This window comes from Streptacidiphilus anmyonensis (genome assembly GCF_000787855.1).
GTDB lineage: Bacteria > Actinomycetota > Actinomycetes > Streptomycetales > Streptomycetaceae > Streptacidiphilus > Streptacidiphilus anmyonensis.
The window spans coordinates 70,238-110,847 of record NZ_BBPQ01000003.1; the positions used below are offsets into that span (position 1 = coordinate 70,238).

The following is a 40,610-nucleotide window of genomic DNA, read 5'->3' on the forward strand; positions in this document are numbered from 1 at the left end:
CTGCTCACCCGCCTCGCCCTGCACCGTGGGCAGGCGGTCGCCGGACCCGCCGAACCCATGGAAGGAAACCCGTGACCGCGTCCATACCCGTGCTGCGATCCGTCTCGGACCGCTTGTTCCCACCCGGGGCGAACCGCTACGGCCCGCTCCCCGCACTGCTGGTGCCGCTGACGTTCGTGACCGGCCTCGTTGACGCCGTGTCCTACCTCGGCCTCGGGCATGTATTCGTCGCCAACATGACCGGCAACGTGGCGTTCCTCGGCTTCTCGCTGGCCGGCGCCAAGAGCCTGAGCCTGTGGGCCTCGGCCCTGGCGATCGCCGCCTTCGTGGTCGGCGCGTGGTCCGAGAGCCGGATCGCCCGCCTCCTTCCGGCAGGTCCGGTGGGGCTGTTCCGCGTCGTGGTGGCCGCCCACGCCGTTCTGGTGGCCTGCGCCGCGGCGGTGGCCTTCGCGTCGGGCGCGACGCACACGGGCACGCGTGCCGCGCTGATCGCCCTGCTCGGCTGCGGCATGGGACTGCAGAACGCGGTGGTCCGCAAGCTCGCGGTGCCCGACCTCACCACCACGGTGCTGACGCTGACCGTGACCGGCCTGGCGTCGGACCGCCCGGAGCGGGCGACGGCGCGCCGCCTGCTCTCCGTCGCCGCGATCCTGGCGGGGGCGCTGACGGGAGCTGCCCTGGAACTGCACGCGGGGGCGGCCTGGGCGCTCGGCACGGCCGCCCTGGTCCTCGCCGCCGTCGCGGCGGTCCCCGCGTCCTGACGGAGCGTCACCGGTGACGTGCAGAGAGCGGAAGGCGCGGCAACCGGGCGGCCCGAGCCCGGCTGGGGCCGCGACCCGGACCCGGACCGGTGACGCCTTCCGCTCCCTGCGCCGGGTCGCCGCCCTGCGCGACCGCCGAGTCCCGCCGGCTCCGAGCCGGAGCTGCGAGTATCGAGGCCGCGCAGGACCGCTCGGGGTCGTCCACCAGATGACGGAGCGGTTCCGGCGGCAGCCGGTGCCGTCACCTCGCCCGGGGCCGATCACCTCGCTCGGGGCATCCACGGGATCAGCCGCGCCCACCGGCCTGAGTGGTCAACCCGACGAGGGTCCGCGACGTCGCCCGGGGTTCCCTGCGGGCCGGTCGTCCTCAGTCGGTGCCGTGCGGGCCGTGGGTCCGGTGGCGCCCACGGCGTCCGCCTTGGCCGCGAAGCGCGACGCTTCCGCGCTGCCGACTCCCGACAGGAGTTCGGCCGCCTCGGTCCAGGCGGCCCGAGCCGCGTCGGGCTCCCCTCGCTCCAGCAGTGCCTCCGCCAGATGGTCCAGCACCTCCGCCTGGTTGGGGAGGTCGTGCACCAGCCGGTAGAGATCCAGCGCACGGCGGAGGTTCCCGATCGCGACCTCGGTCTCGCCCAGACGCAGCCGGGCGAACCCGAGGGTGTCCCAGGTGGCGGCCTCGCTGCGCTGGTTCCCGGTCCGCCGGAGGATCGGCAGCGCCTCCTCGCACCGGGAGATGGTCGTCCGGAAGTCGCCGAGCAGGGCCGAGTACCAGGCGACGGCGTTGAGTTCGCGGGCGACGAGGTTCTCGTCCGGCAGTGTCCGATAGAGCGCCAGTGCGGCTCGGGCCTGTTCCAGGGCCTCCTCGTGCCGCCCCTGGCGACCGAGGACCCAGCCGATGCTGCGCCGGGTGTGTGCCAGTTGCTCCGGGTCCAGCCGCCCGAAGTAATGCTCCATCAACTCGACCTGCTCGTCGGCCTCCTGTGCGCGCCCCAGCTGGGCCAGCGCCCGGGCGATGCCACCGGCGGCAGCGGTGATCACGCCAGGGTCGTCCAGAACCAGGGCCGCGTCCAGCACGACGCGCAGCAGCGTGATCTCGTCGGCCCAGCGCCCCTGGGCGTCCAGGAACGTGGTGCTGTCGTCGGCCAGTAGCAGCCGCGCCCGGGTGAAACGCGGGTCGCTGATGGCGTGCAGGGCGGCCAGGATGGTGTCCTCCTCGCCACGGAACCACTCGATCGCCCGCGGGCGGTCGTCGAACGGCAGCAGGACCACCCCCTCGGCCGGCGACTGCGTCAGCGGCCGACGCGTGCGGGTGGACATGACCCGCCCGGCGGAGTCCGCGTTGAAGTGAAGGTAGTGCAGCAGCCTGGTCTCGGCCGCGAACCGGTCCTCGCGCTCCTGCTCCAGGAGCTCGCAGGCGTAGTCACGCAGCAAATCGTGCAGCAGGTGGCGGCCCTCCGCGTCGCGCGAGAGCAGGTTCGCCGAGGTGAGCCGGCGCAGCAGCCGACGGGCCGTCCGCAGGGGCACCCCGGCGACTGACGCGGCCGATTCGGCCGACATCGCCGGACCGGGGTGCACGGCGAGATACCGGAAGAAGCGTGCGGCCTCGGCGTCGAGGGCGCGGTAGGACCAGGAGAAGACGGCCCGTACGTCCGTCCGCGGGTCGGCGCCCTCCAAGGTGTCCAGGCGGGTCGAGGGGTCGCGCAGGTCGGCCGCCGCGGCCCGGAGCGAGAGCACGGGGGTTGCCCCCAACTGGGCCGCCATGACCGCGACGGCCAGCGGCAGACGCCCGCAGAGCTCCACCAGCGCGGCGGCCGAGTCCGGCTCGGCCTCGACCCGTTCGTCGCCGATCCGGGCCCGCAGCGCGTCGAGGGCTTCGTCGGGGGTCCACACGTCGAGACTGAACTGCGCCGCGCTGTCGAGTGCCGCCAGACCCGTGAGTTGGCTGCGGGAGGTGACGAGGGCAAGACACCCCGGGCCCTCGGGCAGCAGCGGCCGTACCTGGTCGGCGTCGCGCGCGTTGTCGAGCACGACGAGGAGCCGCAGCGCGGCCGTGCGCTCGCGGAAGAGCGCGCCGCGCTCCGCAGTGCCCTCGGGGATCTCCCGGGCGGGCACGCCGAGGGCGACGAGGAAGCCGCCGAGGGCCTCGCCCGGGTCCAGCGCGTTGCCGCCGGGGTCGAAGCCGCGCAGGTTCACGTACAGCTGACCGTCGGGATACCCGTCTGCCACCCGGTGTGCCCAGTGGACGGCCAGGGTCGTCTTGCCGACGCCGGCCATGCCGGCCACCGCCGTGATCAGGACCTGCTGGGCAGCCCCGGCTCCCAATCGGTCGGTGAGCGCCCGTGCCGCCTCCAGCACGTCGCTGCGGCCTCGGAACGCCCGCAGGTCGGGCGGTAGCTGCCGAGGAACGGACGTCTCGGGAGTCGAGGGTCGTCCGGCGGCCTCGAGCAGGCGACGGCGTCCGGCCGTGTCCAGGTCGAGTGCGTCGAGCAGTTCGGTGAGTGTGGACATTCGCGGTGTGCTGCGACCTCGCTCCATGTCGCTGATGGCCCGCGCGCTCACGCCCGAGGCCTCCGCCAGGCTCTCCAGTGTCAGCAGCGCGCGCTGCCGCTCCTCACGCAGCAGCCTGCCGAATTCCGTCGTCCCCACCGCCGCTCCCGATCGCCGTCGCCACGGCCGAAGCCGCCCCACCGAGCGGTGATCCTAGGGACGGCGGCGGGGCAGTGGGAGGGCTCAAGGGGTCTGAGATGCGGAAATAAGTCGATCGACTCAAGCCTGGGACGGGCGCGGGCGGAAGGGTTGAGCCCGGACCGCTGGGAGCGGTCCTCCGGTCCTCGGCCCAGGGAGGCGCCCGCATGACCCGTCCCCGCATCCTGATCCTCGGCGGCGGCTTCGCCGGGGTCGCCGCCGCCAGAAGGTTGGAGCGGCGGCTCGGCCCGGGGGAGGCCGACCTGACTCTGGTCACCCCTCAGGACTACGAGCTGTATCTGCCGTTGCTTCCGCAGGTCGCGGCGGGCGTGCTCACCCCGCAGTCGGTGGCCGTGTCGCTGCGCCGGATCCTGCGCCGCACGAGGATCGTGCCGGGGACCGTGCTCGGCGTCGACCCGGCGCGCCGCCGAGCCGTGGTGCGACTGATCACGGGCGATCAGGTGCTTGAGCGGTACGACCTGGTCCTGCTCGCCGCGGGCAGCGTCACCCGCTCGTTCGCGATCCCTGGCGTGCCGGACCACGCCCGGGGGATGAAGACGCTCGCCGAGGCGGTGTCGGTCCGTGACCACGTCCTCGCGCAACTCGACCTGGCCGCCGCCACCGAGGACGAGGCCGAGCGCCGGGCCCGGCTGACCTTCGTGGTGGTGGGCGGCGGCTACGCCGGAACCGAGACAGCCGCCTATCTGCAGCGACTGGTGCGGTCGGCGAGTCGACGCTACCCGAACCTCGACCCCGACCTGGTCGACTGGCATCTCGTCGACCTCGCGCCCCGCCTGATGCCTGAGCTGGGGGAGCGGCTGGGCGAGCGCGCGCTGCGCGTGCTGCGCCGAAGGGGCATCGAGGTCGGCCTCGGCGTGAGTGTGTCCGAGGCATCGGCGGAGGAGGTGGTGCTCACCGACGGCAGGCGCCTGCCGTGCCGGACCCTGCTGTGGACCGCGGGCGTGGCGGCCAGCCCGCTGGTGTCCTCGCTGGACGCCGCGACGGTCCGGGGACGGCTGACCGTCACAACGGAACTGACGGTGCCGGGCCTCGACGGTGTCTTCGCCGTCGGCGACGCGGCGGCCGTGCCGGACCTGGCCGTCGGCGGAGACGCGGTCTGCCCGCCGACTGCCCAACACGCCCTCCGTCAGGGCCGGGTGGCCGGCGAGAACCTGGCGGCAGCCCTGCGCGGACGCCCGCTGCGGCCCTACCGACACCACGATCTCGGCCTGGTGGTCGACCTCGGAGGCCGGGGCTCGGTGGCCCGTCCGCTCGGTGTGCCGCTCAGCGGCTTCGTCGCCCTGTCCGTCGCCCGCGGCTACCACCTGCTGGCGCTGCCGACTCTCGTGGCCAGAACCAGGGTCCTGACGAACTGGCTGCTGCACGCGCTGGCCGGCGACGACTTCGTCCGCACGGGTCTGCTCGCCCGGCAGGAACACACCGTGCGGGCGCTGGAGCACACCGAGGGATACCTGTCGCCGCAGGACGTGAAGGCCGCGACCGCTTCGGACTGATCGACGCGGCAGGGCGCACCGTGGTGTCGCCACGTGCGACGGAAGAACGGCGAGCCGCCGCACCTCCGAGAGCCTCGCGCAGCCGGGCGTCGACCTCCTCTCCCGTCCGCGGTCCGGTCACGGTCGGGGTGGGCGCCGGCGACGGTGCGATGCAGTCGGTCTACCGAAGCGGACGGGCGCGCGGGACCGCGAGGCTGCCTCCACAAGCCCCGTCCCTCAGGAGGCAGACATGACCATCAACCAAAGGCCCACGCCGTACCACCGTTTCACCCGGATGCCGATCGCAGGCGTCTGGCGCGAGGGGAGCTCCAGGCGTCGATTGAGCGACACCAACCCCTACTCGGGGGAGGTGCTCACCGAGATCACGCCGGCGAACGCCGCGGACGTCGACCAGGCGTACAGCGAGGCGCGCCGCGCCCAGCGGGCGTGGGCCGCCGCCGAACCGTCCGAGCGTGCGGCGGTGATGCGCCGCGCGGCGCAGATCATGCAGACCAGGCGGTTCGAGCTGGTGGACTGGTTGATCCGTGAGATCGGGGCGACGCGGTCCCGGGCCGAGGTCGAGGTGGCCATCGCCACCGAAGTGACCGCGCTCGCCGGCGGGCAGACCGCCCATCCCGTCACGCTCGTCGACTCCGACGTCCCGCACAAGGAGAACCGAGTGCTGCGCCGCCCCGCGGGGGTGGTGACAGTCATCAGTCCGTGGAACTTCCCGCTCTACCTGTCGAACCGTTCGGTGGCCCCCGCGCTCGCCCTGGGTAACGCCGTCGTGCTCAAGCCTGCCGAGGACTCGCCGGTCACAGGCGGTCTGTGGCTTGCGAAGGCCTATGAGGAGGCGGGCCTGCCGCCGGGGGTTCTGAGCGTCGTGATCGGTACGGGTGCCGAGATCGGGGACCATCTGGTGGAGCACCCGGTCCCCCGGGTCGTCTCCTTCACCGGGTCCACCGCGGTCGGCCTCGGCATCACCCGCAAGGCAGGGGTCAAGCGCCTCGCCCTCGAACTGGGCGGCAACGGTCCGATGGTGGTGCTGGACGACGCCGACCTCCAGCGGGCGCTGATGTGCGCCGGCAACGGCAGCTTCTACCACAACGGCCAGATCTGCATGGCGACCAACCGGATCATCGTGCAAGCGCCGGTGTTCGACGAGTTCGTCGAGCGTTTCGTCGAGCAGACCCAGGACCTGCGCGTTGGCGACCCGGCCGATCCCGGCACCCAGATCGGACCGGTCATCAACGCCCGTCAACTCCACTCCATCCGAGAGAAGATCGACCGCGCTGTGACGGACGGCGCCAAGCTGCTGCTGTCTGCGGACCCCACCGGACCCACCGGTCAGGTCCTGCCCCCGCACGTCCTGGTCGGGACCAACGACGTGGCCACGGCCCGCGACGAGGTCTTCGGGCCCGTCGCCACGATCATCCGGGCCGACGACGAGGACCATGCGCTGCGCATCGCGAACGCCACCGACTACGGACTGTCCAGCGCGGTCTTCAGCGAGGACCTGGAGCGGGCCCTGCGCTTCGCCCAGCGCATCGAGGCGGGGATGACGCACATCAACGACACCACGGTCCACGATGACGTGCACGCCCCGTTCGGCGGGGACAAGCAGTCGGGCTACGGCCGATTCGGCCTCGGCTGGGTCGACGACGATTTCACCAGCCGACACTGGATCAGCATCCAGCACCTTGCGCGTCCGCTGCCGTACTGAGCCGGGCACGGAGCCCACGCCCACAAGCGGGCGGGGAGCGCGGCCGGCCCAAGGCGCGCCTCGCCCGTTCCCGGCGGACCCGACTCCGAGCCGTCACGGCGGTCTGTTCGCGGTGGCCTCCGCGCGGACTGCTCCGCCCGGGTATGCCGCGCCTGTGCAGTCGATCGACTCAAGCCGGGCGTGCCGTTCAGGACCGACAGTGGAGTAAGCGGCGACAGCGACAGCCGAAGCAGGAAGGAAGACACCACGATGAGCGCCATCATGCGCGCCGTGCGCGGGCACCGCCGCGGCGGGCCGGAACAACTGCGGTACGAGGTCGCCCCCAAGCCCGACCCCGGCAGCGGAGAGGTGCTGGTGGCCGTCCGGGCCGCGTCCATCACGGCGGGCGAACTCGGCTGGGACGCGACCTGGACCGACCGCTTCGACGGGACCGGCACGCCGCGCGTGCCGATCGTCCCCTCCAAGGAGGTCTCCGGCGTCGTCGCGGAACTGGGTCAAGAAGCCGAGGGCTTCGCCGTCGGCGACGCCGTCTACGGCCTGATCCCGTTCCTGCGCGACGGCGCGGCCGCCGAGTACACGACGATCCCCGCCGAGGTGCTGGCCGCCAAGCCCCCGTCACTGAACCACCAGCAGGCCGCGGCGCTGCCGCTCGCCGGCCTCACCGCCTGGCAGGGTCTCGTCGGGCACGGAGGTCTGACGCGCGGTCAGCGGGTGCTCGTCCACGGCGGGGCGGGCGGCGTCGGGTCGTTCGTCGTCCAGGTGGCCGCGGCCCTGGGCGCGACGGTGGCGGCGACGGCCGCCGGGGCGGACGAGGAGTTCGTGCGCGGCCTCGGGGCGAGCCAGGTCATCGACTTCACCACCCGGCGGTTCGAGGACGAGGTCAAGGACGTCGATCTGGTCTTCGACACCGTCGGCGGCGACAGCCAGAGCCGGTCCTGGCAGGTGCTGCGGCCTGGCGGGGCCCTGGTCAGCATCGTCGCGCCACCCGTGGTGCCGGAGCGCAGCGCCGCGCGTGCGGTGTTCTTCGTGGTCGAGCCCGACCGGGCGGGACTCGAGGAGCTGACCGCCCTGGTCGAGTCCGGCCGGCTGACGCCTCGGATCGACCGCACCGTCCCGCTCGCGGAGGCTCCCCTGGCCTACGCGGCGCTCGAGCGCGAGCACCGTCGCGGAAAGATCGTCCTCCAGGTCTCCTGAAACCTGCCGCCGACCGTCGCACACCCACCGACGTCCCGCACACGCGAGCGGCCGAGGTCGACGCTGCGCGCAGATCATCCCCGGCCGCGGGGAGGGGGACCGGTCAGCCGTGGGTGCTGCTGGTCCTGGCCATGACGTTGGGCTTCTCCCGCATTCATGACCGCGGTGGTGATCGCGGCCCAGCGCGATCGCGGTCGCCAGGCCGATGCCCGGACGAGCCGACTACGCGTCGCGACCGGCCGGACCCGTCCGACCGACAAAGGACCTGCAACGCGCCGCCACTGTGCCGTTCGGGTGTTTTCGAGTCCGGCTCGCGAGCCCTGGGCCTGGCACCCGGACCGGAGGTGGTTGAGTCGCCGACATGAGCAAGAGTGAGGTCGAGGCCCTGTTCGGCAACCGCTTCCTGACCATGCCCGCGCCTTCGGAGACCTTTCCCGAGAAGGGCATGACTGCGACGGATGCCATGCGGTTGCTGGACGACGAGCTCGTCATGGAGGGCGACCCGGAGCGCAACCTCGCCACGTTCGTCACCACGTGGATGGAGCCGGAGGCGCAGCGGATCATCGCCGAGAACCTCCACCGCAACTTCATCGACCACGCGGAATACCCCATCTCCGCGGAGATCGAGCAGCGCTGTGTGCGCATGCTCGCCGATCTCTTCCACGCGCCGGGTAAGACCGCGGGATGTCGGACCCAGGGCTCGTCCGAGGCGATCATGCTCGGCGCGCTGTCGTTGAAGTGGAAATGGCGCGAGCGCCGGGAGGCGGCCAACCTGTCGGTCGACCGGCCCAACCTGGTCTTCGGCGGCGACGTCCACGTCGTGTGGGAGAAGTTCTGCCGCTACTTCGACGTCGAGCCGCGGATCGTGCCGCTCGCCGAAGACAAGTACACGATCGGCCCTGAGGACGTGGAGCCCCACCTCGACGAGAACACGATCGGCGTCGTCGCCGTCCTCGGCACCACATTCACCGGCCACAAGGACGACGTCGTTGGGATCGACAAACTTCTGCGGGATATCCGCAGGAAACGGGACCTCGACATCCCGATCCACGTCGACGCCGCCAGCGGCGGCTTCGTGTGGCCGTTCCTCTACCCGGACTCGAAGTGGGACTTCCAACTCGAGCAGGTCCGATCGATCAACGTCTCGGGACACAAGTACGGGCTGGTCTACCCCGGCATCGGCTGGCTGGTCTTCCGCGACGAGTCCGACCTGGCCAAGCGCCTCGTGTTCTACGAGAACTACCTGGGCAAGACCGACGCGACGTTCACACTGAACTTCTCCACCGGCGCGTCGATGGTGCTCGCCCAGTACTACAACTTCGTACGGCTGGGTCGCCAGGGTTACACCTACGTCATGGAGTCGATGCAGTCGAACGCCCGCGCGTTGGCGGACAACCTGCGCAGCGGCGGCCGGTTCGAAGTGATCGGCAGCGACCTCGAACAGCTACCGCTGGCCGCTTTCCGCCTCGCCGGCAAACACGCCTACGACGAGTCCGACATCGCCTGGCAGCTCTCGGCCGAGCGCGGCTGGATGGTGCCGGCGTACACGCTTCCGCCCAACGCCGAAGGAGTGAAGATCCTTAGGGCGCTGGTCAAGGAGACCATGAGCCGTGAGCAGGTCGAGCGCCTGACCCAGGACATCGCCCGCGCCTGTGACACGTTGGACCACAAGGGTGCGACCAGCGAGGTCGAGCGTGCCCGGGTCAAGGGAGGGACCGGCTACTGAGCGAGGGGCCGCGGATGCTCCGCGCTCAACCGGGGCCTGCTCGGCCCGGGACCGCGCGGACGCGATTCGGCCACGGGGCCGGCAACTGACCAGGCCCTCCGTCGATCGTCTCATCGGCGCCGAATCCGGCGACAACGGGTCGGCCGCCCACGCGGTAGTCGCGGAGCGTCACCCGATCGCGCGTCCGCATCGGCGGGACATGCCGCCTTCGGCCCAATCGGTGGGTTCGGCCAAGTGGGCCGTCATGCTGTGTTCGTTGATCACGTTCCGGGTCGGGGAGACCGCTGGTGCACAAGTCGCGTGAGGTGTTGTTCGAGAGGATCCGGCAGGCCGGCGGGACGACGGGCTGTCCGGGCGGAGACGTCCGCGCGGTTCACGGTGTCGCGTCGGATCGTGCGGCAGGTCGACCGGACCACCTTCCGCTGCACCCCGCCCAGGACCGGCAGCGAGTCCTTCCGCTTCCAGGCAGGCCGAGAGACCCGCTTCCCGGCCGACAAGCGATGGCCCACCGGTGCGGAACCCGCGAGCAGGTGCTGCCGGTAGGGCACGACGGCATCGACATCTGGCCTGTCCCAGTCGGCTGGGACCTGTTCGCGGGAGGACGATCATGAGCTGGCTCTCGAAGGTCTTCGAGCGCAATCCCGCGGGGTTCAACTGGCCGCGAGCGGTGATGTTCCTGGATGCCGCGCTGGTGCCGTTGGTCGTCTTCTGGGCGATCGGGTATGAGCAGTACCTTCTCAGCGCAGTTTTCGGCCTGCTGTTCGCGGCGCTGGCCGACCCGGGAGGCGGCTACGGGCGCCGCGCGTCGCACATCGCCGGATTTGGGCTGGTCGGCGCGGGGCTGACCGCGCTGGGGTTCGGCATCGGGGGAGACGCCTGGGGCTGGCTGGTGCTTGCGGCTTTCATGGTCACGCTGGTGGCCGGCCTGGCGGTCGCGCTCGGGGTGCACAGCTTCGCCACCGCCATGCTTCTCAACGTCTGGTTCATCGTCACCCTCGCACTCGCGTCGGGCTTGCATCAGCATCCCGGCATCACGAACTACACCTGGGCTCAGGTGGTCGCCTGGGCCGGGGGGTCGGCGCTGTGGATCGTGGTGACGTTCCTGGCGTGGCTGATCTGCGGGCGCAAGGACCAGCCCCCGCCGGTTGCGGAGTTCCCCGGTGACACCTCGCGGAAGAAGCTGACCGGGCCGCTGGTCGTGTTCGCGGTGATCCGCGCTGTGGCCATCGGCGGCGCGATCGCGCTGGCGTTCGGGCTGAACCTGACGCACGGCGTCTGGATGCCGATCGCGGCCATGATCGCGCTGAAGCCGAGCCTGGAGCAGAGCACGATCGTGTCAGCGCAGCGCCTGGTCGGCGCGCTGATCGGCGCTGTCGCGGCTGGGCTGCTGCTGCTCATCCCCGCCAACGAGACGGGACTGAAGCTGTTCGCGATCTCTCGCGGACTCGAAGTCGTCGCGCTTGTGCTGTTCATGCACGGGGCGGCCATCCGCTTTTGGAACTATGCGTTCTACTGTGCGGCGATTGCTGCCGCAGTTCTCACCCTGATCGACCTTCCGCAGCCCACTGACTATGCCGCTGAGGGCTACCGGATGCTGTGGACGTTGTGCGGGGTGGGGATCGGTGTGCTCGCCATGATTCTTGCCGGCCTGCTCACCAAGCTCAGCGCCAGACCCTCGCCGGAATCCGCCTGAACCTGAGCAACGCGGCACGACCCGTCGGCGCCTTCGACGTCCCGCCTGCGCTGTCCCTCGCGAGGGCACACGGGATCCGCCCGGCCGAGCATCGGCCGGGCGGATCGTCGCTCGTCGGGGCACTCTCCCTGGGGCGTCACTTGTCCATGTGGTCGAGGGCCTCGTCCAGGGCGGTGGCGGCGGTGATGAGTGAGAGGTGGGTGAACGCCTGGGGGAAGTTACCAAGTTGCTCCCCGCTGGGGCCGATCTCCTCGGCGAACAGGCCGACTTGATTCGCGTAGGTGTGCATCTTCTCGAAGGTGTAGCGGGCCTGGCGCAGGCGGCCGGCGCGGGCGAGGGCGTCCACGTACAGGAACGTGCACAGGCTGAACGTCCCCTCGGAGCCGCGCAGGCCGTCGGGGGAGGCGGCCGGGTCGTAGCGGTAGACGAGGCTGTCCGAGACCAGGGTCTTGTCCATGGCGTCCAGGGTGGAAAGCCAGGTCGGGTCTCGTGGCGCCACGAAGCCCACCCGCGGCATCAGCAACAGCGAGGCGTCCAGGACGGCGTCCGCACCGTAGTGCTGGACGAAGGCCTTGTCGGTCTCGCTCCAGCCGCGAGTCATGACCTGCTCCAGGATGGCGTCCCGCGCCTTGGTCCAGCGCTCGGTGTCGGCGGGCCGGCGCAACTCGTCGGCCATGGCCAGTCCACGGTCGAAGGCGGCCCAGCACATCACGCGGCTGTAGGTGAAGTCCTGGCGTCCGCCCCGGGTCTCCCAGATGCCCTCGTCGGGCCGGTCCCAGGAGTCGGCCAGCCAGTCCAGGCCGTCGGCGACGGCCTTCCATCCGCGGTAGTCGGCCTGCAGGCCGATCTCGCGGCCCTCGGAGAGGCCGTAGAGCGCCTCGCCGTAGATGTCGAGCTGGAGCTGGTCTGCGGCCGCGTTGCCGAGGCGCACCGGGTACGAGCCGCGGTATCCCTCGAGGTGCTCGAGGATCTCCTCTGTCAGGATGGGCTCCCCGTCGACCCGGTACATGATCTTGAGGGCTTCCTTGCTGCCCTGCTCCTGCTCCGCCAGGATCCGGTTGCGGAGCCAGTGGGTGAAAGCGGTCGCCTCCTCGGTGAACCCGAGGTCGAGCAGCGCCCGGATGGACAGGGACCCGTCGCGGACCCAGGTGTAGCGGTAGTCCCAGTTGCGTTCCCCGCCGACCTGCTCGGGCAGGCCCATCGTCGCCGCGGCGACCGGCGCGCCGGTGGGTGCGTAGGTGAGCAGTTTGAGGGTGATGGCGGACCGGTTGACCATGTCCGGCCAGCGGCCTCGGTAGCGGGACCCGCGCGCCCAGCGCTGCCAGAAGTCGACGATCTGCCAGAGCCTCTCCTCCGCCTCGGCCTCGGTCCTGGGCACGGGAGGCGGCGGGGGTCCGGCGGGGCTGCAGACGGTGAAGACGACGACCGCGGTCTCGCCCTCGTGGAGGGTCACGGTCGCTACGGCGTCATGCTGGTCGCGCTCGATGGGGAAGGTCGCCTGCAGGTGGGCGGTGATCTCAGGAGCCCGGAACACCGCTCCGTCGGGCGTGAGGTCCAGGTTGTGGGTGGCGCGGCCGTAGTCGAAGCGCGGACGGCACTCCAGGCTGAACCGGACCGAGCCACGCACCGCGCGGATCCCACGGATGAGAGTGTGCCGGTCGGTGGCGGTTTCGGAGCCGGTGGGGTCCATGCAGTCGAGGACTTCGCCGACGCCGTCCGGCGACATGAACCGGGTGACCAGGACGGCCGTGTCCGGGTAGTACAACTGCTTGCGGGAGTCGTCCGCCGCGTCCGGCGCGATACGGAAGTAGCCGCCCTTGTCGTGGTCGAGCAGAGCGGCGAAGAGGCTCGGGGAGTCGAAACGCGGAGCGGCGAACCAGTCGATGACTCCCTGCGAGGTGACCAAGGCTGCGGTCTGCAGGTCGCCCACCAGCCCATGGTCGGCGATCGGAGGGTAGCGGTCCATGAGCGTCCAATCGAAAGGAATCCCCTTCTCCACTATCGGAGGCGTGCCACGCTCTCGCCTCTCGTGGTGGCGCCAACCTCGTGGTGCCGCAACTGCCCGGGCGCATCCGGTGTGCGCGGCGCCCCTCGGCCACGGCTGTGCTGGGGCCCGACGGCCCGGTCCTCTGCGGGCAGCCGTCCGTACAGGAGTGCGCCCGGGAGCCCAATGAGCGTGGTGCGCCCTGACATGGTCGACTTGAGGGGAACCCACGTCGGGGACCGGGCAGGCTGATGCGGCTCTACCACGCTCCGTGACCGGCCCGGCGCGTGAGGGGTTGCCCTGAGTCGGTACACCCCTAGCTATCTGTGGTGCTTTGCCGGCCGGCAGCACACGCGGCTGCGGCCCGATGGGAGTAGCCATGACGATGAAAAACGGAGGCGTGGCAGGCGGAAGGCCCGGTGGCCGGCCGTCCACCCGCGGTGCGACACGGACGGCAGCGCAGTCTTTGAGCCGTGCGGACCGGGTGGCGCTGGGAAAGGAGGCCCGCGGGGCGGCGCCGCTGGAAGCCCAGGGAGAGTTTCGGCCGGGCAAGTCGCGGGATCCCGTAGGGCTGCTGCTGGGCCAGGCGGACTCGCGGGTGCCGGAGCTGGTACCGGTGCGGCACGGGCGCATGCTGGTGTCACCCTTCACGTACTTTCGAGGTGCGGCGCTGCCGATGGCGGCCGATCTGGCTGCCACGCCCACCTCGGGACTGCGGGTCCAGCTGTGTGGAGACGCACATCTGTCCAATTTCGGCGCGTTTGCCTCGCCGGAGAGGCAACTGGTGTTCGATGTCAACGACTTCGACGAGACTCTGCCCGGGCCTTTCGAGTGGGACGTCAAGCGGCTGGCCGCGAGCCTGGCGGTGGCGGGGCGCGACAACGACTTCTCCGACAAGGCCCGCCGCAAGATCGTCCTGGCGGCCGCCAAGGGCTATCGCAAGGCGATGCACCAATTCGCGCAGCAGCCCCTCCTGGACGTCTGGTATGCCCACCTGGACATCGAGGAGGCCATCGAGCAGTTCCGCTCCCAGATCAAGACCAAGCGGTTCGAGAAGGCCGAGACGCTGATGGCCAAGGCCCACACCCGCGACAGCACGCAGGCGCTGGGCAAGCTCACCAGCCTGGTCGACGGCCGACGGAAGATCATCAGCGATCCACCCATGATCATCCCGGTGGAGGAGCTGTTCAGCGATGTGCAGGCGGACTCGCTCTACGACCTGATCGGCACCGTCCTGAGCAAGTACCGGCTCACCCTGCAGTCCGATCGACGGCACCTGCTCAGTCAGTTCACGTTGGAGCAGATGGCTCGCAAGGTCGTCGGGGTCGGCAGCGTCGGCACCCGGGCCTGGATCGCGTTGATGGACGCAGGGGACGGCGTAGAGCCGCTGTTCTTGCAGGCCAAGGAAGCCCAGCCCTCCGTCCTGGCGGAGTACGCGGGGCGCAGCCAGTACAGCAACGAGGGTGAGCGGGTCGTTGCCGGGCAGCACCTCATGCAGGCCGAGAGCGACATCTTCCTCGGCTGGACCCGTGCCACCGGCGACGACGGGGTGGACCGCGACTTCTACGTCCGCCAGTTGCGCGACTGGAAGGCATCCGCACCGATCGAGATCATGATCCCCTCAGGCATGGCGATCTACGCGCGGCTGTGTGGTTGGACCCTGGCCCGAGCGCACGCGCGCTCGGGTGACCGCATCGCCCTGGCGGCCTACCTCGGCGGTTCGAAGCGGTTCGACCATGCCATCGCGGACTTCGCCGAAGCCTACGCCGACCAGAACGAAGACGACTTCGCTGCCCTTCAGGTTGCCGTGAAGGACGGCAGAGCAGAAGCCACCACCGAGATCTGATGGCGCGTCCGCCCGGGTCGGTCCCGAGGGGTCACCTCGCAGTCGGCGGATGGCTGCCGGGCTGTTGAATCCCGGCGATCGCCCCGGCTACGCCGACCGGGGGATCAGTACCTCTCTCGTAGATCCCGGAACGCCGAATCCGCGTTGCATCCGGCATCGTGTCCTGTATGACGATTCACCAGTTGTCCTTGCAGCCGTGAGTTGGTGGACAGAGGGATGCGGCGGCAGGATCCGGAGAACCTTTCCGACGGAGGCTGCGCGCGCTCCTCTTCTTAGGCTCGGAGACCGCGGAGGCGGCCGATGATGGTCCTTGAGCTTGTCGTGATCGGCTTGGGAATCACGCTCGAGCCGTTCCCGCTCGTGGCGTTCCTCCTGCTACTGTCCGCCGAGCGGGGTGTTCGCAATGGACTCGCCTTTATCCTTGCCTGGCTGGCGGGCTTGGTCGTTGTGGTCGCGGCTGTGCTGTTGTTGACCGGAGGCCATCCCCCCGCCGGCAAGACGTCTCCGTCGACGTCCGCGGAGGTGGTCAAGCTGGTGGTGGGCGTCGGCCTGATCGCATACGGGCAGCGCAAGTGGCGTCGAATCAAGGTGCCCCACGAGATCAAGACCCCCAAGTGGCAGGCACGGCTCGACCAGGTCAACTCGTGGTCGGCGGCCGGAATCGCGGTACTGCTCCAGCCCTGGGGTCTGGTGGCCGCCGGTGCTGCCGCGGTGGTCCAGGCGAACTTGTCCGACGCCGCCACCTGGTTCGTCCTGTGCGCCTTCTGCATTCTGGCGGTCTCAAGTCAGCTGTCGATGGAGCTCTACACCGTTTTCGCCCCGGGCGCCGCCGAGGTGAGACTGGAGCGGTTGCGTCGGTGGATCACCGACCACGAGGACGCGGCGATCGTCGTGCTCTCACTCCTGCTCGGCTTCTGGCTGGTGGGCAGGAGCCTCTCGCAGCTCGCGTGAGATCCGGCGGCCGCTGTTCGAGGAGCTGGAAGCGTGCGAGGAGGCTGCCCGGCTGCGCGTGGAGGGGCTCGGAGCTGAGCCCGATCCGGCTTGGGTCGCCTGAGTGGACGCTGGTGGGGTGGCGCGTGGGGCGCCGGTCAGGGCTTGCGGGCGACGCCGACGGCGGCGAGGCGGAGGACGGGGTGGGCGTCGGGGCAGGGGGTGTCGGTGTCGGGGCGCCAGGCGGGGACGATGACGACGCCGGGGTCGACGAGGTCGAGGCCGTCGAGGAAGGCGGCGACTTCGTCGAGGGTGCGGAACTGGCCGCGGCCGACGCCCTGGCGCAGGGCGGCTTCGGCTTCGGCGGTGTCGGCGTCGACCTCGGGGCCGGCGGTGATCAGGTGGTGGACGAAGACGTAGCTGCCGGAGGGCAGTTGGTCGACGAGGGTGCGGACGAGGGCGTAGGGGTCCTCGTCGTCGAGGATGTAGTGCAGGATGCCGCAGAGCAGCAGGCCGACGGGCTGGTCGAAGTCGATGTGGGCGCGCAGGACCGGGTCGGCGAGGAGCTCGTCGGGGTGGCGCAGGTCGGCGTCGGTGACGACGGTCTGCTTGTTGTCGGCGAGCAGGGCGCGGGCGTGGGCGAGGACGGCCGGGTCGTTGTCGACGTAGACGACGTGGGTGTCCGGCGCGATGCGCTGGGCGACCTGGTGGACGTTCTCGGCGGTGGGCAGGCCGGAGCCGATGTCGATCAGCTGGCGCAGGCCGACCTCGCGGACGAGGTGGTCGACGACGCGGCGCAGGACGGCGCGTTGCGCCTGGACGCCGAGGTGGACCTGCGGGAGCGCGACGGCGATCCGCTCGCCCAGGGCCCGGTCGGAGGCGTAGTTGTCCTTGCCGCCGAGGAGGTAGTCATACACGCGGGCTATGTTCGGCGGCGGGGTGTCCACGGATGCTCCACTGGGTGCCGGGCTGCGGGCTGCGGGCGATCGGAAGTGATCGGAGGTGATCATAGAGCCGATCGGACCGCGGCTGCGTCGCGGGTCCGGCAGTGCGGGGGTCTCCCGCCTCGCGCGCGCCGTGCCGGCCACGGAAGCTGACGGGCCGCCAGGGCATGCCGTGTGGCCGTACCGTGCCCGGCCGGCGGTGGGGCCCGGCGGCCCCCACCCCCGGCCGGGACGACTCGGACGGCATCCAGGCGGGGGCCGGGCCGGGTCGGGATCAGATCTGCTTGAGGTCCGCCGTCAGGGTGGCGATGTCGATGCCGTTGACGATGCCGGCCTCGTGGTACTCCTGCGCCAGCACGGCCCACGCCTCGTCGCCGTAGGTCTGCCACCAGTCCCACGCGACCTGCTGAACCGCTCCCCAGGTGACGACGTAGAGCCAGTCGGCGTCGTAGCCGAGCAGCGGGACGGCGTGGCCGCCCACGATCGGTTCCGTCTGCCAGTTGCCCTCCAGCGACCAGGGCTTGCCGTCCTGGAACTGCGTCTGGGCGTTCGCCGGGACCTGGATGCCCGCGTAGACGCCGCCGAAGAGCGAGATGGTCTGCTTGATCGCGGTCTGCGCGTGGACGTTGACGGGGGCGTAGGCGATGATCCGGTTGCCCCAGAGCCCCTTCTTCTGCCAGTCGGCCAGCACCTTCGACTCGACGAGGCCGGTGTCCTTGCCGCCGGAGAGGTGGAAGTACTCGTCCACCACCTCCTGCTCGGTGGGCACCGTGTCCGCCTGGGCGGTCTGCGCGTTCCACGACTGGATCAGGTGCGCGGCGGCGGCCATCGTGCAGTCGCCGTACTGGTCGTTGCCGTCCATCGGCCAGGTGTCGACCTTGGTCGCCCAGTCGACGGCGGCGGGCGGCGCCGGCAGCGGCGCCGCCGCGTAGGCGGTGAACTGCTTGAGGCCGACCGGGAACTGAGGCCCGAGCTTGCCGAGCTTTCCTGTGACGCGCGCCATCTGCGCCCTTCCTCGGGAGGTGGTGGACCAACTGCGAACTATGGCCGGTTTCCACCATTCCAGATCATCTGGGCATGTACGAGACATTTGGCACCACTCGTCCGAGTGAAGTCGAGTGTCGGGAGGGCGTTCCGCTGTCAGCCGCGCTGAAGCGCTCTCAGCCGAGCTCGGCCAACCGGCTCTCCAGGAAGGCCCGTTCCGTCTCGTTCGCGGTCAGCTCCAGGGCCGCGCGGTACTCCGACGCCGCCTCCGCCTCGCGCGCCAGCCGGCGCAGTAGATCCGCGCGGGCGGCGTGCAGCGGCTGGTACGCCGCCAGCGGCTCGCGCAGGGCGTCGATCGCCGCCAACCCCGTCTCCGGACCGGAGACCTCGGCGAGCGCGACCGCCCGGTTGAGCGCGACGACCGGCGTCGGGGCCAGACGGAGCTGCAGGTCGTACAGGGCGAGGACCTGCTGCCACCGCTGCCGCTCGTCCAGGGAGTCGTCGCTGTGCACGGCGTTGACGGCCGCCTGGATCTGGTACGGGCCCGGTGCGCCGCGCCGCAGGCAGGCGCGGACCAGCGCCTGGCCCTCGGCCACCTCGGTCTGGTCCCAGAGGCCGCGGTCCTGATCGGTGAGGAGCACCAGCGTCCCGTCGGCGCGCGTCCGGGCCGCACGCCGTGCGTGCGTCAGGAGCAGCAGCGCGAGCAGGCCGACCGCCTCCGGCTCGTCCGGCATCAGCTCGACCAGGACGCGGGCGAGGCGCAGCGCCTCCGCGCAGAGGTCCTCACGTACCAGGGCGTCTCCTGCGGAGGCGGTCCAACCCTCGTTGAAGACCAGGTAGATGGTGTCGAGCACACCCTTCAGCCGGTCCGGCAGTTCCGCCTCGCGCGGGACCCGGTAGGGGATGCCCGCGCCCTTGATCTTGCGCTTGGCGCGGACGAGGCGCTGGGCCATGGTCGCCTCCGGCACCAGGAACGCGCGGGCGATCTCGGCGGTCTGCAGGCCGCCGAGCAGACGCAGCGTCAACGCGACCTGTGCGGCGGGCGCAAGGGCGGGGTGGCAGCAGGTGAACAGCAGCCGCAAGCGGTCGTCGGACACGGGCCCCTCCTCTGCCGCGCGTTCCTCGGGGGTGGTCGTCGTCGCGTCGAGCAGCCGCTGCGCCTCGCGGTGGCGGTCGTGCCGGGACGCCTCGCGGCGCAGCCGGTCGATGGCGCGGTTGCGCGCCGTCGTGGTGATCCACGCACCGGGGTTGGGCGGCAGGCCGCGCAGCGGCCACTGCTCGAGCGCGACGGTGAAGGCCTCCTGCACCGCCTCCTCGGCGAGGTCGATGTCGCCGAGGAAGCGGATCAGGGCGGCCACGCAGCGTCCGTACTCCTCCCGGAAGACCCGCTCGGTCCCGGACGCGCTCGGGGGCGTGCTGTCGGACAAGGGGTTACTGCTCCGGCACTTCCTGGAAGGGCCGCACCTCGACGGGGCCCTGGCAGGCCCTGCTGCCCTCCGCGGCCAGCGCGAGCGCGGCGTCGAGGTCGGCGGCCTTCACCACCCAGAAGCCGCCGAGGTGCTCCTTGGTCTCGGCGAAGGGCCCGTCGGTGGTGAGCACCTCGCCGTTCGGCTGGGCGCGCACGACGGTGGCGATGTCCGCCGGGAGCAGACCGCCGGCGAAGACCCAGGCGCCGTCGGCCTGGAGCTTCTGGTTGAAGCGGTCCACGTCCGCGTACATGGTCTGCATGGTCTCCTCGGACGGCGGCTTCTCACCCTCGACCATGTGGACGGAGAGCAGGTACATCTTCGTGGCGCTCATGGCGAACTCCTCGGTGCGTTCGGTTCCGGTCCGGCCTCCTGCCGGGCTGATACCACCACTACGAACGGCCACCGGCCGGATCGACACTCCGGCCGGGAGATTTCCAGGAATTCTCCCGAGGGCTGCGAAGGACCCCGGGCCCGCTCAGGAGGGGCGTGGGCGTACCCGGGCGGCGAGGACGGCGATGTCGTCCTCGGCCTCGCTCGGGGTGGAGCTGTGCAGCGCGGCGTCGAGGAGGTCGTCGAGGTCGCCCGCGACCGGCAGCGGGAGCGCGGCCAGGCGTTCGAGCGAGACGTCGATGTCCTCGTGGCGGCGCTCGACCAGGCCGTCGGTGTAGAGCAGCAGCACGGCGCCGGGCTTCAGCTCGCGGACGAGCTGCTGGTAGCCGCCGATCCCGGTGCCGAGCGGCGGCGCGCTCGGCACCGGGACGAGCTCGGTGACGCCGTTCGGGTCGACGAGCGCGGGCGGCAGGTGGCCCGCGCTGGCGAAGGTCACGCGGTTGCGCGGCGGGTCGACCAGCGCCAGCAGGCAGGTCGCGGGCCGGGCCGCGTCGTTCTCGGAGATCATGGCGTCGAGCTGGCGCAGGATGCGGTGCGGCGGGAGGTCCATGACCGCGACGTACCGCAGCATCGACCGGTACGTGCTCATGTCGACCGCCGCCTCGACGCCGTGGCCCATCACGTCGCCGATCACCAGCAGCGTGCGCCCGAAGGGGAGGCGCACGCTCTCGTACCAGTCGCCGCCCACGACCGAACTGCTGCCCGAGGGCAGGTAGCGGCAGGCGATCTCCATGTTCGGGTGCGGGTTGGCCGGCTCGGCCAGCAGGGCGCGCTGGAGCTCCAGGGCGATGCCCTGGGAACGCATAAAGCGGCGGGCGTTGTCGATGCTGAGGGCGGCACGGCCGCCCAGGTCCTCGATCAGCGCGACGTCCTCGTCCGAGAACCCCTCGCCGGAGCCGTGCGGGGCGCGCGCCAGCGTCAGTGCGCCGACGAGGTGGCCACGGGCGGCGAGCGGGACGGCCAGCACGGAGGCGATGCCCGCCGCGCGGTAGACCTCCAGCGTCGCCGGATCCGAGATGGCCGCCGCTCCCTCGGCGCCCTCGTCGATCGCGGCGAGGTCCAGCAGCACCGGCTTGGCGGCGACGAGGCTACGCGCCACCAGTGAGCCCTCGCGGTGCCGGACCGACTCGCCGGGGTGGGCCAGCGTGGCGAGATGCGGGTGCAGTTCCGGACGTGCGGCCACCGCCGCGCGCAGCAGCCGCAGGGTGCCCAGCGGCATGCCGAGCCGGTGCTCGGGAACACCGGGCGGCAGGATGTCGACGGTGGCGAGGTCGGCGAGGCCGGGCACGGTGAACCGCGCCAGTTCGGCGCAGGTGGTGTCGGTGTCGAGCGTGGTGCCGATGCGCTCGGCCGCGGCAGTGAGGGTGGCGAGCCGCCGACGCGCGCGCTCCTCCCCGTCGGGCGGCTCGGACGGCGCAGCCCCGGACGGCCCTCCGGGCTGTGCCTGCGATGCCGCGGCGGCGGTGGCAGCGGCCCCCTCCGCGCCGGGCGGCACCGCACCCGCCGTACCGGCGCGGGCATCCGCATCGGGGGTGGCATCGGCTTCGGCACGGGCGCCGGCTTCGGACTGCGCCAGAGGCGGTGGGGGTGGCGGTGGCGGTGGCGCAGCCTCCAGCAGCGCCACGACGAGCACCATCGCGCCGGACTCGGCTTCCGCCGGGGGGACCGGGCGCAGGGGAGCGGACCCCGCCGTGGTCTCGGGCGGCCGGCCGGCTCGCCGCCCGGCACGAGGTGCCCGGCCGGTCTCCGCGCCGGTCTGCGCGCCGGGCGCGGTCGCGGGGGTGGTACTGGCCTCGGCCTGGCGCTCCGCCTCCGCGACGGTCCCGCTCTCCACCGTGGTCTCGGCTCCGGGCGCGTCGACCGCTTCGGGCGTGGGTTCGGTCGCCGGGACGTCTCCCCTCGCGGGAGCAGGGGGTGCGGGGACGGCAGTCGGGGGCGGCGCGGGCGTGGCCGCCTCGGGGGCGATGCGCTGGAGGCGCATGCGGATGGGTTCGTCGGCGGGGCCGGTGACCAGCTCGCGGGTCGCGCCGTCCGCCAGGACCAGCGCCGCCGCGGCCGCCACGTCGACTGTGCCGAGGCCCATGCCGGTGCCGATGCCGGTTCCGCCGCCCGGGCCCCAAGCGGACGCGGGCGTGGACGCGGGACGGAGCGGTGTCGCGCTGAGGGGTCGGCCGGAGGTCGCCTCCGGCGGCAGGCCGGTGAGGCGGAGGAAGGCGTCGTTCGCGTAGCGCCAGCGGAGCTGGGCGTCGAGCAGCGCGACGCCCACGGGCAGCGCGTCCAGCACGAGGGCCGACAGCGCCTCCCCCTCGTCGGCCATGCCGGCCGCACCGCTGTGCGCACCGGCCATGACTGCGGCCGCCGCGTGCCAGGCTGCCGCGGCGGCGTCCCGCTTCGGGGCCTCCGCGCCCACGTTCTCCCCTCGTCCCCCGATCGGCAAGAACTCAATCCATGATCACCCCGGGCCGGGTGCGGCGCATCCGCTTCCCCTGGTCCGAGCGTCCATCTTGCCCGAGCGCGTGTGCGATGTGCGCCCCGAGCCGGGGAACCTGTGAGTGGAATCCCAGCGAAGTCGCAGCGGGAACACAGGAGCGAACGTTGCGTGGCGAGCGGGACAGAATCAGGTAAGGCAGCTTTACGAGATTGACGCGCGGTTGTCATGATGGCGTCCCGTGAGCATCAGCCATAAGCGCCGCAGGCGGCGCACTCTCCTCCTCGCTTCGGTCGTGCCGCTCGTCGTCGGCGCCGGGGTCTACGCGGCCGCCGGAGCCGGCGCCTCGGTCACCGGAACGCGGGGCGCGACGAACGCGACGCGCGCGGTACACGCGACCAGCGCCGCGCAGGCGACGGGCACCACCGGCGCCACGAACTGGATCTCCTGGACCGGGGGCAAGCTGGTCTACGGGCACGACGCACAGGGCAACCGTGTCCCCGACTACTCCTTCGCCGGTTACGAGGGCGGCGGTGTCCCGCTGCCCGTCGCCGCGGTCCGGCAGCGCGTCGGTGCGCCGAGCGGCGGGGACGACACCGCGCGCATCCAGGCGGCGATCAACGCCGTCGCCAAGCTGCCGGTCGGCGCGAACGGCCTGCGCGGCGCGGTGCTGCTCGCGCCCGGCGGCTACCGGATCGACAGCGCCCTGCACATCGACGCCTCCGGCGTCGTCCTGCGCGGCTCCGGCAACGGCTCCGGCGGCACCCGCCTCGTCGCGCACGGCGCGACCGCCCGCACCCTGATCACCGTCGGCGGCTCCTCCCGCTATACCGCCGTCGGCGCGGCCACCAAGGTCACCGACTCCTACGTGCCGGTCGGCGCCACCTCGCTCGACGTCGCGAGCACCTCCGGCCTGAAGATCGGCTCCGAGGTCGTCGTCCAGCGGCCGACCACCCAGGCGTGGATCGACGCGCTCGGCATGCGGACGCTGTGGTCGCCGAACTGGAGCCTGTACTCCGAGCGCCGGATCACCGCGATCAGCGGTCACCGGCTCAGTCTCGACGCCCCGCTGACCACCGCGTTGGAGGCGAAGTACACGCAGGCCACCGTCTACCGCTACACCTTCCCGCGGATCGACCACGTCGGCATCGAGGATCTGAGCGCCGACGGCCGTGCCATGGCCGCAGACCCGAACTACGCCAAGGACTTCTACGGCGCGAGCCTCTCCTCCTTCGGCGCGGTCCAGGACGCCTGGGTGCAGGACGTGACCGGTGAGCACTTCGGCCAGGACGGCGTCGCCGGCCTCGGCTCGCAGAGCCGCCGGATCAGCGTGCTGCACACCGCGACGCTCGACATGCTGGTCAACGACGCCACCTCGGCCCGCTCCGACGGCTACACCCTCGAAGGCCAGCAGAACCTGATCCAGGACTGCCTGGTCACGGCGTCGAAGATCCACGCCTTCACCACCGAGGCCCACCAGTCCGGCCCGAACGTCTACTCGCGCTGCACCGCCAGGCTGACGCAGACGGCGTACGACTCGGGCGGCCACCAGCGCTGGGGCAGCGGCACGCTCTACGACCAGGTCACCGTCGCGGGGACGCTGCTGATGGTGAACAACGGCAGCCGCGGCACCGGGCACGGCTGGTCGGACGCGAACAGCACCGCGTGGAACTGCGTCACCACCCTCGGCTACGAGGTGCAGGCGCCGCCGACCGCGGACAACTGGGCGTTCGGCTGTACCGGCCCGCTCCTCTCCGGCTCGAACGGGCAGGTGGTGAGCGGTGGCAGGGCGGTGCTGCCGGCCAGCCTCTACGACGAGCAGCTGCGCGAACGCGGCCTGCGGACGATCGGCTGAACGCCGTTCGGCGAACGAGGCCAAGCGGACGAGGCCAGGCGGACGGCGCCAGGCGGACGCGGTCGGGCGGGCGGGGTCAGGCCTTGAGCTTGGCCCAGACCGTCTCGAGCGCGTCGATGTCCGCGTCGTCGAGGCGGTCGTTGAAGACCTCGGCGAGGGCCGCCCGGCGGGTCGCGTCGGCCTCGGCGAAGGCGGTGCGACCCTCGGGGGTCAGTGCGATCTCCACCGAGCGCGCGTCGTGCGGGGCAGGCGTGCGGGCGACCAGCCCGCGCGCCTGCAGCGCGTCCACGACCCGTGACACCTGCGGTCGGCTCAGCAGGGTCTTCGCGCCCAGTGCGGAGGCGGGCACGGGCTCGGTCTGGCCGTTGAGCCAGAGCATCACCTCGAACCAGGAGAGCGGCAGCTCGTGCGTGCGCATCAGCGCCCGGTCGACGTGGGCGGCCAGGGTGGTGCCGGCCCAGATGAGACCGTAGAAGGCGTGGTCGCGGGCGGAGAGTTCGCCCATGGTCGGCTCGGCGCGGGTCATAACGACAGCTTATCGGGTTGCGTGTGCGCGCACAGAAGTCGTACGGTGTGTGCGCACGCACAGAAACGGAGAGTTTGGCATGGTTGCCGACGGAACCACTCGTATCGTCCTCATCACCGGTACCTCCACCGGGATCGGCCTCGCCGCGGCCGTCGCGGCGGCGCAGGCCGGCTGGCACGTCGTCGCCACCATGCGCGACACGGCCAAGTCCGGCGCGCTCACCGCCGCCGCCGAGGCGGCGGGCGTCGCCGACCGCGTGGAGGTGCGCCGCCTCGACGTCACCGACAAGGAGTCCGTCGCCGCCTGCCTGGAGGAGGTGCTGGCCGCCCACGGCCGCCTCGACGCCCTGGTCAACAACGCTGGCGCCGGCGTCGTCGGCACGGTCGAGCACGGCGGCACGGAGCTGTTCCGCACCGCGATGGAGGTCAACTTCTTCGGCGTCGTCGAGGTGACGGGCGCGGCGATGCCGCACCTGCGCGCGACGGGCGGCCGTGTGGTGACGGTCACCAGCGTCGGCGGCGTCGTCGGCCAGCCGTTCAACGAGGCGTACTGCGCGGCCAAGTTCGCGGCGGAGGGCTTCCTGGAGTCGCTCGCGCCGGTCGCCGCGTCCGTGGGCGTGAGGGTCACGGTCGTGGAGCCGGGCGCGGTGGCGAGTGAGTTCGTGGCCAGCCAGGAGCTGGACATCCCGGCGATGGTGGCCGCCGCCGGCCCCTACGGCCCCGCGCTCGAGTCCTATGTCGCCCGCACGCGCGGCGCGTTCGCCGCCGCGCAGACCTCGACGGACGCGGCGGCGTCGATCGTCGACGTCCTGGACGCGGCCGAGCCGCCGTTCCGCGTCCAGACCAGCGACACCGCGCGGGCTTTCGTCTCCACCAAGCTGTCCGACCTGGACGGCGCGGCCGTCCAGAAGATGACCTCGGGGTGGGTCGGCCGCTGAGGCCGTCCCGCCGGCTCCGCGCGCTCGGCCGACCCGCGGCCCGGCCGCGGAGGCCCCCGGCCGAACGCGCGGGGTGTGCCTCCATGGACGCCTGGCCCGACCTGCGGTCGGTCACGTCTCCCGGCCTGGAGGCTCGTACGTTCAGCTCATCGCCGCCAGGGCGGCTGCCGTCAGGAGCGGCAGACCGAGTCCCGGTCCGTCGTGCGCGTCGCCCCCGCGACGCGGACAACCTACCGGGAGCTCGGTCCGGCGTCGCCGGACCGAGCCGACGCACACGGGCGGGCTGTTCAACCCGCCTGCGCGGCGGGCTTGCTGAGGAAGCGTTTCAACTTCTGCCAGGGCCAGGTGTTGATGACGTCCTCCGTTCCCAGCCAGGCCCGCTGGGCCGTGCCCACGCCGAAGCGGGGGTTGGCCAGCTGCACGGTCGAGTGCGCGTCGCTGTCGATCGAGAACCGGACGCCCGCCGCGCGGGCCGCACGGACGTGTTCGTCGTTGAGGTCCATCCGCCCCGGCGCGGCGTTGATCTCCAGGGCCGTGCCCGTGCGCGCCGCCGCCGCGAAGACCGCGGGCCAGTCCACGTCGATGGGCGCCCGGCGGCCGATCCGGCGCGCGCTGGGGTGGCCGATGATGTGGACGTGCGGGTTCTCGCAGGCGCGGATCAGACGGCGGGTCTGCGTGGCGCGGTCCGCGCCGAAGTGGGAGTGGACGGAGGCGACGCAGACGTCGAACCCGGCGAGGAACTCCGCGGGCCAGTCCACCGAGCCGTCGGGGGCGATGTTCAGCTCGGTGCCGTGGAGCAGGCGCATCCGGCCGTACGTGCCCGCCTCCGCGAGCTCCCGCAGGCGGGCGCGCTGGGCCAGCATCTTCTCGTCCGTCATGCGCTGCATGACGAGGTCGGGGGCGTGGTCGGTGACGGCGTAGTACGCGTAGCCCCGGGCCTTCGCGGTGGCGAGCATGTCCTCCAGCGAGGCCACCCCGTCGGTGAGATCGGTGTGGGTGTGCAGGTCGCCGCGCAGGTCGCGTTCGGTGACCAGGGTCGGCAGCTCGTCCGCCGCCGCGGCCTCCACCTCGCCCCGGTCCTCCCGCAGCGTCGGCGGGATCCAGGGCAGGCCGAGCGCGGCGTAGACGTCCTCCTCGGTCGCCGAGGCGACGTTCGCGCCCGTCTCGTTGTCGAACAGGCCGTACTCGGAGAGCTTGAGGCCCGCCCGGACAGCCATCGTGCGCAGCTTGATGTTGTGCGCCTTCGAGCCGGTGAAGTACACCAGCGCCGCCCCCCACGCCTCCGGGGCGACCACGCGCAGGTCGATCTGCAGGCCGGCGGCGGTGCGCACGGACGTCTTGGTCGAGCCCTGGACGATCACGTCCGCCACCGCGGGCAGGGTGACGAAGGCGTCCATCAGCGGAGCTGACTCGTGGGCCGCGGCCAGGACGTCCAGGTCGCCGACGGTCTCGCGCAGACGGCGCAGCGATCCCGCCCAGGTGCAGCGCAGGCAGCCGGGCACCGCGCCCAGCGCGGCCGTGACCTCCTCGGCGAGGGAGGTCGCGGTCCCGAGGTCGGCGCGGCCGGCGGAGGCGTGCAGCACGTCCAGGCCGTGCAGGATGTTCTCCTCGGTGCGGCCGCCGAAACCCGGCAGGTCGTGCAGGCGTCCGGCCTGCGCGGCGGCGCGCAGCTCGTCCACGCTGGAGACGCCCAGATCCTGGTGCAGGGTCAGCGCCCGTTTGGGCCCCACGCCGGGCACCTTCATCATCGCGCGGACGCCGGGCGGGATCCTCTGGCGCAGCTTCTCGACGGCATCGAGGGTGCCGGTGCGCCGGACCTCGTCGATCTTGCCGACCGTCGACTTGCCGACGCCGGGGATCTCCAGGATGTCCTTCGGGTCCATGGCGGCGAGATCGGCCGGCCAGCCCCCGATCGCCCGCGCGGACTTCTCGTAGGCGCGGGCCCGGAACGCGTCCCCGCCGGTGATGGTCAGCAGGTCGGCGTACTCCTCGAGCAGCGCCTGGACCTGGTCGTTGAGCCGGGCCATTGGCTCAGGGTAGGTCGGGAGCGTCCGCCTCGCCGCCCAAGGACGTGCCGTCCAAGGACGTGCCGCCCAGGGACGGGCCGTCCAAGGACGCGCCGCACCGCCAGCAGCGCGCCGGGCGCGCCTCGTGCTGCACCGCGTCGCACTCCGGGCACAGCCGATGCAGCCAGCAGGCGGGCTCGCCGCCCTCCTCCGGCTCCTCGGGCTGGTCCTGGTCGTCGCTCACAGCTGCCACGTTAGCGCCGAACGCCGACAGTGCGGCAGGTCCCGGGCCTGGTGGTCGCCCGGAGGGTCACGGGGTGAGGTGAGGGTGCCGGGGAGGGCGGGCCGATCTACGGTGAGAACGTGTCTGAATCGGGTGAAATAGGTCAAAACGTGCGTCCTGGTGGGCGGATGAGTTCCGCCGGGAGCGTGTTCTGGGCTCTGCTGCCGCTGTTCACGGTGGGCATGGGAACCGCCGCCGTCGCCGCATGGGCCGCCTGGCGACTGCGCTCGCGGGCCGTCGCCGCGTTGGCCGCCGTCGACGCGGCGGTCACGGTCGTCGCGCTGTGGATGGCTCAGGCGCCCCCCGACAGCGCGCGGAACTCCGCCGCCGGTGCGCTGATCGCCACCGTGCTGGTGGGCGGGGGACTGGCGACCACCTTCTCCCTGCGCCCGAAGCTGATCGGCCCGTCCGCCCAGGACCCGGCCGTCACCGCCGCACTCGACCGGCGCAACCGCCGCGCGCAGGCGCGCGAGCTTGTGGAACGCGACCCCGCGCTCGCGCGCGATCTGGGCATCGGGCGGCCTGATCTGGCCCACCAGTACGACGACGGCGGGCTCGCCGACGTCAACCACGTGCCCGCCCCCGTGCTGGCCGGCCTGCCGGGGATGACCTCCGAGTACGCCGACCGGATCGTCGCCGCGCGCGGCGAACGCGGCGGGTTCGGCAGTGTGGCGGAACTCGAGGTCTGGGCCGACCTGCCGCGCGGCGTCGCCGAGGAACTGGCCGACCGCGTCGTCTTCCTTCCGTAGCGGTCACCTTCGCCGTCACCCCTTCGCCGTCACCCCGGCTCTTCCCGGCTCTCCCGCGCCCTTGCCGCGTCGCGCGGCCGGATAACCTTGCCTCGACAGCAGCGTGGCGAGGAGGCACCACTGACGCAGTTGGCCGGGAGCGACCTGCAGGTGCTGCGCGCGCTCGGGACCGGCCTCGGCGGACTCGACGAACGGCAGGCCGAGCTGCGGCTGGTCGAGCACGGTGAGAACACCCTGCCCGCTCCGCGCTCGCCCTCCTTCGCCCGGCGCGTCGCCGCCCAGGCGCGCGACCCCTACGCCGCGACGCTGTGCCTGCTCATCACGGTCACCTGCCTGTCCGGCGCCTTCGGGAGCGCGGCCGTGCTGTCCGCGCTCGTCGTCGCGGGTGTGGCGCTGCGCCTGGTCGGCGAGGTGCGGGCGGAGCAGGACGCCGCCGCGCTGCGCGGGCTCGCGGAGGGGACCGCGACCGTCGTGCGTCGCCGTGTCACCGCGGACGGCGGCCCGGCCCAGGCCCGCGCCCGGGAGTTGCCGTTCGACCAGTTCGTCCCTGGCGACCTCGTCCGTCTCGCGCCCGGCGACCGGGTGCCGGCGGACCTGGTGCTGGTGCGCTCCAGCGGCCTGACGCTGGACCAGTCGGCGCTGACCGGCGTCAGCCTGCCCGTGGTCAAGCGCGCGCTCGGGGCCTCGGCGTCCGCCGCCCCCGGCCTTCACAGCCTTCAGACTCCGGACAACGAGCGGGTGTGCCTGCGCGGGTGCACCGTCGTGCGCGGCACCGGGACCGGCGTCGTCGTCGCCACCGGCGCGGACACCCTTCTCGCCGGAGGGCCCGCGCCCGCGGCCTACTCGACTGAGCCGGGGCGCCCTGCGGAGGCGGCCTACGCCACGCAGGGGGCGACGGCGGGGACGACGGAGACGAGGGTCGCGTCGCAGGCCGTCGGGGCGTCGCCGCGGCGGACCGCGTTCGACCGCACCGCGCGCGCCGTCTCCGGGCTGCTGCTGCGGCTGACTCTCCTCTCCGGCGCGGCCGCCCTGCTGGTGGGGGCGCTGGCGGAGGGGCACACCTGGGAGGTCGTCCCCTACGCGGCCGCCGTCGCCATGGGCCTGACGCCCGAGATGCTGCTGCTGGTCGTGACCGCCGCGCTGGCCCGCCAGTCGGATCTGCTGCGGCGCGGCGGCGTCTACGCCCGGCGGCTCACCGCCGTGCACGACCTCGGCGCCCTCGACGTGCTGTGCACGGACAAGACCGGCACCCTCACCCGTGACCGGCTCACCCTCGACCAGGGCCTCGACCCCGAGGGCCACCCTGATCCCGCGCCCGCGCACTGGGCCGCCGTCACCAGCCTCGTCTGCACCGACCTGGGCGACCCGCCGCTGGTCGACTCCGTCGACGAGGCCCTGCTCGACGCCGCCTGGGCGGCGGATCCGGCCTTCGCCGACCGGCTGACGGGCGTCTTCGCGGTCCCGTTCGAGCCGAGCCGCCGCATCGCCGTCGCCGTGGTGCACGGCCCCGTCGGGCTCGGCGCCCGGACGATCTGCGTCACCGGCGCCGTCGAGGACGTTCTCGGGCGCTGTGCCGACGAGCGCGTCGAGGGCCGCGAGCGTGCGCTGACCCCGGGACGACGGGACGCGATCGTCGCCCTCGCGGACGCCCGCGCCGCGGACGGGCTGCGCGTGCTCGCCGTCGCGACCGCCGAGACCGACGTCCCCGCGCCCGGTCCCGGCGCCCGCGCCGCGCGACGTCGCGCGGAGGACCCGCACGGGCTCACCCTGCTGGGCCTGGTCTGCCTCTCCGACGCGACGGAGCCGGACGCGGCGGGCGCCCTCGCGGAGCTGGCCGCCGCGGGCCTCGCGGTGAAGATCGTCACCGGCGATCGTCCCGGGGCCGCGGTGCACGCCTGCCGCGCGGTCCGGCTCGACCCGGGTACTCCGCTGCTGGGCCCGCAGGCCGACGCGATGGACGACGCGGAGCTGGGCCGCACGGCCGAACGGACGACCGTCTTCGCCCTGTTCACCCCCGCGCGCAAGGCCCGGCTGGTGCGCGCGCTCCAGGCGTCGGGCCACACCGTCGGCTTCCTCGGCGACGGCCTCAACGACCTGCCCGCCCTGCACGCCGCCGACGTCGGCATCGGCTCGCCCGCCGCCCTCGACCCGGGCCCGCGCCGCACCGCCGACCTGGTCCTCGGCGAGGACGCACTGCGCCGACTGCCCGCCGCGCTCCGCGCGGCGCGCACGGCGGTCGCCAACGTGGGCAACTACCTGCGGATCACCCTCGCCTCCAACCTGGGGAATGTCCTGGCGATGCTGGCGGCCGGCGCGGCCGTGCCGTTCCTGCCGATGCTGCCCGCGCAGGTGCTGGCCCAGAACCTCTGCTTCGACGTCGCCCAGCTCGCCCTGGCTTTCGACCGGCCCCTGTGGGACGGCGGCGCGACGGCCGCGCCGCGCCGTCTCACCCGTGCCCGTCTGGCGCGCTTCGCGCTCTTCTTCGGCGTCGTCAACGCCTGCGCGGACGTGGCCACCTTCGCGGTCCTGCGCGCCCTCTCGGCGGGCCTGGACGCCTCGCACGCGCAGGTGCTGTTCCACTCCGGGTGGTTCACCGAGAACCTGATCACCCAGGCCGTCACCGTCCACCTCCTGCGCACCTCCGCCCGCCGCACCCGGGAGTGGTCCCCGGCGGCCTGGCCGGTCCGGGCCGCGAACCTCGGCCTGGTCGTCATCGGTGTCCTGCTCCCGGCGACCCCGCTGGGCGCGTCCCTGGGCCTGCGCCTGCTGCCCGGCGAGTTCTACGCCCTGCTCGGCGTGATCCTCGCCGGATACGCGGCGGCACTGCTGGCCGCGAGGCGTTTCGTGGCGGCGTTCCGCAGCAGCCGGCCCCGCTGACGCGCGGCACCGCTGCGCAGTGCCGACGCTCCTGGCTGGCCAGCCCCGGAGTGCGTGCCTGCGGCTTCCGTGGCTGCGGTGCCCACCTCGTCGGGCCGTCGTGCGCAGAGCCGCCGCCACGCGCGCTCCGCAGGGTGAGCGCGGCTCAGGGGCGTCGCCATTCGGGGGCGCGTTCCCGGGGCCGCCAGCTGTGGTGGGGGAGGGGAGCCGTGCTGTCGGGGGCGTGCAGCGCGGCGGGGGCACGAGGCTCCCGCGCCGCTGCCGTCGCTGCTGCCGCGGACGGGACCAGCGCCGGAGCCGGTGTCGGCGCGACGGCCTGCGGTCGGCGGCCGCGATACCGCAGCGGGGTGGGGGACTGGGCGAGGAGTGCTGCCAGCACCTCCGCCGCGGCGCGGCTGTCCCCGAGCGCGGTGTGGGCCGCGCCGACCGGGTTGTCGGTCAGGCTGCGGTGGAGGGCGGCGAGCCCGAAGCCGGGGCCGTCGAGCTGGGCCCGGGCGGTGACCAGCGTGCACAGCCCCGGCCAGCGGGGCGGCCGGCGTCCGGCGCGCCGGAACTCCGCCGCGAGGAACGCGTCCTCGAAGGCCAGGTTGTGGGCGACGACAACCGTCCCGGCCAGCAGCCGCTCCAGCTCCGGGGCGACCTCGGCGAAGGTCGGCGCACCCCGCACCTGTTCGGCGGCTATGCCGTGGATCGCGGTCGCGGCCATGGGACGCTGCGGGTCGAGCAGCGTCGTGTACTCGTCCAGCACCACGCCGTCGGCCCGGAATCGCACCACCCCGATCTCGCAGACGCGGTCGACGCCGGGCTCCAACCCCGTCGTCTCCAGGTCGACCGCCGCGAAGACCAGCGAGCGCGGGTCGACGCCACGCCCGTGCGCACGCGTCAGGGAGCCGGCGTCGAAGCAGCTCAGCCGGGCGCGTCGACCGCGCCGTGCAAGGCCCAGGCGGCCCAGCAGGCGGCGGGCTCGGGCCCGCGGCAGCCAATCGCGCATCGTCTCTCTCCCGGTCTTCTCTCCCGGCCCCGCTGATCTTCTTCGCAATCTAACCCCCGGGTATGACAGCGGCCTGCCGACGGCTCCGGGCAGGGCCGCTGTCGCCGATTCCGGCAGAGAACCGGCCGTCATCTGTCCGTTTCGCGGCTGACGCGCCTACGCTGGAGGCGTCCGGCACGGACCGTTGCCGGCGCGCGGGTCTGTGCATTCGCGGAGGCGATCACCGTGCGATCTCAGTCTGCTTCTCCCCGCTCCCGGTCCCGCTTCGCGCCGGACCGCCAGCTCACGGTGCGCATGGCCACCGTGGTCTTCCTGCTAGGCCTGCTCTACGTCGTCTTCGCCGCGGTGCTCATCGCACTGCTGAAGTCGGCGGTGCTGGTCGTGGTCGTCGCCGGCGGGCTGCTCGCCGCCCAGTTCTGGTTCTCCGACCGGATGGCGCTGTTCGCCCTCAAGGCGCACGAGGTCACGCCGGAGCAGGAACCCCGGCTGCATGGCGCCGTCGACCGGCTCTGCGCGCTCGCGGACATGCCGAAGCCGCGCCTGGCCGTCGCCGACACCGATCTGCCGAACGCCTTCGCCACCGGCCGCGACGCCGACCACGCCGTGCTCTGCGTGACCACCGGCATGCTGCGCCGTCTCGATGGCGACGAACTCGACGGGGTGCTCGCGCACGAGCTCTCCCACATCGCCCACCGGGACGTCGTGGTGATCACCGTCGCCTCGTTCCTCGGTGTGCTGGCCGGACTGGCCGTCCGGGTCGGCTTCTACTCCGGGCTGGTGGGCGGCCGTGCCCGCCGCGACCAGAACACGGCGCTGATCGTCGCCGCCGTGGTGGTGGTGTCGGCGGCGGTGTACGCGCTGAGCTTCATGATGATCCGCGCGCTCTCCCGATACCGCGAGTTCGCCGCGGACCGCTCCGCCGCCCAGCTGACCGGGCGCCCGTCGGCGCTGGCCTCCGCGCTGGTCAAGGTGAGCGGGACGGCCGCCCGGATCCCGACGAAGGACCTGCGCACCGCGCAGGCGTTCAGCGCCTTCCTCTTCGCCCCGGTGCCCACCGGACATGAGGGCGAGGGAGAGGGTGAGGGCAGGTTCGCCCAGCTGATGTCGACCCACCCCACGCTGCAGTCCCGCCTCGACGCGCTCGGGCGGATCTCCCACGACCTCGGCGAGGACTGACGGCTCGCGGTCTGAAAGGCTAGAGGTCTGGGGGCTCGGGGTCTGACGGCTCAGAGCGTGCGCGTCATGAAGGTGCTGAGCGGGTCGGGGCGGTAGTCGGCGAACGGCCCGCAGTCGGTGAAGCCGAACTTCGCGTAGAGGCTTCGTGCGGGCAGGAAGAAGTCGGCGGAGCCCGTCTCCAGGCTGATCCGTGAGAAGCCCGTGCGCCGTGCCTCCGCCAGGATGTGCTCCAGCAGGCGGGAGGCGACGCCGCCGCGCTTGCGGGCGACGGCCGTCCGCATCGACTTGAGCTCGGCGTGGTCGGCGTCCAGACGCCTGAGCGCGCCGCAGCCGATGATCTGGTCGCCGTCGTGGACGGACCAGAACGTGATCCCGGGGCGGCGCAGGCCGTCCAGATCGAGCGCGTGCTTGCTCTCCGGCGGTGAGATCTCCCGCATCTGCCGCACGTGCTCCTCGAGGAAGCCCGCGATCTGTGGACCTGACAGGTCGTCGACGACGATTCTCATGCCGGTGCGCACCTTCCCTTGCCGTACTGACATACAGACAAGTCGACAGAGGTTTCCGGCTCGTTACGACGTCGTTGCCGCGCCGTCCGGGTGACCCGGGTCGCCCCTGCGGCGGGGGCGTGTGAGCATCGGGTGGACCGGGTCAGGGCACGGAGGGAGCGGGCGGGTGCTGACCTCCGAACAGATCCTGGTCGGGGCGGGGCTCACGGTGGTGCTCGCCGTCGGCTCGCAGGTCCTCGCCTCCCGGCTGCGGATCCCGGCGATCATCGTGCTGCTCCCCGCCGGCTTCGCGGCAGGCGCCGCGACCACGTGGGTGCACCCTGACGAGCTCATCGGTCCGTCCTTCGTGCCGCTGGTCTCCCTCGCCGTCGCCGTCATCCTCTACGACGCCGGACTCGGCCTCGACCTGCGCCGCCTCACCGGCCACCCCCGCCGGACGGTCCGGCGGCTGGTCCTGTTCGGCACGCTGCTGACGCTGCCCGCCGCGGCCCTCCTCGCCGTGCCGCTGCTGGGGATCGGCGGCCAGGCCGCGACGATGCTCGGCGCGATCCTGGTCGTCTCCGGGCCCACCGTCGTCGGACCGCTGCTCGCCTTCGTGCGCCCCACCGAGCGGGTGCAGCGGATCCTGCTCTGGGAGGGCTCGCTGATCGACGCGGTCGGCGGCATTCTCGGGGCGCTCGTCTTCAGCGCGCTGGTCTCCGGCAAGGGCCGCTCGGTGCACGCGGCGGTCGGCGAGTTCCTGGCCAGCGCGGGCGTCGGCCTGCTCGGCGGCGCCGTGGGGGCGCTGCTGCTGTGGTGGCTGCTGAGCGTGCTGCGGCTCGACGAGATCCTGGGCACGACGGCCCAGCTCGCGGTGGTCGTCGGCGTGGCGGCGCTGTGCGACGCGTTCCGTGACGACGCCGGGCTGGTCTCCGCGATCGTCATGGGCGTGGCGGTGGCCAGCCTTTCCCACTACGACCTGCCGGTTCGTCAGCCGTTCTTCGAGACGCTGGTCTCGCTCGTGGTGGGGCTGCTGTTCGTGTCCATCTCCGCGTCGGTCACCCCAGCCTCCCTGCACCACGTCGTGCTGCCGGCACTCGGGCTGGCGGCCGTCCTGGTGGTGGCGGTCCGGCCGCTGGTGGCGGGGGTCTCCACGCTCGGCACGGATCTGAGCCGGGGTGAGCGCGGCTTCCTCGCCTGGATGGCCCCGCGCGGCATCGTGGCCGCGTCCACGGCCGCGACGTTCTCCAGCGGCCTCGCGAGCGCGGGCGTCGGCGGCGCCCAGAAGATCCTTCCGGCCACCTTCGTGGTCATCGTGGCCACGGTCACCCTCTACGGCCTCACCGCGCTGCCGGTGGCCCGCCGCCTGCGCGTGGTGCGGCCGGCCAGGTCCCGGCCCCTGCTGGTCGGCGGCGCGCCGTGGGTCGTCGAGCTCGCGCGGGTGCTGCGCGAGGCGGGCGTGGAGGTCCTGCTCTGGGCGGCCCGCAGCGGCGAGCGGGAACGCGCGGCGGCGGCCGGCTTGGAGCTCGCCGAGGGCGAGCTGCTGGCCGCGGTCTCGGAGCGGGGCGCGGAGGAGCTGGGCCTGACGGCGGTCTTCCTGCTGGGCGAGGACGACGGGTTCAACGCGTTGGCCGCCGCGGTCATCGAGGGCGAGGGCCTGCCGGTCCATCACCTCGGCTGTGTCCCCGACGGCGACGCCCCGGTGGTGGCGGACACGGGCCCCGCGCTCTTCGGCGGCGCGCTGGCCGGCGGCGCGGCCTCCGCGCTCCACGCCTCCGGCGCGCGCGTCACCACCCACCCCGCCGAGCAGCCGCTCCCGCGCGGGTACACCGCGCTGTTCACCGTCGACGCGAGGGGCGGGCTGACGCCCGCCACCGACCCGGCGTCCTGGACCCCGGCGGAGGCGGGCACGCTCATCGCCTTCGGCCCGACGGAACGTCCCGCCACCCGGGACGCATGAAGAACCACCTGGGCAGGGGCTCCCCGACTGGCGTCAGCCGGTGGTCTCGTCCAGGCGGAAGCCGACCTTGAGGCCGACCTGGAACTGCTTGACCTCGCCGTTCTCGATCGAGCCGCGGATCTGGGTGACCTCGAACCAGTCCAGGCCGTGCAGGGTCCTCGCCGCGCGTCCGAGCGCACTGCGGATGGCGGCGTCGACGCCGTCCGCGGACGTGCCGACGATCTCGGTGACGCGGTAGGTGTGGTCGCTCATCTCAGCCTCCATCGAAGGGCAGCTCACTCCACCTTCGCGCAGAGCGTCACGGCCCGCCACGCGGGCGGTGCTCACCCGGACGGCGCGGCCGGGCTGCGGCGCGGGAGGGGCGAGCCTAGCGTCGGATCAGGGCCGAGAGGCTCGTGTCGCCGAGCCTCGGGAGGAACGCAGATGTCCCGCAGCCGATCCGTCGCCGTCCTGCTGGGCGGGGCCGTGCTCGTCGTGGCGCTGGCCGGGTGCTCGGACCCGCCGCAGGGGACGGTGACGGCGACCAACGTCGACGGGACCGTCGTGCAGATCCTCTCGAACCCGACCGCGACCGCCTGCCACCGCTTCGCGCCCATCGGCGTGACGACGGTGATGAACGGCACCATCGCCGACATGCGTCTTTACTCGTCGACGAACTGCACCGGCACCAACGTCTACCTCTCCACCAACACCTCCGTCGGCGCCTCCAAGCCGAGCGGGCTCGGCCAGATCTACCGCAGCTTCTCCTTCGTCGGTCAGTAGCGGTCAGTAGTGGTCAGCCGGCGGTGACCGCGTCCAGACGCGGCACCGCGTCCAGCAGAGCCCGGGTGTACTCGTGCTGAGGTCGCGTCAGCTCCGCTGCCGCCAGGGTCTCCACGACCTCGCCCTTGCGCATCACCGCCACCCGGTCGCTCACCGAGCGCACCACGGCCAGGTCGTGGGCGATGAAGACGAGGGTCAGCTCGAACTCCTCGCGCAGCTCCCGCAGCAGCGAGACGACCTGGGCCTGGGTCGTGACGTCCAGCGCCGAGACCGGCTCGTCGCAGACGACCAGCTTGGGCCGCAGGATCAACGCGCGGGCGATCGCCGCGCGCTGGCGCTGACCGCCGGAGAGCTCGTGCGGGTAGCGGTCCGCGTGCGCGGCATCGAGGCCGACGCGTTCGAGCAGGGCGACCGCCTCGGCCCGCAGCTTCGCCTCGTCGCGCCCGCCGTGCACCCGCAGCGGCTCGGCGACCGAGTCGCCGATCAGGCGCCGCGGGTTGAGCGAGGAGGTCGGGTCCTGGAAGACCATCTGCAGCTCGTGGCGGCGACGTCGCAGCTCGCGGCCGCGCCACGAGGCAAGGTCCTGGCCGTCGAAGCGGACGGTCCCGCTCGTCGGGTCCTGCAGCCGGACCAGGGCGCGGCCGAGCGTGGACTTGCCCGAACCGGACTCCCCGACGACGCCCAGCGTCTCGCCCCGACGCACCGTCAGGTCCACGCCGCGCAGAGCCTGGACGGAACCGAAGTCGACCCGCAGTCCGGCCGTCTCGACGAGCACGTCGTCCGCCGCAGGCGCCTGGCGCTCCGGCAGCGGGGCGTCGAGACGCGGCACGGCCCGCAGCAGGGCCTGCGTGTAGGGGTGTTCGGGGCGGCCGAGCAACCGCGCGGTCGCGCCCCGCTCGACGGCGCGGCCCTGACGCAGCACCACGACCTCGTCGGCCAGGCCGCCGACCACGCCCACGTCGTGGCTGACGAGCACCAGCGCCATGCCGGTCTCCTGGCGCAACTCGTCCAGCAGGCGCAGGATCTGCGCCTGGACGGTCACGTCCAGCGCCGTCGTCGGCTCGTCCGCGACCAGGACGCGCGGACGCAGGGCGAGCGCCATGGCGATCAGCACGCGCTGGCGCATCCCGCCCGAGAACTGGTGCGGGTAGTCCCGGGCCCGCTTCGGGTCGATGCCGACGCGGTCCAGCACCTCGGCCGTGCGCTGCCTGGCCTCGGCGCGTGAGGCGCCGGTGTGCAGGCGGTAGGCGGCGGCGATCTGGGCGCCGACCCGACGGTAGGGGTCGAGGCTGGTCAGCGGCTCCTGGAAGACCATGGCCAGCTCGGGCCCGCGCACGGTGCGCAGCTCGGCGTCGCCCGCCTGGTTGAGGTCCAGGACGGGGCGGTCGGCCCGGTGCAGCAGGATGCCGCCCTCGACCCGCGTCCGCGTCCCGCGGTGCAGGCCGAGCAGCGCGAGCGCAGCGGCGGACTTGCCCGAGCCGGACTCGCCGACCAGGCCCAGCACCTGACCGGCCGCCAGCTCGAAGGAGAGGCCGTCGAGGGCGGTGACCGGTCCGGGGTGGGTCACCCGCAGGTCTTCGACCCGCAGAACGAGGTCGTGGGTCATGGTCAGATCCTGACTCGGGGGTCGAGCGCCGCGTGCAGCAGGTCGGCGACGGTGTTGGCGACGACGATCAGTGCTCCGGCCAGCAGGGTGATCCCGCAGACCACCGGCAGGTCGACGGTGCCCGCCGACTCGACCGCCAGCTTGCCGAGGCCCGGCAGGCCGAACATGGTCTCGGTGAAGACGGCTCCGGCCAGCACCATGCCGATGTCCATCGCCGCCACCGTCACCACGGTCGGCAGCGCGCCGCGCACGGCGTGCCGCAGCACGATCCGCCGCTCCGGGTAGCCGTAGGCGCGCAGGGTGCGGATGTGGTCCTGGTTCAGCGTCTCGAGGACCCCGGCCCGGGTGAGCCGGGTGTACCCGGCGGCCGAGACCAGCGCGATGGCCAGCCACGGCAGCAGCAGGTTCTGCGCCCACTGCACCGGATCCTCGGTGATCGGCACGTAGTTGGGGAACGGCAGGACCTGGAGCCAGACGCAGGCGCCCATGAGCAGCAGCAGCGCCATCACGAACACCGGCGTCGAACCGAGGGTCAGGATCACGGTGTTGGTGATCCGGTCGCGCCAGCGGCCGGGCTTCAGCGCGGCGAAGAGGCCGGTGCCGATGCCGAGCAGCAGCCACAGCGCGGCCGAGCCGAGCGCGAGCGAGACGTCGACCGGCAGCCGGTCCAGCAGCATCTGGGTGACGGCCTCGTTGCTCTGGTACGAGTACCCGAGGCAGGGCGCGGAGCACCACACCGTGGACGGGCCGGTGCTGAAGCTGTGACCGAGCACCAGCGTGGTGAGGAACGTCCAGAACTGCCGCACCACCGGCTGGTCGGTGCCGAGCGCATGGCGCACCTGGGCGAGCTGCGGAGCGGTGCAGCCCTTGCCGCAGGCGAGCTGCGCCGGGTCGCCGGGCATGGCGTAGAACAGCAGGTAGGTCAGCGCGGCGAGGGCCAGCAGTACGGCGGCTGCGCCGAGCAGACGGCGGAGCAGGAAGCGGATCACTGGCCTTCGCCCTTCGTGCCGACGGGGTGGGCGGAGTGTGCGGGGTTGTTGTCGGTCCGCGCGGCGGGTGTCCCGGGAGCCGAGTCCCCGGCCGGTGCGTTCGCGTCGACCCCGGGCGCGGCGGAGGCGCCGGGCCCGGACGCGACGGCGCCGCGCGCCGAGGGCTCGCGGGCCGGGGCCGGGATGAGCGCGGCAGGCCGCGTCGCCTTCGCCTCCGACCCGGCCCGCTCCGCCTTCTCGGCCTGCGCCGCCTTCCGGCGGCGGCGCTTTGCCGCAGGCGGTGCGGACTTGGGGTCGAAGGCGACCCGGAGGGCCTCGCCCAGGCCGGCGAAGGCCAGGACGCAGACGAGCAGGGTCAGCGCCGGGATCAGCACATAGGTCGGGTCGACCTGGAACCACGTCGTGGCCGTGGAGAGCATCTGCCCCCAGGAGGACGTCGGCGGTCGGACGCCGAGGCCCAGGAAGGACAGGCCCGCCTCGGCCACCATGTTCTGCGGCAGCACGATCGCCGTGTAGGTGGCCACCGGTGCGACCAGGCCCGGCAGGATCTCGCGGCGCGCGATGCGCCACGTGCTCGCGCCGGTCAGGACCGCCGCCGAGACGTACTCGCGCTCGCGCAGCACCCGCGTCTCCGCGCGGACGATGCGCGCGATCGGCGCCCAGCCCAGGCCGGACAGGATCAGGCCCAGCAACAGCGGTCGCGGGAAGGACTGCGGGACGACCGCCAGCAGCGCGATCGAGAAGAAGAAGGTCGGCAGCGCCAGCGCCAGGTCGGTGACCCGGCTGAGCAGCGCGTCGGCCCACCGGCCGCCGAGGCCGGCGGCGAGGCCGACGAGCAGGCCCAGCAGCAGCTGGCCCAGGGTCGCGCCGACCGCGACGCCGAGGGAGACCCGGGCGCCGTAGACGAGACGCGCGAACAGGTCGCGGCCGGTGGTGGGTTCGACGCCGAGCCAGTGCTGGGCGCTGATCCCGCCGAAGGCGCCGTTCGGGCTGCCTCCGGTCGCGGAGTTGAGCAGGGTGTCGTGGAAGGAGTTCGGGTCCTGGCCCTCCAGCGCGGCGAGCCAGGGCGCGGTCAGCGCGACCAGGACGAGCATGCCGACGGTGACCAGGGCGGCCCGCCCGCCGGGGCGGGCCCACAGCCGGGTCCGGACGGCGGTCGCG

Annotated in this window: 31 protein-coding genes; 15 read left to right on the forward strand and 16 right to left on the reverse strand. The window is 72.8% G+C overall.

Features of this window, described 5'->3' with window-relative positions; genetic code table 11:
* Positions 1–71 precede the first annotated feature (71 nt).
* Positions 72–761, forward strand: a complete 690-nt coding sequence (locus tag TR50_RS05220; RefSeq protein ID WP_042414915.1) for a YoaK family protein — start codon at positions 72–74, stop codon at positions 759–761.
* Between the two features lie 312 nt (positions 762–1,073).
* On the opposite strand, the gene TR50_RS05225 is transcribed toward TR50_RS05220, so the two are convergent.
* Positions 1,074–3,404 carry an ATP-binding protein gene (locus TR50_RS05225; protein WP_063775003.1) on the reverse strand — a complete coding sequence of 777 codons (2,331 nt, stop codon included), beginning with the start codon at positions 3,402–3,404 and terminating at the stop codon, positions 1,074–1,076.
* 206 nt (positions 3,405–3,610) lie between these two features.
* Here TR50_RS05225 and TR50_RS05230 point away from each other — a divergent pair, with 206 nt between their 5' ends.
* From TR50_RS05230 to TR50_RS05250, 5 genes are all read left to right on the forward strand, one after another.
* Entirely contained in the window at positions 3,611–4,957 is a 1,347-nt protein-coding gene (locus TR50_RS05230) for an NAD(P)/FAD-dependent oxidoreductase (RefSeq protein WP_042414918.1), read from the forward strand.
* Between the two features lie 229 nt (positions 4,958–5,186).
* Complete coding sequence (locus TR50_RS05235; RefSeq protein ID WP_042414920.1) at positions 5,187–6,659, forward strand: aldehyde dehydrogenase family protein; 1,473 nt, start codon at positions 5,187–5,189, stop codon at positions 6,657–6,659.
* A gap of 249 nt (positions 6,660–6,908) precedes the next feature.
* Positions 6,909–7,853, forward strand: a complete 945-nt coding sequence (locus TR50_RS05240; protein WP_169790421.1) for an NADP-dependent oxidoreductase — start codon at positions 6,909–6,911, stop codon at positions 7,851–7,853.
* 361 nt (positions 7,854–8,214) lie between these two features.
* Positions 8,215–9,579, forward strand: coding sequence for a glutamate decarboxylase (gene gad, locus TR50_RS05245; protein ID WP_052440750.1), 1,365 nt, complete (start codon positions 8,215–8,217; stop codon positions 9,577–9,579).
* 607 nt (positions 9,580–10,186) lie between these two features.
* On the forward strand, positions 10,187–11,272 hold the full coding sequence (locus TR50_RS05250; protein WP_042414924.1) for an FUSC family protein: 1,086 nt from the start codon (positions 10,187–10,189) through the stop codon (positions 11,270–11,272).
* Positions 11,273–11,408: 136 nt separating this feature from the next.
* Here TR50_RS05250 and TR50_RS05255 read toward each other — a convergent pair whose 3' ends face one another.
* Positions 11,409–13,238 (reverse strand): glycoside hydrolase family 15 protein, encoded by a 1,830-nt coding sequence (locus TR50_RS05255; RefSeq protein ID WP_042414926.1) that lies wholly within the window; start codon positions 13,236–13,238, stop codon positions 11,409–11,411.
* Positions 13,239–13,635: 397 nt separating this feature from the next.
* Between TR50_RS05255 and TR50_RS05260 the strand changes: the two genes are divergently transcribed.
* On the forward strand, positions 13,636–15,102 hold the full coding sequence (locus TR50_RS05260; protein ID WP_084699765.1) for a DUF2252 domain-containing protein: 1,467 nt from the start codon (positions 13,636–13,638) through the stop codon (positions 15,100–15,102).
* Positions 15,103–15,402: 300 nt separating this feature from the next.
* Positions 15,403–16,053: a GAP family protein gene (locus tag TR50_RS05265; RefSeq protein ID WP_369405694.1), complete on the forward strand. Its 651-nt coding sequence runs from the start codon at positions 15,403–15,405 to the stop codon at positions 16,051–16,053.
* Between the two features lie 137 nt (positions 16,054–16,190).
* Here the strand turns inward: TR50_RS05265 and TR50_RS05270 are convergent, their stop codons facing one another.
* From TR50_RS05270 to TR50_RS42315, 5 genes are all read right to left on the reverse strand, one after another.
* Positions 16,191–17,042, reverse strand: coding sequence for an SAM-dependent methyltransferase (locus TR50_RS05270; protein ID WP_063775004.1), 852 nt, complete (start codon positions 17,040–17,042; stop codon positions 16,191–16,193).
* A gap of 208 nt (positions 17,043–17,250) precedes the next feature.
* Entirely contained in the window at positions 17,251–17,979 is a 729-nt protein-coding gene (locus TR50_RS05275; protein ID WP_042414932.1) for a hypothetical protein, read from the reverse strand.
* 157 nt (positions 17,980–18,136) lie between these two features.
* Positions 18,137–19,387: an RNA polymerase sigma factor gene (locus tag TR50_RS05280; protein ID WP_042414935.1), complete on the reverse strand. Its 1,251-nt coding sequence runs from the start codon at positions 19,385–19,387 to the stop codon at positions 18,137–18,139.
* A gap of 4 nt (positions 19,388–19,391) precedes the next feature.
* Positions 19,392–19,760, reverse strand: a complete 369-nt coding sequence (locus tag TR50_RS05285; protein ID WP_042414949.1) for a YciI family protein — start codon at positions 19,758–19,760, stop codon at positions 19,392–19,394.
* Between the two features lie 144 nt (positions 19,761–19,904).
* Positions 19,905–22,256 carry a SpoIIE family protein phosphatase gene (locus TR50_RS42315; protein ID WP_152648262.1) on the reverse strand — a complete coding sequence of 784 codons (2,352 nt, stop codon included), beginning with the start codon at positions 22,254–22,256 and terminating at the stop codon, positions 19,905–19,907.
* A 232-nt stretch (positions 22,257–22,488) separates the two neighbouring features.
* Between TR50_RS42315 and TR50_RS46500 the strand changes: the two genes are divergently transcribed.
* Positions 22,489–24,102: a peptidoglycan-binding protein gene (locus TR50_RS46500; protein WP_160311082.1), complete on the forward strand. Its 1,614-nt coding sequence runs from the start codon at positions 22,489–22,491 to the stop codon at positions 24,100–24,102.
* A 76-nt stretch (positions 24,103–24,178) separates the two neighbouring features.
* On the opposite strand, the gene TR50_RS05300 is transcribed toward TR50_RS46500, so the two are convergent.
* A complete protein-coding gene (locus TR50_RS05300; protein WP_042414952.1) occupies positions 24,179–24,628 on the reverse strand; it encodes a MarR family winged helix-turn-helix transcriptional regulator in 450 nt (149 codons plus the stop codon).
* 79 nt (positions 24,629–24,707) lie between these two features.
* Between TR50_RS05300 and TR50_RS05305 the strand changes: the two genes are divergently transcribed.
* Complete coding sequence (locus TR50_RS05305) at positions 24,708–25,565, forward strand: SDR family NAD(P)-dependent oxidoreductase (protein ID WP_042414955.1); 858 nt, start codon at positions 24,708–24,710, stop codon at positions 25,563–25,565.
* A 287-nt stretch (positions 25,566–25,852) separates the two neighbouring features.
* Here TR50_RS05305 and polX read toward each other — a convergent pair whose 3' ends face one another.
* The gene (gene polX, locus TR50_RS05310) at positions 25,853–27,592 is read right to left on the reverse strand and encodes a DNA polymerase/3'-5' exonuclease PolX (protein ID WP_042414960.1); all 1,740 of its coding nucleotides are present in this window, start codon (positions 27,590–27,592) and stop codon (positions 25,853–25,855) included.
* A 4-nt stretch (positions 27,593–27,596) separates the two neighbouring features.
* Positions 27,597–27,815 carry a hypothetical protein gene (locus TR50_RS05315; RefSeq protein WP_052440753.1) on the reverse strand — a complete coding sequence of 73 codons (219 nt, stop codon included), beginning with the start codon at positions 27,813–27,815 and terminating at the stop codon, positions 27,597–27,599.
* Between the two features lie 167 nt (positions 27,816–27,982).
* On the opposite strand from TR50_RS05315, the gene TR50_RS05320 reads away from it, so the two are divergent.
* Both TR50_RS05320 and TR50_RS05325 read left to right on the forward strand, forming a co-directional pair.
* Positions 27,983–28,603: a ComEA family DNA-binding protein gene (locus tag TR50_RS05320; RefSeq protein ID WP_152648263.1), complete on the forward strand. Its 621-nt coding sequence runs from the start codon at positions 27,983–27,985 to the stop codon at positions 28,601–28,603.
* Positions 28,604–28,690: 87 nt separating this feature from the next.
* Positions 28,691–31,480 (forward strand): HAD-IC family P-type ATPase, encoded by a 2,790-nt coding sequence (locus TR50_RS05325; protein ID WP_042414968.1) that lies wholly within the window; start codon positions 28,691–28,693, stop codon positions 31,478–31,480.
* Between the two features lie 145 nt (positions 31,481–31,625).
* Here the strand turns inward: TR50_RS05325 and TR50_RS05330 are convergent, their stop codons facing one another.
* Positions 31,626–32,471: a 3'-5' exonuclease gene (locus tag TR50_RS05330; protein WP_052440756.1), complete on the reverse strand. Its 846-nt coding sequence runs from the start codon at positions 32,469–32,471 to the stop codon at positions 31,626–31,628.
* A 225-nt stretch (positions 32,472–32,696) separates the two neighbouring features.
* Here TR50_RS05330 and htpX point away from each other — a divergent pair, with 225 nt between their 5' ends.
* A complete protein-coding gene (gene htpX / locus TR50_RS05335; protein WP_269084782.1) occupies positions 32,697–33,647 on the forward strand; it encodes a zinc metalloprotease HtpX in 951 nt (316 codons plus the stop codon).
* 50 nt (positions 33,648–33,697) lie between these two features.
* Here the strand turns inward: htpX and TR50_RS05340 are convergent, their stop codons facing one another.
* On the reverse strand, positions 33,698–34,153 hold the full coding sequence (locus tag TR50_RS05340) for a GNAT family N-acetyltransferase (protein WP_042415461.1): 456 nt from the start codon (positions 34,151–34,153) through the stop codon (positions 33,698–33,700).
* Between the two features lie 169 nt (positions 34,154–34,322).
* Here TR50_RS05340 and TR50_RS05345 point away from each other — a divergent pair, with 169 nt between their 5' ends.
* Positions 34,323–36,092, forward strand: coding sequence for a cation:proton antiporter (locus TR50_RS05345; protein ID WP_042415464.1), 1,770 nt, complete (start codon positions 34,323–34,325; stop codon positions 36,090–36,092).
* Between the two features lie 33 nt (positions 36,093–36,125).
* Here the strand turns inward: TR50_RS05345 and TR50_RS05350 are convergent, their stop codons facing one another.
* On the reverse strand, positions 36,126–36,344 hold the full coding sequence (locus tag TR50_RS05350) for a dodecin (RefSeq protein WP_042414974.1): 219 nt from the start codon (positions 36,342–36,344) through the stop codon (positions 36,126–36,128).
* Positions 36,345–36,515: 171 nt separating this feature from the next.
* On the opposite strand from TR50_RS05350, the gene TR50_RS05355 reads away from it, so the two are divergent.
* Positions 36,516–36,854 (forward strand): hypothetical protein, encoded by a 339-nt coding sequence (locus TR50_RS05355; protein WP_052440757.1) that lies wholly within the window; start codon positions 36,516–36,518, stop codon positions 36,852–36,854.
* A 13-nt stretch (positions 36,855–36,867) separates the two neighbouring features.
* Here TR50_RS05355 and TR50_RS05360 read toward each other — a convergent pair whose 3' ends face one another.
* From TR50_RS05360 to TR50_RS05370, 3 genes are all read right to left on the reverse strand, one after another.
* The gene (locus TR50_RS05360; RefSeq protein WP_042414977.1) at positions 36,868–38,460 is read right to left on the reverse strand and encodes a dipeptide ABC transporter ATP-binding protein; all 1,593 of its coding nucleotides are present in this window, start codon (positions 38,458–38,460) and stop codon (positions 36,868–36,870) included.
* Between the two features lie 2 nt (positions 38,461–38,462).
* Positions 38,463–39,449: an ABC transporter permease gene (locus tag TR50_RS05365; RefSeq protein WP_042414980.1), complete on the reverse strand. Its 987-nt coding sequence runs from the start codon at positions 39,447–39,449 to the stop codon at positions 38,463–38,465.
* A partial coding sequence (locus TR50_RS05370; RefSeq protein ID WP_063775005.1) for an ABC transporter permease occupies positions 39,446–40,610 on the reverse strand: 1,165 nt, incomplete at its 5' end. The genes TR50_RS05370 and TR50_RS05365, both read right to left, overlap by 4 nt.

Excerpts from the sequence above, each read along its gene's own strand:
- TR50_RS05230 (WP_042414918.1), top strand. The coding sequence starts at position 3,611 with ATGACCCGTCCCCGCATCCTGATCCTCGGCGGCGGCTTCGCCGGGGTC.
- TR50_RS05235 (WP_042414920.1), top strand. The coding sequence starts at position 5,187 with ATGACCATCAACCAAAGGCCCACGCCGTACCACCGTTTCACCCGGATG.
- TR50_RS05240 (WP_169790421.1), top strand. The coding sequence starts at position 6,909 with ATGAGCGCCATCATGCGCGCCGTGCGCGGGCACCGCCGCGGCGGGCCG.
- gad (WP_052440750.1), top strand. The coding sequence starts at position 8,215 with ATGAGCAAGAGTGAGGTCGAGGCCCTGTTCGGCAACCGCTTCCTGACC.
- TR50_RS05250 (WP_042414924.1), top strand. The coding sequence starts at position 10,187 with ATGAGCTGGCTCTCGAAGGTCTTCGAGCGCAATCCCGCGGGGTTCAAC.
- TR50_RS05255 (WP_042414926.1), bottom strand. The coding sequence starts at position 13,238 with ATGGACCGCTACCCTCCGATCGCCGACCATGGGCTGGTGGGCGACCTG.
- TR50_RS05260 (WP_084699765.1), top strand. The coding sequence starts at position 13,636 with ATGACGATGAAAAACGGAGGCGTGGCAGGCGGAAGGCCCGGTGGCCGG.
- TR50_RS05265 (WP_369405694.1), top strand. The coding sequence starts at position 15,403 with ATGATGGTCCTTGAGCTTGTCGTGATCGGCTTGGGAATCACGCTCGAG.
- TR50_RS05270 (WP_063775004.1), bottom strand. The coding sequence starts at position 17,042 with ATGATCACCTCCGATCACTTCCGATCGCCCGCAGCCCGCAGCCCGGCA.
- TR50_RS05275 (WP_042414932.1), bottom strand. The coding sequence starts at position 17,979 with ATGGCGCGCGTCACAGGAAAGCTCGGCAAGCTCGGGCCTCAGTTCCCG.
- TR50_RS05285 (WP_042414949.1), bottom strand. The coding sequence starts at position 19,760 with ATGAGCGCCACGAAGATGTACCTGCTCTCCGTCCACATGGTCGAGGGT.
- TR50_RS05300 (WP_042414952.1), bottom strand. The coding sequence starts at position 24,628 with ATGACCCGCGCCGAGCCGACCATGGGCGAACTCTCCGCCCGCGACCAC.
- TR50_RS05305 (WP_042414955.1), top strand. The coding sequence starts at position 24,708 with ATGGTTGCCGACGGAACCACTCGTATCGTCCTCATCACCGGTACCTCC.
- polX (WP_042414960.1), bottom strand. The coding sequence starts at position 27,592 with ATGGCCCGGCTCAACGACCAGGTCCAGGCGCTGCTCGAGGAGTACGCC.
- TR50_RS05320 (WP_152648263.1), top strand. The coding sequence starts at position 27,983 with ATGAGTTCCGCCGGGAGCGTGTTCTGGGCTCTGCTGCCGCTGTTCACG.
- TR50_RS05330 (WP_052440756.1), bottom strand. The coding sequence starts at position 32,471 with ATGCGCGATTGGCTGCCGCGGGCCCGAGCCCGCCGCCTGCTGGGCCGC.
- TR50_RS05340 (WP_042415461.1), bottom strand. The coding sequence starts at position 34,153 with ATGAGAATCGTCGTCGACGACCTGTCAGGTCCACAGATCGCGGGCTTC.
- TR50_RS05350 (WP_042414974.1), bottom strand. The coding sequence starts at position 36,344 with ATGAGCGACCACACCTACCGCGTCACCGAGATCGTCGGCACGTCCGCG.
- TR50_RS05355 (WP_052440757.1), top strand. The coding sequence starts at position 36,516 with ATGTCCCGCAGCCGATCCGTCGCCGTCCTGCTGGGCGGGGCCGTGCTC.
- TR50_RS05360 (WP_042414977.1), bottom strand. The coding sequence starts at position 38,460 with ATGACCCACGACCTCGTTCTGCGGGTCGAAGACCTGCGGGTGACCCAC.